The organism is Geobacter argillaceus (assembly GCF_007830735.1).
Taxonomy (GTDB): Bacteria; Desulfobacterota; Desulfuromonadia; order Geobacterales; family DSM-12255; genus Geomobilibacter; species Geomobilibacter argillaceus.
Genome location: NZ_VLLN01000013.1, coordinates 1 through 57671 on the forward strand (window position 1 = coordinate 1; position 57671 = coordinate 57671).

Genomic DNA, 57671 nt, shown 5'->3' on the forward strand with positions numbered 1-57671 from the left:
AGGGTCATATATCAAAGGATCACGTGCATCTGTTCGTGTCTGTACCACCCCATCTGGCCCCGAGTAAGCTGATGCAGTACATAAAGGGCAAAACGTCTCGCAAGTTGATGATGGAGTTCAAGCACATCCAGAAAGCCTTTTGGGGTCGCCACATATGGGCACGAGGGTACTTCGTAGCGAGTTCTGGCAACGTGACGGATGAAGTGATCCAGGAATACATCAGGCTACAAGAGACAAACGAACCCAAAGATGGCGGTGAAAATTTTAAAGTAACAGACGACTGATAACGGCTTCAGACGTTATCAGTCGGCAAAGCCTTTAAAGCCCTCGCCTTCAGGCGAGGGTGGTTTACTTTTCGCATCTCATTTCTCCGTACACATGCGTCACTTTGGATTCACCTGGTGCACTTTTCCAGAGCAGGGGCATTTTTCATCATCTTCGTCCTGTCAACATCAGTGGGCAACCCGGCGCGATGGCTCAGAAAAACCCGGGTAGCTGCAGTTGGTCAGGGTATGTGATTGATCTTCACTTCCGGTTTGACGGGGAAACCGGTCCCGGGGTCGTGTCCTGCCATGCCGACTGCCAGCGTGTAGACGTTCGACTGCTGCGGGGCCAGGACGCGCGGTCCCCAAACGAGCCCGATAAAGCGCGTGTCGCTTGCCAGGGGAACCTTCTTGCCGGAGGTGTCGTTGAGGATACCGGTGTCGTTGGAAAAGTAGACCATCGGCCGGTCACTGCCGAACCATTCGATGAAATTGGCAGTGCCGGTGAAATTGTGTTCTTCGCCGGCCGCGCTGTTGCCGTAGTCATAGAAGCCGGCGTAGGAATACTTGGTGCTGTCCAGCCGGTTTTCGTATTCTATGAGTCGGTCCTTCACCCATCCGACGTTCCCCCGTGATGTCCCGTAGTTTCCCACCCACGGCTCATCGCCGTAAAGATAGGTGTACGTTGCTGGTGCGGTACCGATGTTGGTTACCTTGATCGTCAGGACGAAATAGGTGTCCCCGGCGTTGAGATAGACATGCCTGTCGATGCGCAGTGGCACCCCGTCCACCTCAACCTCGTGATGGCTGGCGATGGCCAGGGTCTTGACGCTTTCATCAATGACTTTGCTGCCGAGGAATTTCCAGCTGGAAGGGGGGAACGGCTGGCCTGTTCCCGAAATGATTCCTTCGTTCACGTTGCACCAAACGTGATGCCAGCGGGTCCGGTCGTAGTAAGCCATGCCGGTTTCGTCCATGAAGACGTTGTCCCCGCCGGTAACGCTCGCCGGAAGCCCGCCGCCGACGAACAGGCCGTGGACGTATACTCTGTCATCATCCATGTACCTGCCGAAACAGGTGAGTATCTGGGTGCCGTCGCCGGGGAAATTCCTGATGAAGCCGCTGCCGTCCTTGGCATCCCATTCGTAGTAGAGATGCGCCTCCCCCGGTTTGAAGGTGTGGACGTTCTGGAACAGGTGGAAGCCGGGGTCGTCGAAATCCATGCTCCAGATGACCCGGTCCCCGTCGCCGACGTAGAGATCGTCTTTCAACTCGTACTTCCACCCCTCACGACCCTGGAGCAGGAAGATGCCGTCGAAGTGCCCCTTGATGTCGAAACGGACCGTGCAGAACGTGACCGTCAGCAGGAGGGCCAAGATACCGAAGGCCGTGTACCGCCATTTTCTGTTGATGTTGCGGATAGAGGGAAATGTTTTTCCGGTCATTTTTCCATCCTTTTTATGACACAGTGGGCGTGCGAAGCATTAATTCACGCGATCTGCGGGGAACCGTCCCAAAGCCTGACTACTCCTCCACCTGGACAAATTTCAACAATAGCGGCGTGATGAGCAGAATCAGCGTCGTTCCCAGCAGCATTCCCCCAACAACAACGATGGCGAGCGGCCGCTGCACCTGGCTGCCGATGCCGTGCGCCATCGAGGCGGGCAACAGCCCCAGGGCGGCGACGGATCCACCCATCAGCACCGGCCGGAACTTGTCCTTGACGGTTTCCATGATCGCCTCTTCCCTGCCGAGCCCTGTCAGGGAGAGCCGGATGTAGTGGCTGATGATGACGGAAGAGTTGAGGATGGAGACGCCGATGATGGAGATGAAGCCGACCATGGAGGAGACACTCAGCGACTCGCCCATGATCAACAGGCCGAGCAGGCCGGCAAAGACCGCGAACAGCGGCGCAGCCATGGTGATCAGGACGTTTCTCACCGACCGGTAGAGGAGATAGAGGGCGGTCAGAATGAGGAACAGTGCCACCGGGATGGAGATCATGAACCGCTGGAACGACTTCTTCATCTCGTTGAACATGCCGCTCCATTCCATGTAGTAGCCGTCCGGAAGCTTGATCTTCCTGGTGAGTTCCTGGGCCTTGGCCACCGTCCCGCCAAGGTCGTTGGAGGTGACGCTGAACTTGATCGGTATGTACTTGCGGTAGTTTTCCCGGTAGATGAACGAGGCGCCGGTATCGTAATGGACATCGGCAATGCGTGACAGGGCCACCACCCCGCCACCGGGCAGAACGATCGGGATGTTCGGGATCTTTTCCGGCTCCTTACGGTACTCGGGCGGGAAACTCACCTGGAGGGAAAAGTTCCTGGAGCCCTCGATAATCTGGCTGATCTCCTTCCCACCCAGTGCCGCCGCCACCGTATCGAGCACGTCCTGGACGGTGAGTCCCAGGGCGCTGGCCGTTTCCCGGTGCACGTCTATGATCAGGTTCGGCTGCCCCAGTTCCTTCATGATCCCTTCATCCGCGATGCCGGAAACCTTGGTCAGTGCTTCCTTGACCTCCTTGGCGATCCGGTCGAGCTGCACCAGGTCGTCGCCGAAGATCTTCACCGAGTTTTCACCCTTGACCCCGGACATCATTTCTTCCAGGTTGTCCTGGATGTACTGGGAAAGGTTGATGTCCGCGTTGGGGAACTGTTGTGCCAGTTTCTCTCTGACCTCATCTTCCAGCTCCTCCTTGGTGAGCCCTCGTTTCCACTGGTCGTATGGTTTCAGGAGTACCGTATAATCGGAGTTGAACGGCCCGTTCGGGTCGGTACCGTCCTCTGGCCGTCCGATCTTGAAATCGACGGTCTGCACCTCCGGGAAACCGAGGAAGAGTTTCTTCGCCTCCCGGGCATGTTCGTAGGTCTTGGTGAGGGAGATGGTGTAGGGGAAGACGATCCGGGCGTAGATGTTCCCCTCGTCCATTTTGGGGAGGAACTGGCTGCTGATGATCTTAAGCCCGACGACGAGGCCGATCGTTACCACGGCAAAGGTTGCGGTGAGGACCTTTCTCCGGTGCCCGAGGAGGAACCAGACAATATTCAGATAGTTCCTTTTCAGTTTTTCCAGGAAGCCGAACTCCCGGTCACAGGCCCCCTTGAGCAGGCGATGTTTGGCAGCGACCAGATAGCTGAAGGTCAGGGTCAGGGTGAAAAGGATCGCATAAAGGTAGGTCTTTGCCATGGGGGCGAAGATCTGCGCCTCCGCCCCCTTCATCATGAAGATCGGAATAAAGGCGAGAAGGATGATCCCCACCGAAAAAATCATCGGCTTGCCGATCTCCTCCGCTGTCCGGACAATGGTCATGGCGCCGGAGCCGTGCTTCCTCGACAGCCGGAAGTAGTCTTCGATGAGCAGCAGCGGAATGTCGGCGATGATGCCGAAGTCGATGGCGCCAATGGAGAGGAGGTTGGCCGATTCTCCCTTGAGGGCCATTACCGCCAGGGTGATGAGGAGCGATACCGGGATGATGGCGGCGGTGATGACTGCGGCCCGGATATTGCCCAGGAAGAGGAAGAGGGCGACGGCGACCAGGACGATGCCGCTGGCAGCGGTTTCCATGACCTTCTTGATGACCGTGACGATCAGGTCCCAGCGCTCGTAATAGGGGACGACCCTGATCCCTTTTGGCAGGATGCGGGTGTTGAGTTCATCGATCTTTTCATGCAGCGACCTGATCGAAGGGATGCTCTTGGCGTCCCGCCGCAGCACCACCGTCCCCATGACGATATCGTCCCTGTCGTTCAGGGCGACGATGCCGGTCCTTGGGATATTGCCGATGCTCACCTGGGCGACGTTTCTGACCAGCACCGGTTTGCCGCTCTTGACGGTCACCAGGGCGTTTTCGATGTCGGCGAGGCTTTTGATGAGCCCCAGTCCCCGGACCATGTAATACTGGTCACCCTTTTCAATGGCCCTCCCCCCCACATTCAGGTTTGCCTTGGACAGGGAATCGATTACCTGGGCCAGGGTGATGCCATACTTGATCAGGTTTTCCGGCTGGACCACCACGTTGTACATCTTGATGAAGCCACCCTCGCTCGGCACATCCTCCACGCCGTCGGCAGTCTTCAGGTGCCGCGCGACGGTCCAGTCCTGCAGTCCGCGCAGTTCCAGGAGGTTGTCGGAGCCGGTCAGGGTATAGCGCATCACCTCACCGATGGGGTTGGCGACGATCGTCGGCTGAACTCCTGCGGGGAGAGTGGCGCCGGCGAGGCGGTTGATCACCTCCTGTTTCGCCTCCTTGTAGTTCTTGTGGTACGAGAACTTGCATTTGACATCGGACAGCCCGTAGAGAGATATGGAATTCAATCGCTCAATCCCGTCCATGCCGGCCAGGGCCACCTCCAGCGCCACGGTGATCTGCCGTTCCACCTCCTCGGCGGAACGCCCCTCGTAGACTGTGGTGATTTCCACGATGGGGGGAGAGGGGTCGGGAAATGCCTCCACATTGAGGTCCTTGACGAAAAAGGCCCCCACCAGGACCAGCGAACCGATCAACAGCAGGAAGAGGAGGCTGTGATTGGTGACGAAGATGATCCACTGTCTCATGGCTGCTCCAGATCGATGGCCGAACCGGCGATGAGGTCGCCCTCGGCCAGCCCTTCCACGGCCATCAGCTTATCCGAAACGTCCCTGACCGGTTTGACCTCCTGCAGAATGAAGCTGTCGTTCTTTTTCAGCTGGGCGTAGAATTTCCCCTCCTTGTAGATGATGGAGCTCTTGGCAACCACCGGCAGCGACTTCGCGCCCCCCAGAATCCTGATCTTCAGGAACATGTTCTGCTTGAACCGGCCGACGTCGGCGAGCGGCTTGATGTAGGTCTTGACGGTCTTTGCATCGGGGTCCTCCACGTCGCTCACGTAGCTGATCATCCCCTTGAAGGTGGCGCCCGGATAGACGTCGGTGGTAAAGGAGACCTCTTTCCCTTTGCCGACCTTTGCCAGGTCGGTGTCGTACAGGTTTGCCACCACCATGATCCGGCCCGGATCAACAACGGTCATGAGCGGTGTCGCGGTGTCAAAGCGGTCGCCAAGGTGGGCCTGGATTTCGGCTACCCGGCCGCTGATGGGCGCCCGGATGACAAATGAGCCGCGATGGCCATCGGCCGGGTCGGCGCCGTAGATGTCGAGTTTCTTCTGCAGGCCGCTCACAACCGCCTTGGCCTGTTCATAGCCCGCCTCGCTGTTCAGAAGGTCATTCTTGGTGACGGCGCCGATCTCGAAGAGTTGCTTGTTGAGGTTGTAGCTCCGTTCCGCCTGCCGCAGCTGTGCCTGGTTGGCGATAAGACCTGCGTGGGTGTCGCTCACGTCGGAGCTGCGGACCGAGGCCAGCGGCGCCCCTTTGCGGACAGTGCCCCCCACGTGGACGTAGATCTTCTCCACGGCGCCGGCCAGGGGGGAAAGGACCTTGGCCCCGCCGTCTAGGTCGGGCTGGACCGTGCCGGTCGCCTCGATAAATGCCTCGACGTTCCGGACCTTCACCTGATAGGTTGACAGGGCTTTTTTCTGCACTTGGGGCGGGGGATCCTTCTTGTCGCAGCCGGAAAGGAGGATGATCGCGATAAGACAAAGGGGCATTATTCTCACTTCAGTTCTCCCGTGGCAATTTTTACCAGCTGCCCGTTCAGGTTGCTCTGCACCAGGGCCTGGTTGTATTTGGTGATGAAATCCCGATAGCCCTTTTCGGTGTCGAGGAGGTCGAGGGCAGTGATGCCGCCCAGGGTAAACGCCTTCTCGCTCCGCTCCCGCAGCGCCTCCACATCCACCCTCCTGGTCCTGTAGCCGGTGAGCACCTGCACAGCTCCAGCCAGGTTGTTGAGGGACTGGCGGATGTCGCTGACAATCTGCCGCTTCGCCTTGTCCAGTTGCCGCTCGATCTGGGCATATTCGGCACTGCGCCGCTGGATGTCCCCCTGGTTCCGGTTGAAGAGCGGCAGAGGCAGGCTGATGCCGACACCGATCCCCGGCGTATTCTGTCGGCCGAAGGTTTCGAACTCGGCACCGACGGTGATATCCGGTATCCTGCCGGCCCGGGCCAGGGAGCGGTTGGAGCCGGCGGCCTCCAACTGCTTCTTCAGGGCCAGATAGTCGTAACGGTTGTCATAGGCTCGTGCTGCCAGTTCCTCTTCCCGGTAGGCGGGGAACTCTTCGCCAAGAGCGATGTTCGGTTTGTGCGCCCGGTCGCGGCCAATGAGGAAGGCGAACAGTTCACTGTCATTCTTCAACTGGGTCTCAAGGTTGGTCAGGTTCGTTTCCAGATCTATCCGGGCGAGCGTTATTTTGGTGTAATCAACCTGGGAAAGGTGGCCGGCATTGAAGCGCTTTTCGGCAATGGCGAGGGTCCGGTCGAAGCGGGCCAGTTCGTTCCTGGCGGCATCCCGGTTGAGGAGGTCGAGCTCCAGGTTGTAGCAGAGCGTATAGAAGCCGGTCAGCAGGGTGCGGATGGTGTCCTTGTGGAGAAGTCTGGCCGCTTCCAGGGTCTCCCGGGCATTGCGGCTGCGCAGCTCCCTCTTCCCGCCCAGTTCGAAGAGCTGATCCAGGCGGATGGTGAACTGGCTGCTGTCGGTGGCGGTCGGTGGAATTTTCGGGTCGGCGCCGGTATAGTTCAGCGACAGATTCGGGTTGGGCAGGAGTCTGGCGCCGATAAAATCCGCCTGCGCCTTGTCAATCTCATACCTGTTGATGAGGATGTCGTAATTGTTCCGATAGAACTCTTCCACAGCCCGCTCAAGCGGTATGTCGTCCGTTTCGGCCCGGACGGAGAGCGGCAGGACAAGGAGGAGAATGGCCGTGACGAGAAAAAGGATGGATTTCCACTGTTTGATAAGGATCATGGGCAATCGGCTCGCAACTGACGGGAGTATGAAGGTATTCGTCTTCGCATTGCATTGTAGTCAAATAAGGTGCCAGCCTGTAACAGGCTTAAATTATTGGAAATTATAAAGGCTGGGAATCAGGGGAGTGCACAGATGGTATACGATTTTTGCAGAGCGGGGGGCAGGGCAGGATTCTTATAGACCGTATTTGTCAAGTTTGTAGTGGAGTGTTCGGACGGAAATACCGAGGACCCTGGCCGCTTCGGTCTTGTTGTTGCCGGCAGCGGCCAGCGCGTGGAGCAGATACTCTTTCTCCAGCCGTTCTATCGCCGCATCCAGGGGGAGAGAGTAATCGATTCCCCCGCCGGCTGGAAGCGCCTGGCTCGTTTGAACGGCAAGCTCCGTGTCGTCGATATCGGCGACCTCCCCCGCGGCAAGTGCCACGGCCCGGTTTACGCACCATTTCAGCTCGCGGATATTGCCGGGCCAACCGTACTTGAGGAGGCTTTTCTTCGACCGTTGGGACAGCTCTTTTACCTCTTTTTTGTAAGCGTAATTGGCTTCTTTTATGAATGCCGCGACAAGAAGAGGTATGTCGTTGCGCCGCTCCCGCAGCGGAGGGAGTTCGAACATGACCCCGTTTATCCGGTAATACAGGTCCCTGCGAAAGGGTGCGGCAGGATCTGCCAGGTCCCTGTTGGTCGCGGAAATGAGCCTGAAATGCGCCTTGCGCTCTTTTGTGTCGCCGAGCTTGTAGTAGACGCCATCTTCCAGCACACGGAGAAATTTTGCCTGGACGTTTTCCGGTAGTTCGCCGATTTCATCGAGAAACAGTGTCCCCCCGTTTGCTTTTTCCACCAGCCCTTCCTTGTAGGAGACGGCCCCGGAAAAGGCCCCCTTCATATAGCCGAAGAGTTCGCTCTCGATGATCTCCTTCGGCAACGCAGCGCAGTTGATCGCCACCAGTTCCCCTTTGGAGCCGGAAAGTGAATGGATCCAGCGCGCCAGTTTTTCCTTGCCGGTTCCCGTGTCGCCCTTGATCAGTACCGGGAGATCAAAAGCGGCGATCATCTGCGCCCTTTCAACGATCTCCTTCATTCCGCCGCTTCCGGTCGTGACGAACGGTGGGGCGATCCTGCTGATTTCCCGGTCGAGGGCTACTACCCGCCGTTGGAGCGTCCTGTTTTCCAGATGGACGGCCAGTTCCCTTTGCAGCTTCTCGATGTCAAACGGCTTGACGATGTAATCGGTGGCTCCAACCTTCAGCGCTCTTACGGCGCTATCAACCGTAGCAAAGGCGGTCATGACCAAAACCAGCGGCATCGGTTGATAGGCCTGCAGCTCTTCCAAGAGGCCGATCCCGCTTCCATCGGGGAGATTGACATCCAGGAGGATGGCATCGGGAATATTCGCGTGCAGAGACTTGACTGCCCCAATGACGGAGTCGGCTTCCCTGACAACGAACATCCCCTCCATGGCCAATTTCAGCGACTCGCGAAAGTACGGTTCATCATCCACGATGAGAAGCGTTGGTTTATCATCGATCATACGACCTCACTCTTTTCGCGGCAATCTTCGCAGCGAGATAGAGTCCCGGTGCACTGCTGGAACGGCCGCTGACAAACAGTGTAAGGAGGGAGCAGAGATCCAGACTAATACCGGTATGCCAGGTCCACTTTGAAAAGCTGATTAGTCTGCGTAACGCCTCCCACCAAGTTGAAATTGTCGATATGTTCCCACCCATACAGGAGCCCGAGATCAAAATCGCCGTAGAGGGGGAAATTCCAGGCCGCGCGGACGGTATTCGCCCGCTCCACAGCTTGCATGACACCGTTAGGATCGAAATCCCCCTGGTTGTTCGCCTTCACTCTTCCGAGATTGCCGCGTTCGGAGTGAATGTAGTCGAGCGACAGATTAGAGCGCGGGGAAAAATAATGGGCATACCGCCAGAAGAGCTGCTGGGAAGCTCCTCCCTCGAATGGGCCAAGATTCATACCCCGGTACATGTACCCTTCGGGGAATGTTCCATTATTGGAAAGAATGCTGTTGCCGAGATAATACTCGAATCTCAGCTCGTTTTTCCCATCAACAGTGAGGTTCGGGATATAGATCCCCGCCACATAACTCTCCACGATCGGCCAGAAAGCCGCCGTATCCTCCCCGGAAAACTCGCCGTACAGTATGGTGTTGCGAAGCCACGGGATGCGCCAGCGGAGGTCGATGCCGGCTACACTGTTGGAGTTATCCGAGTTCGTGCCGCCGAGAAGTCCGTTCACCCAGTAATGGAGGCTGTTGTTGACGCCAGGTCCGCCCTGCTGACGACCAAGGTTGAAGCCGATCTCCAACGTCTCCAGGGGTTTTGCCGCCAGCTTCACGGCGTAAAACCAGGGCTGGCGCTCCTGGCCGTCGGTGACCGTGTGGTCAAGACGGGAAACGATGAGGGTGTACTTGAAATTGCCGAGGTACTTCAGCCGGATCGGCTCAGGGCTGGAAAGTTTTATCTGGTCGAGATTCCGGGGATTATTGCTGAGGGTGATGGCCGTCCGGTTGCCGGGGCCGATCCAATCCGCATCGCGCCCGACTTCCAGTTCGAGCGCCCCCCCACCGAGTTTCAGATACCCCTTGTTCAGGAGCACCGTACTCCCATCTCCTTCTCGAGAGAGCAGAAGGGGCTCGAGGAGCGCAGTCGCATAGCTGGCTACGTACCCCTCACCGGAAAACTGCAACTGGCCATTGTGACCCGCACGGTAGCGAATTCCCTCGTTCCCCTCCAGAAGCGGCGTCCCTTCGACGCCACGTTGCTGGACGGGGGAAGGATAAGGGTTGTCCGGCCGCAGCCCGGAACCGATGCCGAACACCCCGTCTCCCCCCGGGTCGTGCACCGGCCGGTAATAGCTCCTGGGTACACCGTCGAGGTAGACGTACCGTAGTCTGGCCGATGCAAAGGGGGTGGCGTCGAACAAGGGGGGCTGCGCCCCTGTCGTTCGGAGTGTTGTTTCGCGGGGCACCAGCTCCTTCAGCCGCTTCACTAGTTCTGTAGCCATGACGGCCGCTTCGCCGTCAAACCGGGGGAGATTCCTCTCGGCCTCCAGCGTCAGTCGTGCTACTTCCGCTTTGCTGAAAGGCCGGATACCCCAGATATCCGAAGTGATCAGCCCCATTCCTGAGAGCTTTTCCAGGTAAGGGTAGATGGGGCTATCCAGCGACACGTTGGCAGAGGAAACGGCCGCACAGTCGGCAGCAGCACATGCAAGCAATGCAACCGTAATCAGGGTAACCATGAATCTCATCGATGACGACATGTCGTATCCTCCAGCTCAAGGAGCAGGGTATCAAGGCAGGTTCCTGACACCGGTCGCCTCCCGGAGCAGCTCGAGCGCCAGCATCCGGGCCGCGAGTGCCTGACGGTAGGCGAGTTGTGTGGCGCGGTAGCTCCGCTCCGCGTCGAGAAAGTCAAGGAGGCTCGCCGCACCGTGCTTGTAGGCGTATTCGCCGATGTCGCGCGACGCCTTGGCGCTGTCCAGATAGCCGGAGCGGTAGAGGGTGACGATTTCGTCGTTTGCGCGAACCGCTTCCCAGGCGCTTCCGATATCGCCGTTCACCGTTTCCACGGCCTCATCGGCAAGATGCTGCGTCTGTAAAATCACGTGTTGCGTACGGGCGATTTCCCCCTGATTGCGGTCGAAAACTCCGAGCGGAAAGCTGAAGAGAAGCCCTGCTGTCCAGTTGCCGCTGACGTGGGTGAAGTTCAGAGTCGTGGTGAGGTCCTGATGGCTGTTTGCTTTCGCCAGGTCGTGCTGGCTCTGGGCCGCGATCACCCCCTGGCGGGCGGCGCGCAGGTCCGGACGCTCCTTGAGCGCCAGGGCCAGCAGATCATCCCTGCTCCCCTTTAACGGCTGGGAGTCAAGCGTTCCCGACACATCATAATCGGCGGGCACGGATTCGTAGCCGAGCAACCCGCGCAGCGCTATGAGGGCCTGGGCCTTTGCCAGCCGCGCTGCGTTGACGTCGCTCTGGAACTGGAGCAGTTGCAGCTTGATCTTCAGGTAGTCCCCCTGGCTGATGTCGCCCGTCTTGTAGCGTGATTCGCCGATCTCCACCGTATCCTGAAAACTCTTGAGATTATCGCGGGCGAGATCGAGGTTAGATTGCGCCAGAAGAACGTTGACAAATTGTGAGGCAACGTTGAACCTGAGGGTGCGTTCGTTGTCGAACACCAGGGATTTCGTCACCGCCGTCTGGTCGCGAGCCGCCTGTAACCGGCGGGCCCGCTTCCCTCCCCGTTCCCACGTGTAGCCGATCCCCGCATCGAACTGTGCCGTCTGGTCGAGATAGGAACCGGTCTCATCGGAGCTCGTATACTTGCTCGGATGGAAGATGGGGAAATAGAGCGCGTCCCCGGTGAGCACCGGATTGGGCCTGAGATTGGCGGTGATCTCCTGGGCCTCGTTCTGCAGGACCGTCGTGCGCGCCGCCTTGAGCGACTCGTTATGGTCCCGGGCCAACTGCAATGCCTGATCGATCGTGATAGTCACCGACTCCGCGCCTGATGCGGAGATTCCCGCCGTAAAACCATACGTGATAGTTGCTAAGGCAATAATTGCCAATCGGATTTTCCGATAAAATACAGTAGGTGTTACCATCGCGCTTGCTCCTTAATGCATTTGCTTCTGCTTCGGTTGTAGAATGCCCGGTTCATTCCCCGGGTTCGGCATCATTCCCGAGTTTCGGCAGGATGTCGTGCGGCCCGGCAATCCAGACGTAGAGCGTCGGCAACAGAAAGACACTTATCAGCAGGTTGGTGATCAGTCCCCCCACGATCACGATCGCGAAGGGGCGCTGGGAGTCGGAACCGATGTCGTGCGACAGGGCCGCCGGCAGCAGGCCGAGTGTGGCGACGAGCATCGTCATCATGATGGGACGAAGCCGCAGGGTGGCGCCTCTGACCGCCGCCTCGCGGATGGACAGGCCCCGTGTGCGCAGCTGATTGATGTATTGCACCATGATGACGCCGATCTGGACGGCCACCCCGAACAGGGCGAGCAGGCCGATGCCGGAAGAAACGCTGAAATGAGTCCCGGTCACGAGGAGCGCAAGCAAGCCGCCGACGCTTGCCACGCCCACATTGATGAGCACGAGGGAAGCCCACTTGAAGGATCTGAACGCCGTGTAGAGGAGCAGCAGGATGAGAAGCACCGTGACGGGAACGATCACCGCCAGGCGCGCATTCGCCCGCTTCTGGCTTTCGTACTCTCCGGCCCAGTCCAGATGGTAGCCCTGGGGCAGCTTCACCTTTGCATTGACCTTGCGCATGGCCTCTTCCACGGTGGAGCCCAGGTCGCGGCCGCGAACGCCGTACTTTATGGCGATGTACCGTGAGTTCGCCTCGCGATAGATCATGGAAGCGCCGTCTCCGACCTTGACGTCGCAGAGCTCCCCGAGGGAGACCCTTTCCCCGCTTGGGGCGAGAATCCGGATGTTTGCGATCTCCTCAACGGTTCTGCGGAAGGGCTCCTGGTAGCGCACTACCAGGTCGAAGCGCTCCTCGCCTTTCAATATCTGGCTGACCGGATTGCCACCCACCGCCGTTTGAATGGCATCCTGGACATCCGCCACGTTGATGCCGAACCGGTCCGCCTTCTTACGAGCAACGGTCAGGTTCAGGTTTGGCTGTCCGAGCACCCGGAAGATACCGAGGTCTTCGACCCCGGGGACGGTGCGCATGACCGCCATGATCTCTTCGCTCTTCTGCTCCAACTCTTTCAGGTCGCTCCCGAAGACCTTGACCGCGGACTGGCCTTTCACTCCGCTTAATGCTTCTTCCATGTTGTCGGCTATCGGTTGGGAAAATCCCCAGGCAACGCCCGGAATCTTTTCAACTTCCTTGTCCATCGCTTGTATCAGTTCCTCTTTGTTATCGTGGAACCGTTTCCGCCAGGTATCCCGGGGCTTGAGGTCGATGAAGTATTCGGTGTTGAAAAAACCGGTGGCATCGGTCCCGTCGTCCGAGCGACCGACTTGGGAAACAACCTGCTTCACTTCGGGGAAACCTGCAAAGGCAAGCCTAGCCTGATTCATGACGCGTTGCCCTTCCGACGGTCCCGTGCTGGAATCGAGAGTGCCTCTGGCCCAGATGGCTCCCTCATCGAGGTGGGGCAGGAACTCCGACCCTATGACGCCGCTGAACATCAGGTAGCCGGTCAGAACGACAGAGGCCATACCCATCCCCAGCGTAAGCCAGCGGCGCTCAATCGCCCATTCCAGTGCCGTGGGGTAGTGCGTCATGAGCCAGGCCATGACGGGGTTATGCCACTCCTTGGGCTGCTTGCGGAAGAGGTAGCTGGCAAGCACCGGTGCCAGGAGCATTGCGAATATCAAAGCCCCCAGCAAGGCGAAGGAGACGGTCCAGGCCATGGGCTGGAACAGGCGGCCCTCGACGCGCTGCAGCGTAAAGATCGGGAGGTAGGCGGTGATGATGATCGCAATTGCGAAAAAAACGGGCCGCTGCACCTCGTGGGCTGCCAGATGAATGGTCTCTTTGATGTCCCACGTGGCATCATCCCGTAACTCGAGATGACGCAAGATGTTCTCCACCATCACGACCGCACCGTCCACCATCATGCCGAAGTCAAGCGCTCCCAGTGACAGCAGATTGGCGGGGATGTGCCGCAGGTCCAGCAGGATCGACGCGAAGAACAGTGAGAACGGAATGGTAAGGGCCACGATCAGGGCTGAGCGGGCATTCCCCAGGAAGAGGAAGAGGATGATGACGACGAGAATGATCCCCTCGGTGAGGTTGTGCAGGACCGTGTGCGTCGTGTAGTGGACGAGATCGTCCCGATCGATGTGCGGGACGATCCGCACCCCTGGCGGCAGAACGTGTTCGTTCAGATAGGTAACCTTCTTGTGCAGGGCGGCCAGGGTGGCCTCGGCTTCAGCCCCCTTGCGCATCTGGACAATCCCCTCGACGACGTCGTCGTTGTCGAAAACCCGCCCATCCTCGTGGCGGATGGCCTTGCCCAAACGCCCCAGGCGGACCTTGGGTCCCTGGGTGACGGTCGCGACATCCCGGACCCGTACCGGTGTGCCGTTCTGCGATTTCAGAACGGTCGCGCCGATGTCATCGGTGTCGCCCATCAGGCCGACGACCCTGACATTGAACGCCTGCTGTCCTTTCTCGATGAAGTTTCCGCCCGCGTTGACGTTGTTCGCGGTGAGGGCCTGCTCCACCTGGCCGATGGACAGTCCGTAGGAGACCAACTTGTTGGGATCGACCCGTACCTGGTATTCGCGTGTTTCGCCGCCGAAGATGGAAACCGCCGCTATGTTGGGAACCGCCATGAGGTTTTTGACGACTGTCCAATCCTGTAGTCGCTTCAGCTCCATGACGTCGTATTGGGGATTGGTGCTCTCCAGGGTGTAGAAGTATATCTGCCCGGCAGGACTGAAGTCGGGGCCGATCTGGGGAGAGAGCCCCGGTGGGAGGTTTACCTGGGTCAGCTTCTCCAGGACCTGCTGCCGGTTCTGGAGGTTGTCCGAGTCATCGTCGAAAATGATCGTAATGAAGGAGAGCCCGGCGAGAGAACTCGAACGTATGTGGGTCCGGTGGCCGACTCCATTCAGCTGGGTTTCCAGCGGAATCGTTATCTGTTGTTCCACTTCCTCTGCGGCGCGGCCGGGCCACTGCGTAATTACCCAGACGTATTTGTCGGCCACATCCGGATACGCCTCCACGGGGAGGCGGTGAAACGAGATTATCCCCCAAATAAGGAGCAGGACGCCGATACTGAGAACGAGGATCCTGTTTTTCAGCGCCGATTCGATGAGGTACGCGATCATATACCTATTTGACCTCCGAGGCATTGGCGAACTGGAGGGCGTTGACGGCTACCTTGTCGTGAATCTGCAGGCCCGCAAGAATCTGCTGAAGCCTGTCGCCCGCCGGAGGCCCGGTCTGAACCTCGGTCTTCCGGAACCGATTGTTGCCCAGCGACACGAACACCCAGTTTCTGTCACGCAGGCGCACAATGGCGGAAGTCGGCAGGACGAGTCGTTCGCTGCGCTTCCGGGAGTGCAGCGATGCGGTCACGAACATGCCCGAGCGCATCAAGAGGCCGGGATTGGCCAGTTCGATGCGGACCTTCGCCGCCCTCGTGCCGGGGTCCAATATCCGCCCGATGTTGCTCACGCGGCCGGTAAACGGCCGCTCCGGATAGGCGTTGAGGTGTACGGACGCCGTGTCTCCGAGATGCACCTGCGAGATGACATCCTCGTAGAGATCGCACAGCACCCATACGCGCGACAGGTCAGCGATCGTGAACAGGTTGGGAGTAGCGTCGAGAGAACGGACCCCGGTACCACCCGACACATTCTGCTCAACGATCGTACCGGAAATAGGGGCGCGCACATCGAGGATGGTGGAATAGTGGTCAGGGTCGCCGCCGAGAACGCTGACGCGGTTGGCTGTTGTTTTCACGTCGATCCTGGCCTTGTCCTCTGCGTTCTGGGCGGCCTCTAGGTCTTTTTCGGCGATTGCGCCGCGTGCATAGAGCGCCTGGGAGCGCTCCAGCTGTTTGCGCGCCAGGAGTTCATCGGCCCGGGCTTTCTGATAATCGGAGAAGGCAGAGGCCAGGTCCGGACTATGGATCTGGAGCAGGAGCTGCCCCTTCTTGACGTCGTCCCCCATCTTTACCTTGATGTCCGCCACGCGCCCCCCGGCAAGGGCCAGTACGGCGACCGAGCGATTCACGTCGGGTGTCACCACGCCGTTGGCGTTAATTTCATCTGCGACTTCCTTCCGTTCCGCCTCTACCAGCGGGAACCGCTCCGGATGCTCCATTTCGATCACGTTTGGATCGGACGATTTCACAACCACGGTTTTCACTTCTTCAGGGTGTGAATCCTCCTTGTCTGCGTCCTTCCGGCTGCATCCGGTTCCTGAAAGGACAAGGAGAAAAAGAGCCCAGGTGAAAAGGAACTGCATGATCTGCCGCACGACCGTTTCCGTAACGTAATGTGTCGGAATACGGGTACAAGGTGCCTGTTTGTTCATGGGTACTCTCCGCCGCGAATATTCTCAGCATGGTGATTTACCAAATCAATCAGGCAACCATGCTCAGGTGCCATAAGTTCAACATCTGTACCGGTCTGAAACTGGTTGAAATAATTAAGGACAGGGTTCGTCAAAAGAGGAGAGTTTGCAAGAAATGTATACTGTTATTGCGGACTAAGGAGAATAGAGGTGAAGGGATTCTTGGAGACCGGATTTTTCAAGCTTGTAATGGAGTGCCCGCACGGAAATATCGAGGATTCCGGCATAATGGCTGGCGAGCGAAGTTTTAGACGATCTTACACGGGATATATTCATCCTCATCAAAGGAATATACTGCACACAGTCGATGATAACCGTCTGCAATGACTACCTTGCCATTGCGCTCATCTCTTACCAGTAGAATAGGCGAAAGTTGTTTTCCATCCGCGATCTTTTTACGGTCTTTTTCGACATGATAATTACTGATTCCCAACAGCGATAGTCCCGATGCCCTGAATATGTCCTTAGCCTTGAATTGTGTCAATTGAGTGTTTCTCAAGTTGTTTACTATCGTCTTTACCGTAGTGGCCCCATATATCAGACCCAGATAGGATGCGGCGGCGGGATAATCTTTTTCTTCAGGTTCAGGCAACCATTTGATGCTACCATTAGTTTTGCTCATATTGACTATCCCCTGTCATTGTTGATACAGATCTTATCGCTCTGATGTAACCTTCAGCAGCAAGCCGTCAATATATCAAAAATTCAGTCGTGCCCGCAGGCCGTAGACTTCAGCCGGTCCCCGGTCCTTGTTGTAGCCGGGATTCTTGATGAACTGGAAATCAGGAGAAACCTGGATATATTTGCCGAGCTGGACGCGATAATAGACTTCGAGCGCCTGTTCATAGCCGTAATTCAGTCTGCCATCACCCAGGAGTATGCCGTTTCCACCGGCTGCCAGATAATTCTTATGCGGCGTTGACAGACCGTTCACCCCGTATGCGAGCCCCAAATCGTCTTCTTTCCTCCCCCAGTGGACTCCGTTCACCTGGACGCCGAGACTTGCATGGCGGTCGGATTCCACATAGGCCCAACTCTCGTGTCCTCCGCCGTTCCAGCCGAGGCGTCCGAAAATGCCCGTTTCCCCTTCGTCGGCAAGAGGTTGCTCGAAATTCAATCCAAAACCGTACTTGGTGCCACCTTGCTTCTCAACAGTCAGGAGATCGGGCACGGTGGAGGTGGCGCGCCCCTGCACCAGCGCCGCATTATAGCTGCCCATGCGAGACTCGTTGAAATAGGATAGCAAGCGGACTACCGTGCCCGTATCGTTTGGCTTCCAGGTGAGTTCGAGGTTGTAGCCAAGCTCTCTCATGTCAATAAAATCGAAATTGGCACCGTTGCCCGTATTGGGTTCCATGTAGACGCCGAAGGCCAGTCGCCATCGCGGCTGCGCCAGGGCAGTGACCAGTCCGTAGCTGTAGCCCCGTGTATCTGCCGCATAGTCCCATGCGGTATTGTACAGGAAATCGTAGTTGAGAAACTGGGTGCGGTTGTTATTTGCATAGCGGTTCAGATCGAAATCATCCACAGCAGCTATCTTACCGGCTTTTACTTCCCATCTGCTGACAGGTTGGCTTCCGGGGATTTGGTCCATGGCCCGATCCACCTTTTCGGTTTCAGTGGAAAGGGGCAGGAAGTACCTGAGAAACAACCGTGCCACATAAGGGGTCTTTGGCAGGTCCGACGACCCCGCCCTGATGACGTCCCCATTGACGAATCCGCCAAGTCCCGTCCCATTGCTGATCCCGTTTCCCCGGAACAACTCAAGATCCAGGTAGGCTTGCAGCGTTGGCGCCAGTTGGGAGCCCAGATACAGTCCATATGTTTGGGTGAAATCGCGTCCTTTGCCGTCATTGGTCGCGAAACTGTTCGGTCCCTGATAGGGGGTGTGGAAGCCCGGCACGCTTTGGTATACACCGTTGAACTGTCCACCCAGGACCTTGGGGAACCAGTCGGGCAGGGCTTCTATAGCAGTAAGCGCAGAATTCGTTGGAGCGGCTTGTGTCGGTGCCGATGTAGCAACAGTTCCCGGGGTCTTAACCACTTGCTCCGATGGATTTTTATCGGCATGGGCCGTAGCTGAAGTAGTGACAACAAAAACCACTGCAATAAAAGTCAGGCAGGTATTCCCAAGCGTTCTCATGACAAAACTCCTGATAATTCTTCGGCAACTGTTCCGTCATCCCTCGCATTTCCTGTTCCGACGGTATTTCAAGCGACTAATGATCAAGTCCCATGATATCCCGGTAGGTCAATACCCCCCTGATAACATCGTCCGCAGATAAGACCGGCAAGGCATCAAAGCGATACCGGGAGAATTTCTCTCTGGCGTCCTCAATGGAGTCGATCTCCTCAAGGCTGATGACTTGGGTAACCATGATGTCTTTAAGGTGCGATCCGGGCTTTGCCATAAGCAGATCCGGGAGGCTTACGACACCTTGCAATTTTTCATCATGATCGACCACGTAGATGTAATCCACCACATCCGCATCTTCAGCGAATTTGCGGAACGCGGATATAATGAGGTCGGTTGTCATGTCCGGCAGCATCCTGATGAAGTGCTTTGTGGTCAGGTTGATGATTGATTCATCCTGCTTTTCAAGGAGCGATTCGATCTTCTCTGTCTCGGTGTGCTCCATCAGGTGCAGAATCTGTTCTGCATCTTCCGTCGGCAGGGCCGAAAGGACATCGGCCGCCTGGGCGGGAGTCATTTCATCAATCAGATCCGCTACACGCTCCTTGTCCAGTGACGAAATCAGGCTGCGCTGAACCCGCGGTTCAATTTCTTCAAGGGTGTCAGAAGCCTGCTCGGTATCCAGTTCGTTAAAGATCGCCAGCCGTTGCTCCTCGGAGAGCTCTTCCAGGATATCTGCCAGGTCAACGGGGTGAATATCAGGTAATGCTTCCTTGAGAATATTGAGCTTCACGTTCCCTTTGAAGCTCCCTATCTTCTCGGGCAGCGGCTGGATATATGCCCAAGAAATGGTCTCTTTCTTGAACATCTCGGCCAGGTGATAAACGAATTTGGCCACATAACGCAGCCCCAGGCGTTTCAGGAGCCCATACTTGCTGAAGTCCACATCGGTGGCATAGAGTTTCCTGTTACGCTGTACCAGCTTGACGTCGTAGACGATATCGATCTCATTGCCGTCCAGGTCAATGACCTTCTTGTCCAGAATATGATCCTTGAGAAGCACCTGTGTCTCTTCCGGCTCTCCTTCGAACGAAGTGATGTCAGGAATATCAAGAATAATTTTGCCATATCCAAGGGTCTCAACCAGCTCGAAAGGTACCAGTAGCGATTTGTGGCCGAAAGGGCGGCTGACGAGAACATGGGTGACCTCGGGGATCTTTTCGTGCTCTCTGATGAGCAGATCATCCAGCTTGCCGACTCTCTTTCCTTGAACAAAGACCTTTGCTCCGATCAGGTCGCTCAGGAAAAAGCTTGTTTCCGTAGTTTTATCGACAAAGGTATTCATGGCGCACCTCGCTTTACAGGAGAGTTATGAACTTGTACAAAAGCAGCCCGACCAGCAGTATCAGGTACAGGCGCAGGAACAGGAGGGAGCCTCTCACCCAGCCGGACATCTCCACATTCGGTTTAGCGTACTTTTGATTGATTTCTCTAACTTTGGCGAAGTTATGCGAAAAGAAATCTCTGATCATGGCGCATGTCTCCTATTTGAACATGTTCGGGAACAGGGTGCTGATCCCGTAAAGGGTCGAGAGGATGACAATCACCACCACGATGATGGTGGTGATGACATTCTGCCAGAGGGTGTTGGTGTACTCGCCCATGGTCTTTTTGTTGTTCAGGAGCAAAACCAGGAAGACCAGCGCCGCCGGGAGCAAGGTAACCGCCACCACTTGCACGAAAAGGGTGATCAGTACCAGGGGTGCCTTGGGGATCAAAACCACCAGCCCGGCAGTGATGAGCGTCAGGAAGTAGTTGGCATAAAACCAGGGGGCCTCGCGGATCTTGTTGTTGAGTGAGTGCGCCCAGCCAAACACTTCGCCAAAGGCCCAGGAGCTGGCCAGAGAGATGCAAATTGCCCCCAGGAGCCCGGCGTCGAAGAGGCCGATGGCCATGAAGGTACCGGCGTACTTCTGGGTCTTCATCAGCATAATCGAAGCTTGGGCAGCATCGTCGATGTTGACGCCCGGAAGAATGGTGCCGGTGACAATCACGATGAAAACTGCCACCACCACGGTCAGGATCGCGCCGACCAAGGTATCCAGTTTTCCCCAAGGGATGTCCTTTTCCTTCGTCCCTTTATCCACCACGGCGCTCTGCTGGAAGAAGAGCATCCAGGGTGCGATGGTGGTGCCGATATTGGCCATAAGGAAGAAGAAGAGTTCGTTGTTGAAACCTCCCGGCGGTATATGGGGCACGAATCCTGTGTGGATGATGTCTGCTACCTTCGGCTGGACCATGAAGGCGCCGGGAATATAGATCAGGTTTACTGCGCAGAAGACCATCGCGATCTTCTCCCAGGTCCAGTAGCGACCGTTCAGGACCATGATCCCCATCAGGATGCAGACGCCCAGCACGGTCAGCCAGGGGGGAATCCCGAAGATCCTGAGTGACGAAGTCATGCCGATGAATTCGGTGACCAGGGTCAGCCAGTTGACTATCATCAGGTCGATCAACGAAAACCAGCCCCAGAAGGCACCAAATCCGGCAAAGATGGCCTCGCCATGGCCCCGTTTGGTGACGGCCCCCAGACGGACGGTCATCTCCTGGACGTAGTAGGCGACCGGTACCAGTATGAGCAGGAACCAGATCAGGTGATAGCCGTATTTTGCGCCGGTGGCGGCATACGTTGTAATGCCGCCGGCATCGTTGTCAGCCACCATGACGACGATCCCCGGACCGGAGATGATAAAAAAGAGCTTGATCGCCTTCCAGACACGGCGGAACTCGTAATAGATGTTTGAAAACCTGAACATATCCTGAATCTCCTTCCCTATGTGTCCGAACTATTTTCCGTGCCGTCGCCAGGCCCTTGTGACCCTGGGCCATGTGCGGGTGCCGGTCAGTATCGCCGCTCCCACCCCGGAACCGCTGACGACAGCTCTCTCCGTAGACGGGTATTAGCAGATCGAAAAGACTGGTTTTCACCCGTATCAAGCTCAGGGCGTGCAAAGACGAACCACGGTACGTACCGCAGGTGACCGGAACCAGCCTGAGACTGAAATGTAAGGAGGAGAGATATCCGACGAGGGATTCCCTGCTTTTTTTGTCCCCGCTTCACACAACGGAAACATTCAAAGCAGAGAAGAAAAAGGAGGTAGGCTTTGAAGTGATTACCGCTGGGAGAACGGGATGGGTAAATGATATTCGCTACTATGACTGTCCAATTGGGAAACCACCACCTTTCCGTTTCAGAATACGCGCAATAAAAAAGGCCATGGAGAACCATGGCCTAAAAATAGCGTACCCTGATTCCCCACTCGTAGGTTTTCGGCAGTGCACAACGTAGGTTTCGAGAAACCAGCTACCTTAGGTCAAGCCTTAATCCGGCAAGACCTGGTCTACCCATTGGCGTCTTTCGACGTTTCCGGGCAGTAGCCTGTGTTTGTGCAAACGCCTCATGCTAACGAGGAATTTTACCTGTTTATACCCCGCATAATTATTTGTCAATTCTTTTTTCATTTCTGAACAGGTCCCAGCCATAACCACAGCTGATTGCGCTAACAGGCTGAATCTTTGCGTATATATAAGATTTTTACAGCCCGTACTTGTCTATTTTGTAATGGAGTGCCCGCACGGAAATGCCGAGGACTCTGGCCGCTTCGGTCTTGTTGTTACCGGCTGCGGCCAGGGCATGGAGCAGATACTCTTTCTCCAGCCGTTCAATCGCTGCATCCAGGGGGAGCGAGTAATCGATTTCCCCGCCGCCGGCAGGCGTCTGGGCGGTTTGCACGGTCAGTTCCGTGTCGTCGATAGCGGCAATCTCCCCCGGGGCAAGAGCCACGGCTCGGTTGATACACCATTTCAGCTCACGGATGTTGCCGGGCCAATCATACTGGAGGAGGCTTTTCTTCGACTGTGCCGACAACTCCTTCACCTCTTTTTTGTACGCGTAATTGGCTTCTCGTATGAATGCCGCGGCAAGAAGCGGAATGTCGTCGCGCCGCTCCCGCAGGGGAGGGAGTTCGAACATGACCCCGTTTATCCGGTAGAACAGGTCCCTGCGAAAGGGTGCGGCAGGATCGGCCAGATCCCTGTTGGTCGCTGAGATGAGCCTGAAATGCGCCTTCCGCTCCTTTGTGTCGCCAAGCTTGTAGTAGACGCCATCTTCCAGTACGCGGAGAAATTTTGCCTGGACGGTTTCCTGTAGTTCACCGATTTCATCGAGAAACAGGGTCCCTCCGCTTGCCTTTTCCACCAGCCCTTCCTTATAGGAGACGGCCCCGGAAAAGGCCCCCTTCATATAGCCGAAGAGCTCGCTCTCGATGATCTCCTTTGGCAATGCAGCGCAGTTGATCGACACCAGTTCCCCTTTGGAGCCGGAAAGTAAATGTATCCAGCGCGCCAGTTTTTCCTTCCCGGTTCCCGTATCCCCTTTGATCAGTACCGGGAGATCAAGAGTGGCGATCAGTTGCGCCTTTTCGACGATCTCCTTCATGCCGCCGCTTCCGGTTGTGACGAACGGTGGGGCGATCCTGCTGATTTCCCGGTCGAGGGAGACTACCCGTCGTTGGAGGGTCCGGTTTTCCAGGTGGACAGCCAGTTCTCTCTGCAGTCTTTCGATGTCGAACGGTTTGACGATGTAATCGGTGGCTCCTTCCTTGAGCGCCTTGACAGCGCTGGCAATCGTAGCAAAGGCGGTCATAACCAAAACCAGCGGCATCGGCTGAAAGGCTCGCAACTCTTCTAACAGGCCGATCCCGCTGCCGTCGGGGAGATTGACGTCGAGGAGGATGGCATCGGGAATATGCGCGCGGAGTGACTCAACGGCACTTTTGACAGAGCCGGCTTCCTCGACGACGAACGTCCCCTCCAGGGCCAGTTTCAGCGACTCGCGAAAGTATGGTTCGTCATCCACGATGAGAAGCGTTGGTTTATCATCGATCATACGGCCTCACCCTTTTCCGTGGCAGGGAGAGCCTGACCCCTGCTCCGTGTTCCGGTCTGTAGAGGGTAATAATAATGTCATGCGCTGCCGCAATCTTCGCGGCAAGATAGAGCCCAAGCCCCGCTCCGCTGGAACGGCCGCTGACAAACGGCGTGAGGAGGGTGCCGAGATCCGCGTCCTTGGGAAATCCTTTGCCGTTATCCTCAAAAAGAATCGCGGCCCGTCCGCTTTGCTCCGCTGTCTCCGTCTGCATAGTCACCCGTAGTTCGCCCGCACCTGCCTCCCGACTGTTCCGCATGAGGTTGTCGAAAAGCAGCCCCAGATAAAACCTGTCGCCGTAGACTTCCCAAGGGATCTCCGTGCCTAGTCGTAGAGAGTTCTTTGCCGCCAGTTCTTCAACAAATGAAGGGAGAATGACCCATTCCGAGTGACTCGCATCAACATCTTTCCCGTAGGCCAGCAGATTATTGATCAGTTGCTGGGTCCGGTTCAACTCCTCCTTGATCATTACCTGGAAGCGGTCAGTGAACGCCTTGTCCCCGATTCGCGCAGGAAAGACCTGGATCAGGTTCGAGATGGTGGCAACGGGTGTTTTCAGTTCATGGGCCAGGGTAGCGGCCATGCGTCCCAGAAGCGCCAGGGCCTCGTGCTCTTCAAGCACCTTTCTGATTTCCTCGTGTTTCACCTCCAGATGCTGCCGCAGCTCCTGGACCTTTTCCCTTTTGTCCCGGTAGATGACGATGCCGGTAAACGCGGCAAAGGTAATGAAGAGGCCAAAAACGAGCTCCGGGAGGTCTAGGATGGCCATCTGGCCTTTCAGGAACGAATTGACAATGAAATAATCAATCCGGCCCTCTCCCTCGTTATATGAGAAAAGGAAAGAACTGTCACGGCCGGGCTTACTGTCAGTGACCGGGTCAACGGCAATGATTTTACCGTTCAATGCCGAAGCTGAATAGGACTTTAAGAAACGGAGCACCTCGTCAGGTGTGAAGTTACTCGTAGCCCCCTTGAAAGAAGCAGCTGCAAACCGTATCTCCTGTTCCAGTTCTTTCCGGAGGCTTTTTTCAACCGCGAAGTTTTCAAAATAATCCATGACCAGGGTGGCAACAATGCCGATTAACAATGAAATCAGGAAATATAGGATGATTCGCAATGGTTTTTTCAAGCGAAATGACCTCTCTCGGGACTGCAATCAATGGCCAACTGCGAGGTGATTCCGGTCCAGGGTGTGGGTGTGGAGGGCCCGCTGGCCGCCGGCCATGGGGGGCTCCACGAACTGGAAGATGGCCTGGAGGGTGTCCTCCTGCTGTGCCCGGTTCAGTTCGTCGCAGTGGACGACTGTCTCCGGGTCGCCGCTGGTCGGCCACCAGGAGGGGCGGGACCAGTGCATGACGGTTCCTTCCCGGTAGGGAATCCCCACCAGATCCCCCACCTCCATCTGCCCCAGCCGGAGCGGCACGTAGCGCCGGCCGAGCTCCCGGCAGACCTGGACGATGCCGGCACTCTTTCCCACCCCCCGATGGCCGACCACGCAGGGGGTGAGGCTGGTCTTGGTGACGATCTCCTTGAGAACCGTCTTCATCTGTTCTATGTTCATGGCGAATCTGCCCTCACGATCGGAAGATGTGGGAATTATCATGCAGGGTCACGGTCCCGTCAACAGTTTTGGCAGCAGGGAGGCGGCTTCACTTCGCAGGGAAATGTGGTTTACTGAAGATACGCTAAAGGCTCAGGGGGCGGTGCTGAAAAATAGCGGGGGAATCATGGCAAAAGGTTATCTGGCCAACAAGGAACATATGTCGGCAATACAGATGTTGGGCAAGGGGCTGGCCAAGCGGGCCGGGTTCCGCTGCGAGTGGTGCGGCGGTTCTGATGACCTCCGGCCGTGGGATTACCGGCCCGACCAGGAGCCAGAAGAGGCCGGCCTGGCACTGCTTTGCAGCGGCTGCCGGGAACTGGCGGACGGTCGGCAGGGGGATGCACATCAGTTGCGGGGGATCAGGGATGCGCTCTGGAGCGATATTCCGGCAGTGGCCGAAGGGGCGGCGCGGGTGCTGGCCCGTTCCCGTGAGCCGTGGGCGCGGGAGGCAATTGATGAGAGCTTCATTGACGACACGGTCAAGGCCGAACTCCTGAAGGGCCTGTAGGGGCGGCGCTTGCCCCGCCCTTGCCGGCACGCGGAATTTATGGCAAGCAGGGCGCAGCAAGCAGCGCCCCTACATCAGTGAAACAAGAAGGTAACCCTCACCATGTCCGATCCGTCGCACCCCTCATCTCGCCGGCGCCGGCCTTTTGTCCGGTGCGTTGTTCTCTTCCTGGTCCTTCTGGGGGGAGGCTTCCTCGCACTCAAGCTCTATCTCCTGTCACCGCTGGCCCCCCGTCAACTGGGCAGTATCCTGACGGCGCAGATTGGCCAGCCGGTGTCGATAGCCGGATTGCGCCTTTCCCTGAACGGGGTTGTGGTGGATGGGCTGTGCATCGACAACCCTCCGGGCTTTGGCGGTCAGCCGTTGTTGGCAGTTGGGAGCATCCGGATCGTCCCGGCCTGGGCCGACCTGGCAGTGGGCCGCTACCGGCTTGCCTCGGTCCGGATCGCCGGGGTCAGGGTGGCATTGGTGAAGAATAGGGCCGGTGTCTGGAACTTTACCGGTCTTACCCGGCGGCCGAAAAAGCCCGGCAAGGGGGCGGAACTCCTCGTCGACCGGTTGGAGATGGCGGATGCGGCCTGTAGCGTGGCAGGTCAGTGGGCCGAGCATGTCGCCGTTACGATCACCGGACTTGCCAGCCGCGGCTCGCGACCGATGACCTTCGGGATCAGCGGCCGGGTGGACGGGACACAGCTTGCCCTTTCCGGGGATGGCCGCCTGGGAGACCGGCCCGAGGTCCGGTTCACCGTTAGCGCACCCGATATCGTGTTGCCGGCAGCGGTCAGAGAGGGCAAGGCACTGGCGATGGACGGTGCCGCCGGCTCGCTGCTGCTGCACGGGAGATTCGGCAACGGGCTCCTGGCTCTGGACGGCACGCTGGCGCTGCACGGCGGAACCGTTAACCTGAAGGGTGCGAAGGTTCCCGTGGCTGCCGATTTTGCGATTCGTGGCGGGTACCGGATGACCGATGACACGGCAATTCTGGAGAGTCTTCGTTTGAGTCTCGCCGGCCGACCGGTAGTCGAAGCCAGCGGTACGGTTGCCGCTGTGCGGAGTGAGCGGCGCGGAAAGGGTACGCTGTCGTGGCGGCAGGCCTCGCTGGCCGAGCTCTCCTCCCTCCTGCCGGCTCGCCTGCGCCGGGACCTGATGGTGGCCGGCACCCTGGTGCCGGGAACTCTGCGCCTGGCCGGCAACCGTAAGGACGGGGTGACAGCCGGCGGGGGCCGGGTTGTGGTGCGGGACGTGACACTGCATAAGGGGGAACGGCTGGTGGTCAGCGGCCTCGCGGCCGACCTGGAGACGCGGCGGGTCGCAGCGGGCTGGGCCGTCAGCGGGGATATCCGGACTGTTTCCCGGGATCGGGGTGCCGTGCTGGAGGAGGTGACCCTGCCGGTCCGGGTAAGCCTCACCAACCGTTTTGCCCTGCAGGCGGCCGATGTCGCTGCATTCAAGGGGCGGCTGGCCGGTGCTCCGGTGAGCGGCAGCGCCAGCTATCGGCCCGGCGACCAGGAGCCGCTGCGCCTGACCGTGGTTGCCCGGCCGATCCCGCTCCGGGATTTGAGTGGTCTCCTCCCCAACGAGCGCCTGCAACTGCAGGACGGCAGCGGTGACCTGTCCCTGCAGCTGGCCGGCCGTACTCCCCGGGACTGTCGGGGGGCGTTCACTCTCCGGGTGACCGGCCTCGCAGCCAGCAACGGCGGGCGCCAGTTTGCGGCCGGCTCGGCGGTCGCCGGCGGCGTCGTTACGGTTGCGGCCGGCGTGCCGTCCTTGGCCGGGAACCTGGCCATTGACCAGGGGATGATGGCCGGCAAGCCCCTTGCCGGCTCCACCCGCTATACGGTCTCACCGGGTGGCTTTACTCTCTCGGCCCTGCTCCTGCGGATGGCGGGCAAGGAGTTGCGGGCGGCCGCGGTGGCGGGCACCGTGCCGACGTCCCTGCACCGAGCCGGTGAAACCATTGTTCCCCTTGATCTCAGGTGGAGCGGGCTGGCTGGAGTATCCGGCCGGTACGGCTTCACCGACTGCCGAGGGGCGCTGCAGGCCGATCTGCACAGTACGGGGGATAAACGCTGGCTCGCCGGCACGGCTCAAATTGCCGGCGGCCAGCTGCTGGTGGTCGGGACTCCGGTAGGGGCGGTTTCGGCCGAAGCTGAGCTCGGGGAGGGGAAGCTTCGGGCCACCCTGCGCGGCAGCTTCATTGAGGGGGGAGTGGACGGCAGCATCAGCCTCGATCCGTTTGCGTTTTCCCGTGGTGTCACCTGGCGCAGCAAGGTCGGCGGCGCGTCGCTTGCCAGGGTGGCTACGCTGTTTCCGACTGGCAAGTTCCCCTGGGCAGAGGGGGGGAAGATCGACCTGCAGTGGGACGGCAGCTATTGCCCGGGAGAGGGTGTCGGCGGAACGATCAGGCTGGCCGGCCAGGAGATCGCCCTGGCGGACGCGAAGGGGAAGGGGATCATTACTGACGGTGCGGTCCGGGCCGTGGCGGATCTTACCGGCGGCGACCTTGTCCTGCGGGAAGGGGCCGTTGGTGTCGGGCCTGATCTGCAGGTGTCCGTTTCCGGTGAGCTCAAGCGGGCCTTTGCCCCGGAGCGTAGCGGGACGTTCCGGCTGACGGCCGCCAGGACCGGACTCAACGCCCTGTTCGATGCCTTTGCCAACCGACTTCCCCGCCCGCTCCAGGAGGCGACCGTTGGTGGTGAGCTGGCGGCCGAAACGAGCATCAGGGTTGCCGGGCGCACGGCCGAGGTTGACGGAACTTTGACGCTGGCCGATGTCCAGTTGGAGATACCGGGCCAGAAGCTGGTGGTGAGCGGGGTCCGGGGGACGCTCCCCTTTTCCCTTTATCCGTCCGGAAAGGGTCGGCTGCCGGCCCGGCCGGCCACGCCGGTCAGCCGCGACAACATGGCGGCACTCCTGGCCGATGCCCGCCATCGCCTTTCGCCGGCCCCTCCGTTCAGGATAGCCAAGGTCCGCTTCGGCCCCATGGAACTGAACGATCTGCAGCTCGTCGTCCGGGCAGGGGACGGTCTCACCGAAATCTCCTCGTTGGTGGCGATGCTCTACGGCGGCCGGCTCTACGGCAATGGCTTCTTCCGTCTGGGGGAGGCGCAGCGTTACGGTGGTAACCTGCTGCTTGACGATGTCAGCTTGCGCAGGCTGTGCGAGGTGTTTCCGGCCATTAAAGGGTATATCTCCGGCCGGCTTGATGGTATAGTGAGCCTCGCCGGCACGGCGCCAGGGAGCGAGGGGCTGGTGGGGTTCGTCGATCTCTGGACCCGGCACAGTCGGGACGAGCAGATGTTGGTCAGCAAGGAGTTTCTCCAGAAGCTGGCCGGCAAGAAGCTGCGGGGTTTTTTCTTCCGCAGCGACCGCTCCTATGACCGGGGGGAGATTGCCGCTTCCCTGGAGAGTGGCATCCTGACCTTCGACCGGCTGGACCTGTCCCACACCAACTTTTTCGGTATCAAAGACCTGAGCGTGTCGGTGGCCACGGTGCAGAACCAGATCTCCCTGGAGCACCTCCTGTCCGTGGTAAAGGAGGCGGCCTCGCGGGGAAAAGCGGTCAGCACCGGCAGCGAGCCGCCGGCGGAAACCGAGTTCAAGTGGCAGGAGTAGATGCCGTGACAGGTGACTGGAAACGAATCACGAGTTACGAGTTACGGATTTTATTATGGAATTTCGCATATACTACGAGGACACCGATGCCGGCGGGGTAGTGTACCACGCCAACTATCTGGGGTATTTCGAGCGGGCCAGGACCGAGTTCTTCCGGGAGCGCGGGGTGTCGGTCCGGGATCTGCACGATCAGGGGAGCCTCTTTCCGGTAGTCCGGCTGGAGGTCGACTACAAGGCGCCGGCCCGGCTGGATGACCTGGTCAGGATCGAGACCGAGGTGCTGGAGGTGGGGCGGACCGCGTTCACCCTTGGCCAGCGGGTGGTCCGGGCCACAGACGGTGTGCTGCTTGTCAGCGGCCGGGTGACCCTGGTGTGTGTCATGCCCGGCATGAAGGCAAAACGGCTGCCGGCCGAGGTCGTCCAACTGCTGGAACGGGGCTGAGAGGCTTTTTGGGCACGCAACCGCTGGTCTCCATCCTGATGCCGGTGAGAAACGAGGAGCGCTTCCTGCCGGCGGCCCTGCGTTCCCTTGCATCCCAGACCCTGACCGACTGGGAGCTGGTTGCGGTGGACGATGGCTCGACCGATGCCACGCCGGCCATTCTTGCGGAGGCGGCCTGCCGTGAGCCGCGCATCCGGGTGATGGGCTCACCGGAGCGGGGACTCGTGCCGGCCCTTAACGCCGGGCTGGCCGCTTGCCGGGCATCGCTGGTGGCCCGGATGGATGGGGACGACGTGTCCCATCCCCGGCGCCTGGCCGGCCAGACGGAGTTTCTCGCCAGGGAGCCGGGAGTCGGACTGGTCGCCTCGGCCTTCCGGCACTTTCCCCGGACCGGACTGCGGGTCGGCATGCTCGCCTACGAGTCGTGGCAGAATGCGCTGACCTCCCACGAGGCAATGGTCGCCGATCTGTTCGTGGAGTCCCCGTTTGTCCACCCCAGCGTGATGTTCCGTCGGGAAGCGGTGCTGGCGGTCGGCGGCTACCGCGATCTGGGCTGGGCCGAAGATTACGACCTCTGGTTGCGGCTGGCCGGCGCCGGTGTCCGGTTCGCCCGTCTGCACGAGGAGCTCTTTTTCTGGCGCGACCGCCCGGAACGGGCAACGCGCACCATGATGGAATACAGCCCGGAGGCGTTCCGCTCCTGCAAGCTTCACCATCTCTGCCAAGGATTCCTCGAGGGGGAGCGCGAAGTGGTGCTGGCCGGTGCCGGCCGGGAGGGAAGGGCCTGGTGTCGGGCCTTGGCCGGGGCCGGGATACGGGTGTCTGCCTGGGTCGATGTGGACCCGCGCAAGGTGGGACGGACCCTGCATGGCGCGCCGGTACTCCCCGCGGATGCAGTGACGCCCGCCGGCCGCAAGCTTCTGATCACCGTCGGCACCCGCGGGGCGAGGGACGGGGTACGGGGCTGGGCGCAGCAGGCTGGCTTTGTCGAGGGAAAGGATTTCCTGTGCGTAACGTAACAGGGTCGTGGGTAAAAACCCCTGAGGGAGGTGTGACGTGGCGGTAATCGCACTGGTCCCGGCTGCCGGGATGGGGAAGCGGATGGGGGCGGGGATCAACAAGCAGTACCTGCTGCTCGGCGGCATGCCGATCCTTGCCAGGACCCTGCGGCTCTTCGAGGATGCCCCGTTTGTCGACCGGATCGTTCCGGTCATCCCTGCGGACGAGATCGACTTCTGTCGGGAGCAGGTGGTGGAACGCTACGACTTTCGCAAGATCGAGGAGATTGTGGCCGGCGGCAAAGAGCGGCAGCAGTCGGTCCTGAATGGTCTTCGGGCCCTTGAGGGGTGTGCCGATGACGACATCATCGTGATCCACGACGGGGTCAGGCCGTTCGTGCCGCAGCATGTGGTGCAACGCTCGATAGAGGTGGCCCGTGAACATGACGGTGCCCTGGTGGCGGTGCCGGTGAAGGATACGGTCAAGGTGGTGGAGGCCGGCATTGTGATGGCCACCCCTCCCCGCGAGACCCTCTGGTTGGCCCAGACCCCCCAGACATTCCGCTACGGGGTGATCCGGGCGGCCCACGAGATTGCCGACGCCGAACAGTTTCTCGGTACCGACGACGCCTCCCTGGTCGAGCGGCTGAACGACAAGGTTCAGATCGTCATCGGCGATTACCGGAATATCAAGATTACTACCCCTGAAGACCTGGTGCTGGCGGAAGCGTTCTTGGCGGCGGCGAAAAGCGAAAGTGAAAGGTGACAATCCTATGATGCGAATCGGTCATGGCTATGATGTCCACCGCCTGGTGGCGGAGCGGAAACTGATCCTCGGCGGGGTGGAGATCCCTCATGGTAAAGGGCTCCTGGGGCATTCGGACGCGGATGTGCTGCTTCACGCCATAAGCGACGCTATCCTGGGCGCCATCGGCGAAGGGGATATCGGCAAGCATTTTCCCGACACCGATCCGGCCTACAAGGGGGCATCCAGCATCAAGCTGCTGCGCCATGTCTTTCTGCTCGCCGATGACAAAGGGTACCGGATCGGCAACGTGGATGCGACCATCGTTGCCCAGCGCCCCAAGCTGGCCCCCTATATCCAGCAGATGCGGGAGAATATCGCCGAGACCCTCGATTGTGAACCGGACCGGGTGAACGTGAAGGCGACCACCACCGAGGAGCTCGGCTTTGCCGGCCGGGGCGAGGGGATCGCCACCTATGCCGTTGCACTCCTGACGCAAAAACAGTAACCCCTTTTCATTCATGGGGGTGATGTGGTAAGGTCTACCCCTTTTGTCATTCCAATTCAGAGAGTTATCCATGTCCTTGAAGCTCTATAACACCCTGACCGGCACCAAGGAAGAATTCGTTCCGCTGGAACCGGGGAAGGTGAAAATGTATGTCTGCGGGGTGACGGTGTACGATCACTGTCATATCGGCCATGCCCGGGCCAATGTCGCCTTTGACGTGGTCTACCGCTACCTGCGTGCCAGCGGCTACCAGGTCACCTATGTCCGCAACTATACCGATATCGACGACAAGATCATCAATCGGGCCAACAAGGAAGGGGTGCCGTACAACGTCATCTCCGAGCGGTACATCCGGACCTTTGACGAGGATATGGCGCGGCTCGGCCTGGCCCTGCCGACCCATCAGCCACGGGCGACCGAGCATATCGACGACATCATCCGCCTGGTCCGGACCCTGATCGACCGGGGGCATGCCTACCAGTCGGGCGGTGACGTCTATTTTAGCGTGGAGACCTTCCCTTCGTATCTCAAGCTGTCCAAGCGGACCCTGGAGGAGATGCAGGCCGGTGCCCGGGTGGAGGTGGGGGAACTCAAGCGGAACCCGATGGATTTTGCCCTCTGGAAAGAGGCGAAACCGGGCGAGCCGTTCTGGGAGTGCCCCTGGGGAAAGGGGCGACCGGGGTGGCACATCGAGTGCTCCGCCATGAGCAGTTGCCTCTTGGGGGAGACCTTTGACATCCATGGTGGCGGCCGGGACCTGATCTTCCCTCACCACGAGAATGAGATCGCCCAGTCCGAGGCTGCCACCGGGAAGCCGTTCGTCCGCTACTGGCTGCACAATGGTTTCGTCAACATCAATGCCGAGAAGATGAGCAAGTCTTTGGGGAACTTCTTCACCATCCGGGAGGTGCTGGACCGTTACGACAGCGAGGTGCTCCGCTTTTTCCTCCTCTCGGCCCACTACCGTTCTCCCATCGACTTTTCCGACCAGAACCTGTCTGAGGCGGAAGTGGGGCTGGAGAGGATCTACAAGGCGCTGGCCGGGGTCGAGGAGGCGCTGGCCAAGCCGCCAGCTACCGGTGCTGCCGGCGTGGCACACGCCGAGTTGGGCGAGCGGCTCGCCGCGTTCGAGACCCGTTTTAAAGAGGCGATGGACGATGACTTCAACACCGCCCAGGCCCTCGGCCATATCTTTGATTTGGTGCGGAGCGTGAACCGTTTTCTGGCCGAGAATGAAGGCGACCGCGCATTGCTGGAAGCGGTGCGGGCGGCCGTGGCACGGGTGGCGGAGGTATTCGGCATCTTCACGTCGGCGCCGGCGGCATTTCTGGAGCGGATGCAGACGAGGAAAGCGGGGGAACTGACGGTTCCGGTGGCGGAGATCGAGCGGTTGATTGAGGAGCGGACCGCTGCCCGCAAGGCGAAAGATTTCAAGCGAAGCGACGAGATCCGCGACTTTCTACTGGAGCGGGGGGTCGCCTTGCTGGACGGACCGCAGGGGACCAACTGGAAAGCGAAATGATAATGTAACAAATGAGGGATTCAGAAACGAAAATGGCCGCGAAAGCGGCCTTTTCCGTTTCTGAATTGAAGCAGTTCGTCAGGCGGCCTGACGGTTCATTTCCAGGTTGGTCAGTCTGGTCTTGAACAGGGACATGGCTTCACGCATGATGTCGGATACGCTCATGTGGGTCTGGTCCATCAATTGAGCCAGTTCCTGACGCTCTTCGTCACTGATCCGCATGGATACCACGTTGTACCGGGGATTCTCTCTCATTCTGCCCATAGTTACTTCCTCCTATGTGTTTATTCGTTCGTTTTTGATGAATACACAGGAGAAATGCTAATTTGATGCCAGTTCTTGAAGTGGGGCATGTTTTGTATTAACATGCTGAAATAACTGAATTGTTTGGTATGGAGTGCTGTGTGGAGAAGGGTTGGGGGGGGAATAATTTGTGCCATTTGTGGCACGCATCGGCAAATAATATACATCAGCGCTAAAAAGATTATCCAACGGGTTGTGGGTAATGAGTGAAGTTGCTAATAAATAATATCTTATGCTACGACAGTAACAATCTGTAATCACTATTCATGGTTGTTCGGTGTCTCTCTTCCTCCCCTTCAGCCCGTGCTTGTCAAGGATGCGGTAAAAGGTGCGGCGCGGGATATTGGCAAGTTGTGCCGCTTTTGACACATTGCCACCCGCTTCTGACAGATAACGAAGGATCAGCTTCTTTTCCACCCGCATGACGTGGGGTTCACGTTCCTTTTTGAACGACTTGAGGTCAAGCACCTCGGGCGCCTCTTCCACGTAGTTTTCGGCGAAGATCAGCGGCAGGTTGCCGAGCCGGATCGTGTCGTCATGGGTGAGCACCGCAGCCCGTTCTATGATGTTCTGCATCTCCCGGATATTGCCCGGCCAGGCATACCGCATCATCGCCTTCATGGCACGGTCCTCTATTCCCACAATCTGCTTGTTCAATTTGGTGCGCGTTTTTTCCAGGAAGTGGTGGGCGAGCATGGGGATTGATTCGGTCCGCTTGCGGAGCGGCGGCATGGTGACGGTGAAGACGTTCAGGCGGTAATACAGATCCTCGCGAAACCATCCTTCTTTGACACCAGCCTCCAGATCCTTGTTAGTGGCGGCGATCAGGCGGACGTCCACATTTTTGGTAGTTGTGCCGCCGACCGGGCGGACATCGCCCGAGTCGAGGACGCGGAGGAGTTCGGCCTGCAATTTGGGGGTGATGTCACCAATTTCGTCCAGGAAGATGGTGCCATTGTCGGCGGCTTCGAAGAGTCCTTTCTTGTCGGCGATCGCGCCGGTAAAGGCCCCTTTCTTGTGCCCGAACAGTTCGCTTTCCAGGAGCGAGTCGGTGAGAGTGGTACAGTTGAGCGTGACCAGGGGCTTGTCGTTGCGGCTGCTGTAGCGGTGGATGGCCCGGGCGGTAAGCTCCTTGCCGGTCCCGGATTCTCCCCGGATCAGGACGGTGGTGGGGGTGGGGCCGACCTGTTTGATCAGATCCAGCACCTCCGTGGTCTTCCGGTCGTTCCCCACGATGAACTGGTCGCCGTATTCCTTGTCCAGTTCCCGTTGGGCCAGTTCGTACTTTTCCAGGAGCCGGCCGCGATCCTCTTCCAGTTGCCGCAGGTTGTGCGGCAGACACATGTCGAGATCGGCCAATCCCTGGTACACGGCCACTGCATACTCGCGGCAGGTCCGGTAGCCACAGGCACGGCAGTTCAGTTCGTCCTTTCTGGTCAGCTTGTTGGTTGTCTGAAGGATCTGCTTGATATCAGTTCCTTTGGGTTGCTGCAGCGGGGCGTATTTGTCGCTGAACGTCCGCTCAAGCGATGGGAGGGGCATCTGTTGGCGGTAGAGGGGGAGCGTCTGGTACGGTGCCCCCTTCTTGAAATGGTAGATGATCAGGTTCCGTTTGTAGAGGCTGGTGAGTTCCTTGTTCTTGCCGGGTCCCCCGATGCAGCCGTCATAGCAGAAGCGGAGATCGGCCATGCGGGGGCTGATCCGACCTTGGGCGAGGTCCTTGATGAGTCCCATGACATTGACTTCTCCCTGGGCGGCAATGATCTCCGTGTCGAGCGGATCGGTGGCTATGGAAAAGGCCTTGAACGCTCCGTCGGCAATGGGGAACAGCCGGCCCAGGTGTGGTTCGATGCCGTCGAACGGCTGCTCCGGGAGGGCTGAGAGCGCTATGGAGCGGTTGCGGAAGAAGTTGTCCAGTTCCCGGTAGGTCAAAATAACGTCGATGGCGTCGTAGTTTGTGTTGGGGTGGTTATCGAATTTGGCGGCAATGCAGGAACTTATGTAAACAACCTTGGTCTGTGCGCCGTACACTTCCTTGAGCCGGCGACCCGTGGCCACCATAGGTGTGACGACCGGTACCAGGTAGTCGATGAGGGATGGATAGTGGCGTTCGATGAGATCGACCACTGCTGGGCAGTGGGAGGCGATGAGGGGGTGGGAAGCTTCCTCCATTACCTTTGCATACGAACTGGCAATCAACTCCACACCGGAAGACCCTTCATGGACTTCGGAAAACCCGAGTTGCTTCAGTCCTGCCACCAGTTGCCCCGGGGTCACATAGTGGAAAAATGCCGGGAACGAGCTGCCCAGGACTGCTATCACTGGCTCTGGCGAGGCAAGCAGGTTTTCGGTTTCGACAAGCTTGTCGGACACCTGCTTTGCCTTCTGGGGACAGTTGTTGAGGCAGTTGCCGCAGCCGATGCAGCGGGAATAAATGATTTCGGTATAACTTTCTTCAACCTTTATCGCCTTGACCGGGCAGCTTCTGACACAGGAGTAACATTTACGGCACTTGTCGGGATTTGTGGTGATGGGGTGCATGGCATCGCTCCGGAGATATTTCTGGCAGAATAATGGATTTGAAAAAAATGTGCAAGAAGTGGCACACTCTGGGGCGGGGGTAAAAAAACACCCTAGTGACTAGGAGGGCAAGTCGACTAGGGCATAATGAGAGCCTCTCGGCTCTCGCAATCGTTTTCTTTTGATGTAAGAATACACCCAACCCTGCCAGTCGGCAACGTGATTTTTTTTGCATATCGGGAAGGAAAACCTCCCTACGGGATGCTCACTGCGTGTGGCCTGAATGATCTGCCCGTGTCAATTGCGGGCTTGGCCACTTTATGCTATAAAGAATGTTACGTACTAATGGGAGGCATCATGACACTGCATATGGACGAGCAAAAACTGTTGGCGGATTTTCGTAATCTGACACCAGATGCGCAAAAGGAACTGTTGGATTACGTGAACTTTTTGGCAAAGAAGCAGCGTTCCACCCACGAGGCGGAGCGTACCGGAGCCGGTTGCCAGTGTTCGCTGAAGCAACCGGAGAAACGACCAGAGACGGCTAAAGAGCCGATCTTCACCGAATAGATCCCCACATGTCCAACGTGCGCACGATTGCTACCGGCCGGGTTTTCCCCGGCCTTTTGCTGTTTGTTCTCATCGTCTTGACCGGTATCCCCTGTCTTGCTGGGCCTAAAGGGGTTACCCCCCTCACGACGGTGCCGGTCGGAGAGCGCTGGTTTGCCATTTCCATGGGGGGGGAACGGGTTGGCTTTGCCCGGCTACAGGTCGAGGAGCGTCCCGATGGCTACTGGATTGCCAGCGACAGCAGTGCGCGGATGGTGGTGCTCGGCTTTACCCGGGAGGCGTCGGCCCGGGAAGAGTATCTGGTGAATCGCGACCTGACGCTCCGCTCCTTCAGTGTGGAGCAGGTTATTGACAAGAGCCCCATGAAACTGCGCGGCAAGGTGGAGGCCAAGGGGGTCAGGGTGACGGTCGAGACGGCCGACGGCACCAAGGAGAAACTGCTCAAGGCAAAGGCCGCTCTCTATCCGCCGCCGGTCCTGAACCTCTATCCGATGATGAAGGGGGTCGTTCCCGGCAGGAAATACCGCCTGCAGATGCTGGACGTGGAGAGCGTGAAGGTGAAGGATGTCAGTGTGGAGGCGGTAGCCCTTGAGAAGGGGGCGGACGGCGGGGAGCTGATCCACCTGCGGAATGACCTCTACTCACTGGTGGATAACGACATCTGGCTGGACAAGAGTGGCAACACGGTGCGTGAATCGGTTCGTGATGGCCTGATCCTGACCGTTGCCGAGGAGCGGGAGGATGCCCGCCGGGCACTGCTGGACGCGGCAGTGTCGCGCCGCGACTTCGCCCTCGACTACAGCCTGATCAGGCTTTCCCGGCCGATCGAGCGCCCGGCGGAGCTGAAGCGGCTGGTTGTTCTCCTTACCGGGGTTCCGGAAGGGATGACGTTACCGGACGGGGGGGGACAGCAGTTCCGTCGGGAGGGGGGCTCGCTGGCGGTTACCGTGATCCCGTCCTCGTTCCGGCCTGAACCGGGCGATCCGCTTCCCGACGGGGGGCGGAGCCATCTTCAGGGGACACTACGCATCATTCCCGATCACCAGGAGATCAGGGCCACTGCCGCCAGGATCGTTGCCGCCGCCGGGTCCCCTGCCGAGAAGATCACCCTGTTGACCAGCTGGGTGGCGAAGACCATCGGCGAGTCGGTCAGTGACAGCCAGTCACCGGTGGAAACCCTGGAAAAGCGCACGGGCAACTGTCAGGCCCATGCCCGGCTCTATGCCTCCCTTGCCCGGTCGGCGGGCATCCCGACCCGCTTTGTCTCCGGCCTGGTCTACCTCCCCGGTAAGGGGTTCCTCTACCACAGCTGGGCGGAAAGTTATGCCGGTCAGTGGGTGGCTGTTGATCCAACCTTCGGGCAGGTTCCGGCCGATGCGACCCACATCAAGTTGGCAGAAGGGGACGGGCCGGACGACATGGCAGTGATCGCCGGGCTGGTCGGCCGACTTGGGGTTACGGTCGTGGAGGCGGTGTATTAACATCAGCCCAGGCGGCTGCTAGCCCGGGTCGTAGGCGGACAGGATCTTTTCGATGCTTCCTTTATCCGCCTTACGCCACGGCCCGACGGCAACCAGGTGCAGGTTGTCGCGGCAGAAGAGCTCACTGGCGGCCGTGCAAATGTCCGCAGCGGTGAGGGCGGCCGCCTCTGTGTGGTCTTCCTCGATGTCTCGCCCCACCCCCATCAGTTCGCCCCATCCGTACCGCACCTGCATTTCGTATCCCGAATCCCGGCTGTACTCCAGATCGTAAAAATACCCCTGCCTGACCCGTTCCAGCTCGTCATGGCCCAGATCGCCGCGGCACAGCCGACCGGTCTCTGCCAGGACTTCGCTCACCGCCTTGAGCAGGTTTTCCGGGGCGGTTGCCAGGTCGATGGCAAAGGCACCGGTCTCCTCGTAGCCGGCAACGTAGGCATCCACCGAGTAGACGATGCCGAGCCGTTCCCTGAGGTTCAGATGGAGGCGGGAACTGCCGCCTCCGCAGAGAATCCGGCGCAGCAGCCTCACTGCCACGAAGCGCCGGTCCCCGCGTGCAACGCCGCGAAATGAGACCTGAAGGTGGACCTGGCTGTCCGGGTCAGCCACGAAGAGGCAGCGGGGACCGGCAGCGGGTAGTGCCGTGACCGGGACCAGAGGTGGTGGCGACACCCCGGGCCAGTTGCCAAAGGCGGCTTCTCCGGCGGCAAAAAAATGGTCGGTCTGCACCTTGCCCGCTGCGACGAGCACGCAGTTCACGGGCACGTAGTAGGCTGCCAGGTGCTCCAGCAGGTCGGTGCGGGCGAACGACTGGATGCTTTCCAGCGAACCGACCGTCGGCTGTCCGAGGGGATGGTCGGGCCAGAGAAGCCGACTGGCAAGGGTGTGGGTATTGATTTCCTCACCCTTGTCGTTCAGGTCCTCCAGTGCTTCCTCGGCAATGATCCGCTTTTCGACGTCAATCCCCTGCAGGGTGGGCCGCAGCAGCATGGAGGAAAAAAGGGCAACCCCTTCCCCGATATGGTCCGGGTGGATCTTCGAGAAATAGCAGGTGCATTCCTCGTCTGTCGAAGCATTGACACTGCCGCCGATCGCCTCGAAGGCGGTCTCCAACTCCAGATTGGTCGGATGTTCGGCCGTGCCCCGAAAGAGCATATGTTCCAGAAAATGGGCAAGTCCGGCCTTTCCGGCCGGGTCATTGCGGCTGCCAACCTTGACGTAGAGAGCGACCTCGGCGCTGTGCAGGGTTGGCATCTCTACCGAAACCATGCGAAGGCCGTTGCTGAGGGTTTTATTCCGGCATTTTATCATGGATGAATTGGTAACGGTTTAAGGAGGTTTGCACCCTGAATGGTGAGGTAGGCAACAACGGCATACCGGGCACTCTTGCCGGCCAGCACCAGGAGCGAGAACCGGGCAAACGGCACTTTCAGGATGCCGCCGACCAGAAGCCACTCCGAACCGAGGGGGAGGAGGGTGGCAGCGAGGAAGCTGACCGCGAAGAGGGCCAAGTAGCCGTAGGTTCCCACCAGATGTTCCATGGCGTAACCTTAGCGAAATGGGCGTGGTATGTCAAAACTAATTGCCGGTAAAAAGAGGTGTCAAATTGATGACCTTTCCTTTCGAACTTTGTAGATTGATTTGGTGGTTGTCTATGATTTATGAACTGTTGCGGGGGTTGGCGCGGAAGTTGAAAGCTGTCTCTGGAGTTGTTGATAATATCTATGACTCGAGGAGGTAGGGGGATGCCGGTTCTCCCTTTTAAAATCCTTGTACTCGGAGCATCCGGGATGTTGGGGCATACGCTATTCGTTCGGCTGCTCCGGGCAAGCCGTTACGATGTCCGAGCCACTGCGCGCAGGGTTGAGATTCTTCGAGAATATCTTCCTTCAGATAGGCTACAGAGAATATCCGGTGGAGTCGATGCCGATAACTTCGACTCACTAGTCAAGGTAATCGGAGAGTTCAAGCCCGATCAGGTAATCAACTGCATCGGAATCATAAAGCAGCATTCTGCAGCGACAGAACATATTCCTGCCCTCTCGGTAAACTCACTGTTTCCTCACCGGCTTGCAATGCTTTGCAAAGCTGTATCTGCCAGATTGATTCATGTTAGCAGCGACTGTGTTTTTGATGGTCTCAAAGGCAACTATCAGGAGAGCGATCCATCAAATGCCTCTGACCTGTATGGTCGCACGAAGTTTCTTGGAGAAGTTGACTATTGCCATTGTGTTACTTTGCGGACCTCCATCATCGGACATGAACTTGGCACTCATTACGGCTTGGTAGAATGGTTTCTGCAGCAAACCGGAACCGTACAAGGTTACACGAAGGCAATTTTTTCGGGTTTTTCTACAATTGAACTCGCTGATATCATCATAAATCACGTAATTCCCAATCCGGAATTACGTGGACTCTATCACGTCTCTTCTGATCCTATCAGCAAATGTGATCTGTTGAAGATGATCGCCGAACAGTATGGTATCGAAACTGGTGTTGAACCGTATTATGAATTCGTCGCCGATAGATCGCTTGATTCACGGCGGTTCCGTCAGGCAACCGGATATGCCCCTCCCAAATGGGAACTTATGATTCAACGCATGCACTTAGATTTCACATCTTCAGAACATTATTACAAAAGGCAAACATCGTGAAAAAAAGGATTTTTGAAGGAAAAACGGTTCTAGTCACAGGAGGAACCGGCTCGCTGGGCAAGGTGCTCACACGACGCCTTCTGGCTGGCTCCAACGGCACACCGAAAAAAATTATTGTCTTCTCCCGCGATGAGGCCAAGCAGCACTATATGCGGGTGGAGTACCAACAGAAAAACAGGGTGACAGATGAGGTCATTTACAACAACTTTGCGCAACTGCTTGAGTTCAGGATCGGGGATATGCGCTCGTACCCCTCGGTAACAGCAGCGATCAAAACAGCGGATATCGTCATCAATGCAGCTGCGCTCAAGCAGGTGCCATCCTGCGAATATTTCCCCCATGAAGCGGTCCAGACCAATATTTTGGGCGCCGAAAACATCGTCCGGGCAATTCGCGAACACGACCTGCCGGTGTCAACTGTGGTCGGCGTCTCCACCGACAAAGCCTGCAAGCCGGTCAATGTCATGGGAATGACGAAAGCCCTTCAGGAGCGGGTCTTTATTGCCGGTAATATCACAACGCCTGCAACACGGTTCATCTGTGTGCGCTACGGCAATGTCCTCGCTTCACGTGGTTCGGTGATACCGCTTTTTCACGAGCAAATCAGAAACGGAGGCCCTGTCACCATCACCACCGAAGAGATGACCCGTTTCCTGCTTCCTCTTGAACGAGCCGTGGATACCATTGCCGCCGCTCTTGAATATGCTGAGCCCGGAGAGACCTTTGTGCCGCGTGTTCCAGCAGCCCGGATCATAGATGTTGCAAAGGTTCTGATCGGCCAGCGCCCGGTCGAAATCTCCATCACGGGTATCAGGCCGGGGGAAAAGGTTCATGAGATCATGGTTTCCGTTGAAGAGGCTTTGCGGACCTATCCGCGTGGGGAGTATTATGCGATCCGTCCGATGCTCCCGGAATTGAGCGGTACTCCAGTCGAAGGTGCTGCCTTGATGAAGGAATACAGTTCGGGAGACACGTTGCTGTCGCTAGAAGAGACCAGCCAATTACTTGCGCATCATGATCTGATGTATGGCGGCGAACCAGAAGGGGATGGGGAAATGCTGCGATGAAGATCATGACCATCCTCGGCACGCGTCCGGAAATCATCCGACTGAGCCGGATAATACCCAAGCTGGACCGGTTGTGCGATCACGTTTTGGTGCATACCGGCCAGAATTTCGATCATGCACTGAACGAGCTGTTTTTCGAAGAGCTAGGACTGCGTCGTCCTGATCACTTACTGGGGTGCAACGGCGCTACCGCCATGGCTCAGGTCAGCAAGATTTTGGAGGCCTGTGAAAAGGTCATGCTTTGGGAAAAGCCGGACAGGCTGCTGATCCTAGGTGACACCAACAGCGCCCTGTCTGCAATTGCCGCCAAAAGGGCCGGCATACCAGTCTACCATATGGAGGCAGGTAACCGTTGTTACGACGACAGGGTGCCGGAAGAGGTCAACCGTCGCATTATCGACCATACCAGCGATATTCTTCTGCCCTATACTGAACGCAGTCGTCAGAATTTGCTGCGGGAGGGAATTCCTGGCGAATGTATCTACGTTACCGGCAATCCCATTAATGAGGTCATAACCTATTACAAGCCCCAGATTGCCCAATCGCGCATTCTCGACGATTTGGCCATAGAAAAGGGCAAGTACTTTCTTGTCACGATGCATCGGGCCGAGAATGTGGATGTCAAAGATCGTATCGAGAGTCTAACGAAAGCTTTTGCTCGGCTACAGAAGGAATATGGATTACCCTTCATCATCAGTACCCACCCACGGACCAAGCTACGCATGGAACAGTACGGGCTGGATACCTCGGACCCCATGCTTCGCTTTATGCCCCCCTTCGGTTTCTTTGAGTTCATCACGTTGGAGAAAAACGCCTTCTGCGTCTTGAGCGACAGCGGCACGGTCCAGGAAGAGTGTGCCATCTTCGGCGTGCCCAATGTTACCATACGTGATGTCACAGAGCGTCCTGAAACTTTAGAGTGCGGCAGTAACATGTTGAGCGGAGTAGAGGTGGAATCAGTGTTGAGTTGTGTTAAGACGGTCATCATGAGTATGGTTGGCTGGAAAGCGCCGAAAGAATACTTGGTGAAAAATGTAAGTGATGTAGTGCTGAAAATTGCGATAGGTTATAATTGCAAATGCTGACAGGCTTTTGTAAGTGATAGGCGAGGTCATTGGGCATGAGTAGACAACATGGTAGTAATATGGGTAGTAATACTTTAATAGCTTCGCATAACCAAGGGCAGCTTACCTATGTTAAAGCAGATCAGCTATTTGAGTTTGCAATAGCTAAATTAAAACCTGCAGATGTTGTACTTGATATTGGCTGTGGTATAAGACCACAGAATTATATTCTGCCAAGGATACATATATGCTGCGAACCATTTGAGCAATATCTGAAAGTTTTAAAAGAAAAGGTACAAAATGACACAAGTAGAGAGTATAAATTTGTCAGTGCGGATTGGGAAAAAGTTTTAGAGATATTCCCTGACAAATCAGTAGATACAGTATTTTTGGTAGACATAATTGAACATTTGCCAAAAGGAGAATCGCTTAAATTACTTAAGGATACTGAGCGGATCGCACGCAATCAGATCGCTGTTTTCACAACATTAGGCTTCATACCCCAACACCACCCTGACGGGAAAGATGCGTGGGGTTTGGATGGCGGTGCATGGCAGGAACATAAATCTGGATGGGAGCCAGAAGATTTTGGTGCTGATTGGGATATTTTGGTGTCACCGGACTTTCATCAGTATGACAACATGGGAAAGAAATATGATGTTCTGCATGGCGCTATTTGGGCAATTAAAACAATTAACCCAGCAGTTTTGTTTTCGATTGTAGTGCCCACTTATAACCAAGCTCAATATCTGACAGCAGCCCTCGATAGCTTAATTACCCAGACTTATTCCAACTGGGAAGCACTCATTGTTAATGACGGCTCAACTGATAATACAACACAAATATTGCAAAAATATGCAGATAATGACAGCAGGTTTCGTCTGTTTCACAAGCCTAATGGCGGAGTGGCCACGGCCCTTAATGAAGGGTTGAAACACGCAACTGGAGAATGGATCTGCTGGCTTTCGTCCGATGACCTTTTTGAGCCTGATAAGCTGGCAGTGCATTTGAAAGCAATACATGAGTACCCTGAGACTCATTTTTTTTATAGCCATTTCTACTACTTGGATGATGCCACCGGCGCAAAGACCGAGCCTGATTTGTGGAATCCGATTCCTGATCCCCCCTTTCAAGTTTCCCGTTTCTTCCTCGGGCCGTATATACATGGTAACAGTATCGCCGTGCATCGGAGCGTATTCAGTATTGTCGGATTGTTCAACGAAGCGCGGCGTAGCGGCCAAGACTACGATATGTGGCTGCGTATCAGTTTAAAGTTCCCGTCGCGCTTTATAAATCGTCGAACCTGCGTAACACGATGGCATTCCGATCAAACCACCAACGCATTCCCTGAAGCAGGTTTTTTTGATTCTGCATTTTCTGCTGTAGAATTCATTAATGGGAGATCATTTCCGGAGCTTTTTCCACTCCTTGACCTGTCCGATGCAAGACATGCCTTGGCTGCGATCTACGAGGCAATAACCATTTCTGTGAACTCTTCGGCAATAATTCATTCATGTGGCCCATCGACAGCGCTTCTGGACCGGCTTGCCGAATGGCTTGGAAGCCCGAGTGTCACGTCGCAACAGGATACCGTTCAGGCAACAATATGTAATATCGTTGAGAAGTTTGAAGGGAGTCTAGACCTTCCCTCAGCAATTCGTGAATCCTTGATTCGCCTGAAACATCCTAAAGGGTTTCTCTATCAATGGCACAATATGATGTTGGAAGCCACCCGCCATGCTCAGGAGCTTGAACTGTTGGGCAACTTGACCAAGGCCAAACCACTGCGTCGTTACATACAAAAAGTTGCATCCTCTTGGGAGGCTACGCTCAGTACAAGTGCAGACTATTCCCATCATTTGAAGGGAGATGGCAGTGTTGAACAGCATCAAGGCGGTAGCGTATTATTCTACTACGCCGGGTTGCACAACACCGACCGCCCTTTGGCAGGGACAAATGCCGTCATGGTCGGGTTGGCACAGGCAGTAGCTTCAACGTGTCCTGATTTGACGATTCATCTGACTGGGGATTATGTCGCACATGTAGAGAGTTGTGGCGCCAATGTCTTGTTGCCCCTGCCCCCAGAGAGCGAGCGGAGTGCCTTCCTTGCTACGTACGCAGCAGTGATTTTTGCTACTCATATTCAGGCATTTCAGAGTACACCTAAACCTCCCAGTCAGAAATGGTTCCTTCACCAGCATTGCTGGGGCCTGGAAGCGGACACGCTAACGCGTCTAGAAGATTTTGATTTCGTGCTAGCAGTGTCGGAACAACACCGTTTGGCGCTAGCAGATCACGGAATTCCAGTCACAAAGATAGTAGTTCTTCCTAATGCAATTGACACAACACATTTTTGCCCAAGTAATCGACCACGGAACGAACACTCAATCATGTTTGCCGGAGCTATTGTACCCCATAAAGGGATACATATCCTTTTGCAGGCATTTCAAGAGGTGAAACGACATGTTCCTGATTTGGAACTGCATATTTACGGCAGTGCTGCCATGTGGCATGAGAATGACTTGTACGAGAAGTCGTTATGCGAACTGGCTCTGGATGGAGTGGTTTTTCATGGTGTAATTCATAACAATATGATGCCAGAACTATATAGGCAGCACAGTATTCTCTGTCTTCCGTCTCAACTCGAAAGCTTTGGTCTGGTGACGATCGAGGCACAAGCCTGCGGATGCATTCCTTTGGTCCATAATACTGGTGGAGTTTCGGAAACATTAATAGAGGGTGTTACTGGCTTCATGTATGCCCCAAATACCCCGGAATCATTATCTGTAGCTCTGCTGAAAGCAATAAGAGTTGTTGAGAATTATCCAGAGATGAGGATCAAGGCCGCTGAATATGTAAAACAACATTTCGATATCTCCATACAGGGGAGGATGATGTCAAATTTGCTGAAACAAAAAGCAACTAATCGGGATAATGATCGTGGTCCTTCGGAACTTGATAATATTATCCCACCGGAAATAAGAGACGATGAATTCTATTTCCTGATCCAGAAAATGGCCCAGGAAGAACAGGTCCAAAATGTTCTCGAAATTGGCTCCTCAGCTGGCGGTGGCAGTACGGAAGCCTTTGTCACCGGCCTGAGCAACAACAAGAACAAACCCAAACTGTATTGCATGGAAGTCTCCATGGCTCGTTTCAGCGAGTTACAGAAGCGGTACGCCGACAAGGATTTCGTGAATTGCTACAACGTATCATCGGTTCCGGTCAGCAAATTCCCTTCCGAAGCCGAGGTCGCAAAGTTCTATGCCTCGACACCTACTGCCTTGAATGCCTACCCCCTTGAGCGCGTAATAGGTTGGCTGCGACAGGATATTGATTATATTAAATCAACGGACGTTTGTGACAACGGGATTCAATGCATAAAAACCGAGACCGGAATCGATACGTTCGACATGGTGTTGATAGATGGGTCCGAGTTTACCGGCAAGGCAGAACTGGATGAAGTTTACGGTGCAAAGTTAATTCTTCTTGACGACATAAACGGTTTTAAAAATTATGCCAACCGCCAACGGCTATTAGCGGACCCAAACTACCGTCTGGTGCGCGAGAATTTCAATGTCCGTAACGGTTACTCGATATTCCGAAAGCATGAGCCCTCCCTGCCGATACATTTCTTCACCATCGTCCTCAACGGTGCACCATTTATACGACACCATATCGAACAATTTCTGAAACTCCCGTTCCAATGGCATTGGCATATTGTCGAAGGTGTCGCGGAACTTGCCCATGATACCGCCTGGAGCCTTCCGAATGGCGGAATGATCAGTGACGAGTTGCACAACAATGGCCTCAGTAATGACGGCACTACGGCATATCTCGACCAACTGGCCCAAAGCTATCCGGACAAGGTTTCTCTTTACCGTAAACCGGCTGGGGAATTCTGGGACGGCAAGCTTGAGATGGTCTCCGCGCCCCTCGCAAATATTGTCGAGAACTGCCTGCTATGGCAGGTAGACGCGGATGAACTTTGGACATCGCAACAGATTGCAGCGATGCACGAACTGTTCGTCAATTCTCCCGAGAAAACGGCAGCATATTTCCATTGCGACTATTTTGTGGGGCCAAGAAAATACGTTAGCTCAGTCAACACTTGGGCTACCTACCCGAATGACTGGGTACGGGGTTGGAGATTCCACCCCGGAATGAAGTGGGCAGCCCACGAACCGCCGATTCTGGTCGGCGCGGACAATCAGGATGTCGCTCGGATCAACCCTTTCACCCGCGACGAAACGAAAGATCTTGGCATTACTTTCCAGCATTTCGCCTATGCGACCGAATCTCAGGTACGTTTCAAGGAAATATACTACGGGTATCATGATGCAGTGAAGCATTGGCGCAGGCTGCAGACGACAACAGGTCCCGTAAACCCAGCAGACTATCTCCCCTGGGCAAAGCATGATGCAACGGTAGATGACTGGCCTTTGGGAAAAGGGGAATTGCTCTTTGATCAATCATTGGACGCTCATAAACCTAAGCAATATATTTCCATGTCGGTTGATGCAGAAACCCAGTTTGAAACTGAACTGCGGAAATTATTCCAGGAAATATCACCTACAAGCATTATAGAAACAGGTACATATCTTGGTCGTGGAACTTCCACAATTATTTGGCGCGCTTTGCATGACCTGCAGATCAATGCCGATTTCACCACAATAGAAGTGAACCCAGAGCATCATCGCCAGGCCGTGGAATATTTCAGGGCAAACGGTATGACAATCAAGGCTGAACTCGGATTAAGCGTGCCCAAAGCAATGTTGCCCGATGAAGCAAAAATTGCGGAACAATTCGTCAGCAACAAAGAATACGAATCCATTTACTATGATCATGACGAAGCTGTTCGTGCCAAACTCTACTACTCTGAAACCAACTATAATGTTCCGGACAATTTGTTGTATAAAGCCATGGCACAACACCACTTCAAGCCGGATTTCGTGTTACTTGACAGTGCTGGCCATATTGGGTTTTTGGAATTTCAGTACTTTATGACGTTGATACAGGACGATTGCTACCTGATGCTGGACGACGTTTTCCATTGCAAGCACTACAAGACGCTGCAAGTTATAAAGCAGGACCCACGATTTGAAATCGTTGTTGAATCAGGTGAAAAATTCGGATTTTGTATTGCAAAATATCGTCATATAAAATCTTTAGTTATTTTGCGCACAGATGCGATAGGAGACAATGTCCTGGCATCGTCAATGATACCATATATTAAAGAAAAATACCGCAATGCTACACTCACCTTAGTTTGCCAGGACAGGGTTGCCCCACTGTATAAGGAATGTCCTTTTATCGAAAATATTATTGATTATAATTTATGGCAATTACTGAACAATGAAAGTTATAGAAGTGATATTGCTGATAATATCAATAAATTAAATCCTTCTCTTCTTTTAAATGCCGTATATTCACGAGACTTTCAGAATTATTTTCTTGCGTTAAGCACTCAAACTACCCAAAAAATTGCTTGTGAAGGCGATTCCTGCAATATTTTACCCGAGCCTAAAGTTGAATTTGACAAAAATTTTACCTGTATTATACCGAACAATTCAAATGACAAAACCGAATTGGATAAACATAGAAGCTTCTTGAGAGGAATAGAGATTTCTGCGCAAAAACTCAATCCTATTGTCTGGATATCTCAAAAAGATGAGGATTTGGCAGAAGAATTTTTTGAAAGGATGAACCTTGACTCAAACTCGACAATAGTTGTCTTCCCAGGCGCACTTATGCCTCATAAAAATTATTCACATTTCCAACGTGTACTTCAAGCGTTACAGGGATATACATTACTTGTGTTAGGCGGAGCTGAGGTCGAAGAGTCTGCTGAGGAACTATGCAAAAATTTTTCTGGTCGGGCCTATAACCTTGCAGGAAAAACAACTTTGTTGCAGTTAGCTGCCATTATGAAGCGAGCACGTCTCTATGTGGGGCTTGACACGTCAGGCGTTCACATTGCCTGTGCCGTTGGGCTGCCCAATGTTGTAATATTAGGGGGCGGGCATTTTGGGAGGTTTTTGCCATATTCTCCACTGACAACAGCTGTTTGCTATCCTCTTGAATGCTATAATTGTAGCTGGCGGTGCAAATATAGCCGATGCCATTGTGTGTGTGACATCAGGCCTGACGTTGTTATAAATGCCATAAAGTATGCGTTGACCCGTAATGCGAGCGTTCCTTGTGTTTATGTTCAGACACAATCAATCTACCCAGACAGTCCGCAATCGTTGCACTGGAGTCGACTCTCAAATGTGCTTGATTTGGACTCAGTTGAAATTATTGAAGGCTAGTCCCGGATGCTCCCTGCAATCTCTATTGTTACTCCATCCTTTAACCAGGCAGAATACCTGGAGGAATGCATCGAGTCGGTTCTCGGCCAGGGGTACCCCCGGCTTGAATACGTCATCATGGATGGTGGAAGTACCGATGGTTCTCTTGAAATTATCAAGAAGTACGAAAAACATCTGACCTACTGGCAGTCGTGTCCAGATGGCGGGCACTACCGGGCCGTCACCAAGGGGTTCCGTCACACCACCGGCGAGATCATGGCCTGGTTGAACTCGGATGACAAGTACCATCCGCTGGCCTTTGCCAAGGTTGCGTGCACTTTTGTCGACAACCCTGAAGTCAGTTGGCTGACGGGCCGTAAAACACTGTGGGATCATGCCGGGAATCTTGCCTGGATTGACATGGAAAAATGTGTTTTTTCACGACGCAAATTTCTGGAAGGGCTGTTCAACAAGCCTTATATTCAGCAGGAAAGTACGTTTTGGCGGAGGTCACTGTGGGAGATTGCCGGTGGCTCTCTCGATGATGGCGCATCGCTGGCCGGCGACATGGATCTTTGGTGCCGTTTCTTCCGTCATGCTCAACTCCATACTGTTGATACCCTGCTTGGAGGATTTCGTAGCCATGGTGATCAGCGTAGCAAGAATTTTGCTGCCACTTACCTGCAAGAGGCATTGGCGTTTGCAGCGAGGGAACGGCAGCTATGTCACCTCCCACAGGATGCGCTTCCCGTACCTCCTGAACACCTGGCGCTGACGCGTGAGCGTATGTCCGACTTCATCAATGAGCACCACATACGATCACCCTATCCTAACCGCACCGGCTGCTGGTGTGAATACGCCGAAGACCTGATCGGTATAACTGGCACCATGGTTAAGGAGCGCCGAGTCGATGCGGCCCAGTTCTGGCAAAACGAAATAACCTTGTTTTCTCTGACCAAACCCAGAATACTGACTTTACTTGCCGGCAGTATGGCGGAGTTGGACGGTATTCGCGTCAAATTAACAGCGATGCTGGATGAGGGGGAACGCCGGGAGATGATAGGGGATCACCGGGCCGCCCTTGACCGTTACCGGGATGCTATTTCGTTGTCCCCGTCTTCGGCCGTTGCCTCTGGCCATCTGCTCCGCTGTCTCTGGCTCCTTGGCGAGCGGGCCGAGGCATTGGGGCGTCTTCCCGAAATCCTCACGCTCCACTACCAGGATGCCGATGTCGTACGGGTGGCTTGTACGGTACTCACTGATTGCGGTGCGCATGAACAGGCCCGCGGAGTGTGCGACGAGTATCTGACGATAAATCCCCACGATCAGGCAATCAGGGACCTGAGGGATTCACTGGAGAGGCGATAATGCCCTCGCTACCGTCGGTATCGGTGATCGTCTCCGCTTATTCCTCCGAGGCGTTCATGGCCGAATGCCTAAGCGACCTGATGGGGCAGGATATTGCCGACCAGTTGGAGGTCGTGGTTGTTGACGCCGCATCACCGGAAAACGAACGGGCCGTGGTTGAGCGGTTCCAGCAACACCATAGCAACATCCGCTACATCCGGACACCGGAACGGATAGGAATTTACGCGGCCTGGAACCTGGCAATTCGTCATGCAACGGGACGCTATCTGATGCCGTTCAGTACCAACGACCGGCTGGCACCCTATGCCTGCAGGGTCTTGAAAGAGGCGCTGGACGGGCATCCCGAGGTCATGCTGGCGTACGGCGATACCTGGTTGACCCTGGAGCCGCATCAGACCTTCGCGCGCCATGATCGCTGCGGGGTGTTCGCGTGGGCCGACTATTCCTTCGAGTACCTGCTGGAGAACTGTTGCGTCGGTCCCCATCCGATGTGGCGTAGAGTCGTGCATGAACATGTCGGGTATTTCGATGAGCAGTACGTGGCCATTGGTGACCAGGAGATGTGGCTGCGGATTGGCGAGCGATTTCCGATGCTGCATATCCGGGAGACAACGGGGCTCTACTGGTATTCCGAGGATGGTGTCGGCAACCGGCGCAGTGTTGCCGATCCGGAAATAGCCGCTATTCATGCACGGTATCAGGAGCGGCATCGCCGGCGGCTGGAGAGGATAGCGGCCGTGCTTGATCATAAGTCCCGGCTTCAGGATAAAAGCGGTTGCATAATCTGCAAAGATGGGTAGAATCTGGCTTACTTTCATTACAGGAGCGGCACTATGAGCACCTCACTGGTACCCTACAGCATGTATGAGGCCCAGAGCGCATACCAGCGATTGCAGTCCTCGCTCTCGGATTTGCCTCAGGCAGCTATTTCCGAGGTAAAAACATTTTTGAAGATGTTCCCGGACGTGGCACTGGCCCACAACGATCTCGGGGTGCTCTACCATAAGGTGGGAGAGCCGCTGCAGGCCTTGGCCCATTATGAAAAGGCCAATCGGCTCCAGCCGAACACACCGACCATCATCAAAAACCTGGCCGAGTTTTACTGCGTGGTGCTCGGGTGGACCGAAGATGCCATCTGCATGCTTACCGGACTGCTGAAGGCCTTTCCCGACGACTTCGAGATTCTGACGGCCTTGGGGGCCATCAGCAGCCAGGTGGGGCGTCCCGGGGAGGCGCGGGTTTTCTTCCGTAAGGCGCTCGAGATCAATCCCGAGAACCAGGAACTTCGCGAACGTTTGGCGCAAGTTGATGGGCCGGTATCTGCTGCCGAGTACCGAACGGTGCCGGTGACCGTGAAGCCGGGGGCTCCTGTCCAGCAGGCGGCGGTGATTGATGAGTACAGCGACGCGGAAGCATCCTTTGAGCAGATGGTGGCGCAAAACCCTGCCAATGCCTTGGCGCATAATAATCTGGGGATTATCTGGACGAAGCGCGGCAACCTCGAAAAAGCCGGCCGCTGCCATGAACTGGCTGTGCAGTGCGAGCCTGATAACGCCATCTATAAGAAGAATCTCGCCGACCTTTATTTTGTCCACTTGGGCAGGACTGACGATGCAATCGAGATATATACGGATCTGCTGAAGACGCGCCCCAAGGATACGGAGGTGCTTTCCGCGCTGGCCATCATTTCGCAGGCCAATCAGCTGAGAGACCAGGCTAGAACCTTCATTCGCAGGGTCTTGGAGCTTGAACCCTGGAATACCGAAGCCCGCGAGTTTCTAGCTGCTCTGTGAACACCGCGGTCATTATTGTCACCTACAATTCTTCCCCTACCATCGCTCCCTGCCTGGCAAGCGTTCTCGCTTCCAGGCAGCCGGGCGACGAGTTGGTGGTGGTCGATAACGCCTCCCGCGACAGCACCCCCGCTGTACTCCATTCCCTGGCGGAACTACTCCCCGCCGATCACCTCACGGTCATAACGAATACCACAAATCGAGGTTTTTCAGCTGCCGTCAACCAGGGAATACATGCCAGCCGTGCTCCCCTGGTGGTGTTGCTGAACCCTGATGCCGTTGTTTCAGAAGGGTGGCAGCTGCGACTTGCTGCGCATCTCGACAACCCACGCGTCGCTGCTGTCGGTCCGGTTTCCAACTTCGCCGCCGGTCGCCAGTCGGTTGACTGTCACTGGTTGGGGGAGCCCCCTGAGAATGTGGGGGTGCAGGCGGCTGCAGACCGGCTTTACGCATCAAATGCGGGGCGTCATGAAACGGCACTGTTGTTGATCGGGTTTTGCCTCCTGCTGCGCAGAGATCTGCTGGACGAATTGGGGGGGCCGGATGAACGGCTCTTTCTGGGGAATGATGATCTGGAGCTTTCCTGGCGGCTGCGGCTGCACGGGTACGAGCTTAGGATCGCCAGTGACTGTTTCGTGTACCATGAGGGTCAGCACAGTTTCCGGAGCGATCCTGGCAGCGTAACTGAACAACTGCTCTGCGAGAGCAGCGATGCGCTGTACTCCATCCTTGAAGAGCACTACGGTGCCGGTCGGGTGCCGACCCCGTCAGAGCTATGGGGTATCGATTGGTTTGCCCCGACTACACCGAACTTCAATCCTTCGGTCCGTTTCGATCAGGTCCTCACTCTGCCGACGGCGGCAAGCTCTCCATCACCTGAAAACAGTCCATTGGTCTCCATAATCATTCTCACCTTCAATCAGTGCCATTACACCGAGGAGTGTCTGGCAGCCTTGGAGCGCTATACCCCTGAACCCCACGAGGTTGTCCTTGTCGACAATGGATCGGACGATGGAACGGTGGTTCTTCTGCGAGAATTGGTAAAAACGGATAGCCGTTACCGACTGATTGAGAACAAAGATAACCGCGGCTTTGCGGCAGGCTGCAATCAGGGGCTGGCAGCGGCCAGCGGCACCTATCTGGTGTTGCTGAACAATGACGTGCTGGTTACCCCCGGATGGCTTTCCGGGCTGTTGGAGTGCCACCATGCCGAACCCGCTGCCGGTATCATTGGCCCATTGACCAACAATGCCAGCGGTATCCAGGGGCTAGGGACGCAGGATTACGGCAGTGCCGGTCTGGACGGTTATGCCAGGCTTTTTCGCCAACATAATCGCCATCGCAGGGTTCCGTCCCGGCGCCTGGTCGGTTTTTGCATGCTGTTTTCCCGGCAGCTCTATCGCGAGGTCGGCAGTCTTGATGAGCGGTTCGGTACGGGGAACTACGAGGATGATGACTTCTGCCTCAGAGCCGCTATCGTCGGGTACCGTAATCTAATCGCTGGCGATGTTTATCTCCACCACTATGGCGGCATCACCTTTGCGGCTGCCGGCATCGATTATCGCCGCGCCATTGGTGACAACTGGCTGCTCTTCCGCGAGAAGTGGAGCGCCCCGGTGAACGATCCCGCCTGGGCTGCAAAGATCACCCGCTGCCGCCTGCGTGAGGACGTCGAACGCCTGATGCTGGCCGGTCAGTCCGCTATGGTTGCGCAACGAGTTGCCGATGATGGGGGTGCTGTGGCTGAAGACCCTCTGCTCCGCGAACTGTACGCCATGTCGCTTTGGGCCGCGAGCCGCAGCGTCGAGACCGGTGACCTGTTCCCGCCGGGTGGGGCGGCAAGCTTGACCTTGCAGGGGCGGGCGGCGCTGGACGCCGGGAATATGATGGAGGCTGAACGCCTGCTTTGGGCAGCCGTTTCTGCTGATCCCGGTTTTGGCGGCCCCTACCCATGGCTCGCCTTGCTTGCCTGCCAGCGGGGTGAGCGTGCATACGCTTCGGAACTGCTGCTCAAAGGTATTCTGCTCAGCCCAACGCTCTCCGACTATGAAGGCATCATCGAGCAGGTCCTTTCGCCAGATCGTGTCGGTGAGCTGGTGAAGATACTATTGAGCGCCCACCGGCTCTATCCCGACAGTCGTCTGGTCAGCCGTCTGCTGGTTGTGTGGACCGCCCGCGTCGGTCTTCACGAAGAGGTGGTCACTGCAGCAGAGCACTTTTGTGCGAGGTTCGGCCCGGATGAAGAGGTGTTGACGGCCGGCTTGTCCGCCAGGCGGGAACTGGGGCTACATAGCAGCCCGGCGCCAGTTGGGAAGCGGGTCTCTCTCTGTATGATTGTCAGGGATGAGGAACGCCGCTTGCCGGATTGCCTCCTTTCGTGCCGTCCGCTCGTTCAGGAGATGATAGTCGTGGATACGGGATCGGAAGACCACTCTTCACAGCTTGCCGAGCTCTTTGGTGCCAAGCTGCTATCGTATCAATGGTGCGATGATTTTTCCGCAGCTCGCAATGCTTCCCTTTCCGCGGCACAAGGGGACTGGATACTGGTGATGGATGCCGACGAACTGATTTCAGTTCGCGATTACGCCCAGTTCAGGACGTTTCTGATGGAGAGCCCTCCTTGCGGTTCGGTCATGACCACCCGTAACTATACCAATGCGACAAATATGGAAGGGTTTCAACCTCTTGATGGCGGATATCCGGAGGAAGAAGCAGGCCTTGGTTGGACCGGCAGCGACAAGGTCCGACTATTTCCCAACCGTTCCGACATACGGTTTGAAGGGGTTGTACATGAGACCGTCGATGCGGCAGCAGTGAGAGCCGGTCTGTCCCTCCGACCCCATCCGACCCCGGTGCATCACTATGGTGCTCTTGACGGGGGGCGCAGATCAAGGAAGCAGCATCTCTACTATCTGCTCGGGAAGCGCAAACTGGAACAAGCTCGGGATGTCAGGGCGATCTATGAACTGGCGGTACAGGCGGGAGAGCTGGGACTCTTCAATGAGGCCGAGTCCCTATGGCGCGAGTTTCTGGAACAGGAGCCGGAGCGCTCCGTGGCCTGGTTCAACCTGGGATATCTGCTGTTACAGCAAGGACAGATGCAGGAGGCAGCCGAGGCTACCGGCAGGGCACTGGCTCTGCGGCCCGACTATCCTGCCGCCTTGTCCAATCTTGGTGTCTGCGTATTCTGCCTCTCGTCGCAAAACGATGCCGCAGCAGTTCTCGACGAAATGGCCAGTCGCTGTCCGGATGATTTGGTTCTTCGACTGCTTTCAGTACTGGCTCGTTACCTTGGAGGAGAGTCGGTGGGCGAATGTGTGGAGGCCTTGCTCGCTCTGAATCTGCAAACGGAACAACTCGCAGGTTTCATGGCCAGGCTGGAAAGCGCTTTACTGAAACAAGGGCGGAGTGGGGACGCCGCGTCGGTTAGGGAGTTTTTGCTGAGAATCAGTCAGCCGAGCTGACCCGAAGCGGTTCCGTTAACTGGTCTTCGTAGTCAACCAATCGTCGGGCAACCTTGAGTGCGTGGTAAAAATCCTGCTCCAAGAGCAGCGTACTGATTTCCTCAAGAAATGGTTTGGTGCTGGGGGCTGCAGTGATGATCTCACGTGCCAACTCCCAGTAAGTGGCGTGGTAAGAGGCCTGATTGCCACTGTCCATGTACATCAGCTGTGCCAGAAAGTAGAGACGTCGTCCCGGCGTGGTGGCGGCGTCTTCCTTCATGATATCCTTTTCTCGAAGGACGGAGACCTTGTTCTCCACAAAGAATTCAGCCGGACGCTCTCCATTGGTAATGACCACATTGCCCAGCAGGATCTTTTCGTGTGCCTTAAGGCGTATTTTAAGCGGCATGGCCGGTTACGCCTGCACCAGAGCTTGAGTTACCGCCGAACTCAAGGTCGTAAGATTATTGCCGGTGGTCTGTGTCTGTGACAGTGCGGCCTGAACCTGCTGGTCGGAACTGTTGTGATCCAGCGCCGGTACGGCAGTGGTGAGCATATGGCCGTTCTGGGCAAAAATGGAGTCCCACGTCGACTTTACTTTTTCGTAGATAGGAGATGGCGGCGGCGGAACGGTCATCTTCAATATCTCCTGCCGAATAGATGTGTAACTCATCAGCAAAGCCTGTCGCTCCTTGCTTCCCAAGGGAAAGGGGGGAAAGTTCTTGGTAATCCCCTCGAGTGCCGAAGACATGCCGTTTACGCGCACTGCAGCGTTGTTGATCGATTCGTTGGTCTCTCGTACTCCTTTGATCAACGAGTTCATCTTGTTGTGCAACTGTTCGATAGCCTTGACCGTGTCAAGGTTTTTCAGGGTTACGGGGCTGGAGACGCTAACCTGGTCAGCCACTGGGCCTGGACCTGATTTCTCGTTCTGCCTGGCTCCCGGATTTGGTGAAACGACAGGTGACGGTCCCGCAACGAGTTGATTGGCAGCGTTGGCGCCTTGAATACCGTTGACTGACATATGGTGCCCCTCCGTTTGACGGATCGATGTACGAAAATGGGGGGATGCTCGCATCCCCCCATTTATTCAGTGCATCAATTCAGTCCCGAGGACCGATCCGGTGTTAGAAGAGTTTCAGGACTGACTGTGCTGCCTGGGATGCCATGCTCAGGGAGGAAATTCCCAGGTTCTGACGGGTCTGAAGCATCAGCATGTTGGCGCCTTCTTCGTTGGTGTCGGCCAGGGTCAGGTTATCTGCACCAATCTGCAGCGTGTTGATCATGCTGTCGGTGAAGCTCTGACGGGTGGTAACAACACTCAGGTTGGCGGACATGGCTGCCGATTGGGTCCGCAGGGTGGTGAGGGCCGATTCCAGCGAACCGGAAGAGGTGGCAATGTTTGCCGAAGACGTCCAGTTGGTAGAGGAAGTGGTCGCCAGGCTGAGGCCCGAAGCAGTCGCGTTGAAGCCTGTGATGCCAAGGGTGGCTGTTCCGGTACGCTGACCGAATTCGACGGTCTGGGAGCCGGCGGTCAGGAAGTTGGTGCCGCGGTAGCCGGAGTCACTGGCCAACTGGTTGATCTGGGACAGCAGGGTGTTGAAGGTGTTGGCATAGGCCGACTGCTGCACGGTGTCGCTGGATGCGGCAGCCGATGAGGCAACGCCTTGGGCCGACTGGATGAGGGCCGTGATCCCCTTGATGCCTGCGGTGGCGGCGTTCATCATCTGGACGGCCTCGGACATGCCGTCCTTGCGGGTAGAAAGGTCATCCGCTCTGGCCATTGCGTTCTGCGCTGCGAAGAAGTTGGTCGGGTTGTCCAGCGGGGTGTTGACCTTTTTGCCGGTCGAGAGGCGGCCCTGGGTCTGATCTACCAGTTGCT

General features: G+C 56.6%; 41 protein-coding genes, 1 pseudogene and 1 riboswitch (1 of these 43 running past the window's edge). Of the genes and pseudogenes, 18 read left to right on the forward strand and 24 right to left on the reverse strand.

Going from position 1 to position 57671, the window contains the following annotated elements:
* The coding region (tnpA, locus tag JN12_RS11445; RefSeq protein WP_145022817.1) for an IS200/IS605 family transposase at nucleotides 1-284 on the forward strand (284 nt) is incomplete at its 5' end.
* A 221-nt stretch (nucleotides 285-505) separates the two neighbouring features.
* Here the strand turns inward: tnpA and JN12_RS11450 are convergent.
* The 17 genes and pseudogenes from JN12_RS11450 to JN12_RS11525 all read right to left on the reverse strand — a co-directional run.
* A complete protein-coding gene (locus tag JN12_RS11450; RefSeq protein ID WP_145022819.1) occupies nucleotides 506-1708 on the reverse strand; it encodes a hypothetical protein in 1203 nt (400 codons plus the stop codon).
* A gap of 79 nt (nucleotides 1709-1787) precedes the next feature.
* Nucleotides 1788-4820 (reverse strand): efflux RND transporter permease subunit, encoded by a 3033-nt coding sequence (locus tag JN12_RS11455; RefSeq protein ID WP_145022821.1) that lies wholly within the window; start codon nucleotides 4818-4820, stop codon nucleotides 1788-1790.
* A complete protein-coding gene (locus JN12_RS11460; RefSeq protein WP_145022823.1) occupies nucleotides 4817-5848 on the reverse strand; it encodes an efflux RND transporter periplasmic adaptor subunit in 1032 nt (343 codons plus the stop codon). Before JN12_RS11460 ends, JN12_RS11455 begins: the two co-directional genes overlap by 4 nt.
* Before the next feature lie 5 nt (nucleotides 5849-5853).
* Nucleotides 5854-7104 (reverse strand): TolC family protein, encoded by a 1251-nt coding sequence (locus JN12_RS11465; RefSeq protein ID WP_145022825.1) that lies wholly within the window; start codon nucleotides 7102-7104, stop codon nucleotides 5854-5856.
* Nucleotides 7105-7281: 177 nt separating this feature from the next.
* Entirely contained in the window at nucleotides 7282-8634 is a 1353-nt protein-coding gene (locus JN12_RS11470; protein ID WP_145022827.1) for a sigma-54-dependent transcriptional regulator, read from the reverse strand.
* 104 nt (nucleotides 8635-8738) lie between these two features.
* Nucleotides 8739-10388, reverse strand: a complete 1650-nt coding sequence (locus JN12_RS11475) for a capsule assembly Wzi family protein (RefSeq protein WP_246125851.1) — start codon at nucleotides 10386-10388, stop codon at nucleotides 8739-8741.
* 30 nt (nucleotides 10389-10418) lie between these two features.
* Nucleotides 10419-11621, reverse strand: coding sequence for a TolC family protein (locus JN12_RS11480; protein ID WP_170241906.1), 1203 nt, complete (start codon nucleotides 11619-11621; stop codon nucleotides 10419-10421).
* Nucleotides 11622-11781: 160 nt separating this feature from the next.
* Nucleotides 11782-14925, reverse strand: a complete 3144-nt coding sequence (locus tag JN12_RS11485; protein ID WP_145022831.1) for an efflux RND transporter permease subunit — start codon at nucleotides 14923-14925, stop codon at nucleotides 11782-11784.
* Between the two features lie 4 nt (nucleotides 14926-14929).
* The gene (locus JN12_RS11490; protein ID WP_145022833.1) at nucleotides 14930-16138 is read right to left on the reverse strand and encodes an efflux RND transporter periplasmic adaptor subunit; all 1209 of its coding nucleotides are present in this window, start codon (nucleotides 16136-16138) and stop codon (nucleotides 14930-14932) included.
* Between the two features lie 286 nt (nucleotides 16139-16424).
* Complete coding sequence (locus JN12_RS11495) at nucleotides 16425-16799, reverse strand: ParB N-terminal domain-containing protein (protein ID WP_145022835.1); 375 nt, start codon at nucleotides 16797-16799, stop codon at nucleotides 16425-16427.
* Nucleotides 16800-16874: 75 nt separating this feature from the next.
* The gene (locus tag JN12_RS11500; protein WP_145022837.1) at nucleotides 16875-18320 is read right to left on the reverse strand and encodes a carbohydrate porin; all 1446 of its coding nucleotides are present in this window, start codon (nucleotides 18318-18320) and stop codon (nucleotides 16875-16877) included.
* Between the two features lie 76 nt (nucleotides 18321-18396).
* Nucleotides 18397-19656, reverse strand: coding sequence for a magnesium transporter MgtE N-terminal domain-containing protein (locus JN12_RS11505; protein ID WP_145022839.1), 1260 nt, complete (start codon nucleotides 19654-19656; stop codon nucleotides 18397-18399).
* Nucleotides 19657-19669: 13 nt separating this feature from the next.
* Nucleotides 19670-19843, reverse strand: a complete 174-nt coding sequence (locus JN12_RS20490; protein WP_170241907.1) for a hypothetical protein — start codon at nucleotides 19841-19843, stop codon at nucleotides 19670-19672.
* A 12-nt stretch (nucleotides 19844-19855) separates the two neighbouring features.
* The gene (locus tag JN12_RS11510; RefSeq protein ID WP_145022841.1) at nucleotides 19856-21127 is read right to left on the reverse strand and encodes an NRAMP family divalent metal transporter; all 1272 of its coding nucleotides are present in this window, start codon (nucleotides 21125-21127) and stop codon (nucleotides 19856-19858) included.
* Nucleotides 21128-21619: 492 nt separating this feature from the next.
* A riboswitch (M-box (ykoK) riboswitch) is annotated at nucleotides 21620-21789 on the reverse strand.
* Between the two features lie 117 nt (nucleotides 21790-21906).
* Nucleotides 21907-23259 (reverse strand): sigma-54-dependent transcriptional regulator, encoded by a 1353-nt coding sequence (locus JN12_RS11515; protein ID WP_145022843.1) that lies wholly within the window; start codon nucleotides 23257-23259, stop codon nucleotides 21907-21909.
* Nucleotides 23249-24427 carry an ATP-binding protein gene (locus JN12_RS11520; protein ID WP_145022845.1) on the reverse strand — a complete coding sequence of 393 codons (1179 nt, stop codon included), beginning with the start codon at nucleotides 24425-24427 and terminating at the stop codon, nucleotides 23249-23251. Before JN12_RS11520 ends, JN12_RS11515 begins: the two co-directional genes overlap by 11 nt.
* Before the next feature lie 36 nt (nucleotides 24428-24463).
* Nucleotides 24464-24859 (reverse strand): annotated as a pseudogene (locus tag JN12_RS11525) (hypothetical protein); the annotation flags it as partial.
* A 166-nt stretch (nucleotides 24860-25025) separates the two neighbouring features.
* On the opposite strand from JN12_RS11525, the gene JN12_RS11530 reads away from it, so the two are divergent.
* The 7 genes from JN12_RS11530 to cysS all read left to right on the forward strand — a co-directional run bounded on the left by JN12_RS11530 (nucleotide 25026) and on the right by cysS (nucleotide 33239).
* A complete protein-coding gene (locus JN12_RS11530) occupies nucleotides 25026-25409 on the forward strand; it encodes a hypothetical protein (RefSeq protein ID WP_145022847.1) in 384 nt (127 codons plus the stop codon).
* 102 nt (nucleotides 25410-25511) lie between these two features.
* On the forward strand, nucleotides 25512-29024 hold the full coding sequence (locus JN12_RS11535) for a hypothetical protein (protein WP_145022849.1): 3513 nt from the start codon (nucleotides 25512-25514) through the stop codon (nucleotides 29022-29024).
* A gap of 55 nt (nucleotides 29025-29079) precedes the next feature.
* A complete protein-coding gene (locus JN12_RS11540; protein WP_145022851.1) occupies nucleotides 29080-29466 on the forward strand; it encodes a YbgC/FadM family acyl-CoA thioesterase in 387 nt (128 codons plus the stop codon).
* Between the two features lie 8 nt (nucleotides 29467-29474).
* Nucleotides 29475-30485 carry a glycosyltransferase gene (locus JN12_RS11545; RefSeq protein ID WP_246125853.1) on the forward strand — a complete coding sequence of 337 codons (1011 nt, stop codon included), beginning with the start codon at nucleotides 29475-29477 and terminating at the stop codon, nucleotides 30483-30485.
* A 37-nt stretch (nucleotides 30486-30522) separates the two neighbouring features.
* Entirely contained in the window at nucleotides 30523-31230 is a 708-nt protein-coding gene (ispD, locus tag JN12_RS11550) for a 2-C-methyl-D-erythritol 4-phosphate cytidylyltransferase (RefSeq protein WP_145022853.1), read from the forward strand.
* 10 nt (nucleotides 31231-31240) lie between these two features.
* Entirely contained in the window at nucleotides 31241-31717 is a 477-nt protein-coding gene (gene ispF, locus JN12_RS11555) for a 2-C-methyl-D-erythritol 2,4-cyclodiphosphate synthase (protein WP_145022988.1), read from the forward strand.
* 70 nt (nucleotides 31718-31787) lie between these two features.
* Complete coding sequence (cysS, locus tag JN12_RS11560) at nucleotides 31788-33239, forward strand: cysteine--tRNA ligase (protein ID WP_145022856.1); 1452 nt, start codon at nucleotides 31788-31790, stop codon at nucleotides 33237-33239.
* A 78-nt stretch (nucleotides 33240-33317) separates the two neighbouring features.
* On the opposite strand, the gene JN12_RS11565 is transcribed toward cysS, so the two are convergent.
* Nucleotides 33318-33503 carry a ribbon-helix-helix protein, CopG family gene (locus JN12_RS11565; RefSeq protein WP_145022858.1) on the reverse strand — a complete coding sequence of 62 codons (186 nt, stop codon included), beginning with the start codon at nucleotides 33501-33503 and terminating at the stop codon, nucleotides 33318-33320.
* A 303-nt stretch (nucleotides 33504-33806) separates the two neighbouring features.
* Nucleotides 33807-36083 carry a sigma 54-interacting transcriptional regulator gene (locus JN12_RS11570; RefSeq protein WP_145022860.1) on the reverse strand — a complete coding sequence of 759 codons (2277 nt, stop codon included), beginning with the start codon at nucleotides 36081-36083 and terminating at the stop codon, nucleotides 33807-33809.
* A 336-nt stretch (nucleotides 36084-36419) separates the two neighbouring features.
* Here JN12_RS11570 and JN12_RS11575 point away from each other — a divergent pair, with 336 nt between their 5' ends.
* The gene (locus JN12_RS11575) at nucleotides 36420-36632 is read left to right on the forward strand and encodes a DUF2281 domain-containing protein (protein ID WP_145022862.1); all 213 of its coding nucleotides are present in this window, start codon (nucleotides 36420-36422) and stop codon (nucleotides 36630-36632) included.
* Between the two features lie 8 nt (nucleotides 36633-36640).
* Nucleotides 36641-38113, forward strand: coding sequence for a transglutaminase-like domain-containing protein (locus JN12_RS11580; RefSeq protein WP_145022864.1), 1473 nt, complete (start codon nucleotides 36641-36643; stop codon nucleotides 38111-38113).
* Nucleotides 38114-38131: 18 nt separating this feature from the next.
* Here JN12_RS11580 and JN12_RS11585 read toward each other — a convergent pair whose 3' ends face one another.
* Both JN12_RS11585 and JN12_RS11590 read right to left on the reverse strand, forming a co-directional pair.
* Nucleotides 38132-39421, reverse strand: a complete 1290-nt coding sequence (locus JN12_RS11585) for a M16 family metallopeptidase (RefSeq protein ID WP_145022866.1) — start codon at nucleotides 39419-39421, stop codon at nucleotides 38132-38134.
* Nucleotides 39418-39651, reverse strand: a complete 234-nt coding sequence (locus JN12_RS11590; RefSeq protein WP_145022868.1) for a YqaA family protein — start codon at nucleotides 39649-39651, stop codon at nucleotides 39418-39420. Before JN12_RS11590 ends, JN12_RS11585 begins: the two co-directional genes overlap by 4 nt.
* A 204-nt stretch (nucleotides 39652-39855) precedes the next feature.
* Between JN12_RS11590 and JN12_RS11595 the strand changes: the two genes are divergently transcribed.
* From JN12_RS11595 to JN12_RS11630, 8 genes are read left to right on the forward strand one after another with little or no spacing between them, the layout of a single operon-like run.
* Nucleotides 39856-40764, forward strand: coding sequence for a dTDP-4-dehydrorhamnose reductase family protein (locus tag JN12_RS11595; protein ID WP_145022870.1), 909 nt, complete (start codon nucleotides 39856-39858; stop codon nucleotides 40762-40764).
* Nucleotides 40761-41831: a polysaccharide biosynthesis protein gene (locus tag JN12_RS11600; protein WP_211360535.1), complete on the forward strand. Its 1071-nt coding sequence runs from the start codon at nucleotides 40761-40763 to the stop codon at nucleotides 41829-41831. The genes JN12_RS11595 and JN12_RS11600 overlap by 4 nt, the downstream gene beginning before the upstream one ends.
* A complete protein-coding gene (gene wecB / locus JN12_RS11605; RefSeq protein ID WP_145022874.1) occupies nucleotides 41828-42916 on the forward strand; it encodes a non-hydrolyzing UDP-N-acetylglucosamine 2-epimerase in 1089 nt (362 codons plus the stop codon). The genes JN12_RS11600 and wecB overlap by 4 nt, the downstream gene beginning before the upstream one ends.
* Before the next feature lie 35 nt (nucleotides 42917-42951).
* Nucleotides 42952-49206, forward strand: coding sequence for a glycosyltransferase (locus JN12_RS11610; RefSeq protein ID WP_145022876.1), 6255 nt, complete (start codon nucleotides 42952-42954; stop codon nucleotides 49204-49206).
* A 6-nt stretch (nucleotides 49207-49212) separates the two neighbouring features.
* Nucleotides 49213-50553 (forward strand): glycosyltransferase family 2 protein, encoded by a 1341-nt coding sequence (locus JN12_RS11615; RefSeq protein WP_145022878.1) that lies wholly within the window; start codon nucleotides 49213-49215, stop codon nucleotides 50551-50553.
* Nucleotides 50553-51353 carry a glycosyltransferase gene (locus tag JN12_RS11620; RefSeq protein WP_145022880.1) on the forward strand — a complete coding sequence of 267 codons (801 nt, stop codon included), beginning with the start codon at nucleotides 50553-50555 and terminating at the stop codon, nucleotides 51351-51353. The genes JN12_RS11615 and JN12_RS11620 overlap by 1 nt, the downstream gene beginning before the upstream one ends.
* Before the next feature lie 33 nt (nucleotides 51354-51386).
* On the forward strand, nucleotides 51387-52346 hold the full coding sequence (locus JN12_RS11625; RefSeq protein WP_145022882.1) for a tetratricopeptide repeat protein: 960 nt from the start codon (nucleotides 51387-51389) through the stop codon (nucleotides 52344-52346).
* Complete coding sequence (locus JN12_RS11630; protein WP_145022884.1) at nucleotides 52343-55810, forward strand: glycosyltransferase; 3468 nt, start codon at nucleotides 52343-52345, stop codon at nucleotides 55808-55810. Before JN12_RS11625 ends, JN12_RS11630 begins: the two co-directional genes overlap by 4 nt.
* Here the strand turns inward: JN12_RS11630 and JN12_RS11635 are convergent.
* From JN12_RS11635 to JN12_RS11645, 3 genes are all read right to left on the reverse strand, one after another.
* Nucleotides 55794-56198 carry a flagellar biosynthesis repressor FlbT gene (locus JN12_RS11635; RefSeq protein ID WP_145022886.1) on the reverse strand — a complete coding sequence of 135 codons (405 nt, stop codon included), beginning with the start codon at nucleotides 56196-56198 and terminating at the stop codon, nucleotides 55794-55796. The genes JN12_RS11630 and JN12_RS11635 overlap by 17 nt on opposite strands.
* Nucleotides 56199-56204: 6 nt before the next feature.
* A complete protein-coding gene (locus JN12_RS11640) occupies nucleotides 56205-56813 on the reverse strand; it encodes a hypothetical protein (RefSeq protein WP_145022888.1) in 609 nt (202 codons plus the stop codon).
* 103 nt (nucleotides 56814-56916) lie between these two features.
* Nucleotides 56917-57671, reverse strand: the 3' portion of a protein-coding gene (locus tag JN12_RS11645; RefSeq protein ID WP_145022890.1) for a flagellin N-terminal helical domain-containing protein. The gene runs 67 nt beyond the window's last position; only the last 755 of its 822 coding nucleotides appear in the window; the start codon falls outside the window, past its right edge; the stop codon is at nucleotides 56917-56919.

Excerpts from the sequence above, each read along its gene's own strand:
- JN12_RS11565 (WP_145022858.1), bottom strand. The coding sequence starts at position 33,503 with ATGGGCAGAATGAGAGAGAATCCCCGGTACAACGTGGTATCCATGCGG.
- ispF (WP_145022988.1), top strand. The coding sequence starts at position 31,241 with ATGCGAATCGGTCATGGCTATGATGTCCACCGCCTGGTGGCGGAGCGG.
- JN12_RS11590 (WP_145022868.1), bottom strand. The coding sequence starts at position 39,651 with ATGGAACATCTGGTGGGAACCTACGGCTACTTGGCCCTCTTCGCGGTC.
- JN12_RS11515 (WP_145022843.1), bottom strand. The coding sequence starts at position 23,259 with ATGATCGATGATAAACCAACGCTTCTCATCGTGGATGACGAACCATAC.
- JN12_RS11500 (WP_145022837.1), bottom strand. The coding sequence starts at position 18,320 with ATGAGAACGCTTGGGAATACCTGCCTGACTTTTATTGCAGTGGTTTTT.
- JN12_RS11620 (WP_145022880.1), top strand. The coding sequence starts at position 50,553 with ATGCCCTCGCTACCGTCGGTATCGGTGATCGTCTCCGCTTATTCCTCC.
- JN12_RS11575 (WP_145022862.1), top strand. The coding sequence starts at position 36,420 with ATGACACTGCATATGGACGAGCAAAAACTGTTGGCGGATTTTCGTAAT.
- JN12_RS11570 (WP_145022860.1), bottom strand. The coding sequence starts at position 36,083 with ATGCACCCCATCACCACAAATCCCGACAAGTGCCGTAAATGTTACTCC.
- JN12_RS11470 (WP_145022827.1), bottom strand. The coding sequence starts at position 8,634 with ATGATCGATGATAAACCAACGCTTCTCATCGTGGATGATGAACCGTAC.
- JN12_RS11495 (WP_145022835.1), bottom strand. The coding sequence starts at position 16,799 with ATGAGCAAAACTAATGGTAGCATCAAATGGTTGCCTGAACCTGAAGAA.
- JN12_RS11535 (WP_145022849.1), top strand. The coding sequence starts at position 25,512 with ATGTCCGATCCGTCGCACCCCTCATCTCGCCGGCGCCGGCCTTTTGTC.
- JN12_RS11505 (WP_145022839.1), bottom strand. The coding sequence starts at position 19,656 with ATGAATACCTTTGTCGATAAAACTACGGAAACAAGCTTTTTCCTGAGC.
- JN12_RS11615 (WP_145022878.1), top strand. The coding sequence starts at position 49,213 with ATGCTCCCTGCAATCTCTATTGTTACTCCATCCTTTAACCAGGCAGAA.
- JN12_RS11530 (WP_145022847.1), top strand. The coding sequence starts at position 25,026 with ATGGCAAAAGGTTATCTGGCCAACAAGGAACATATGTCGGCAATACAG.
- JN12_RS20490 (WP_170241907.1), bottom strand. The coding sequence starts at position 19,843 with ATGATCAGAGATTTCTTTTCGCATAACTTCGCCAAAGTTAGAGAAATC.
- JN12_RS11490 (WP_145022833.1), bottom strand. The coding sequence starts at position 16,138 with ATGAACAAACAGGCACCTTGTACCCGTATTCCGACACATTACGTTACG.
- JN12_RS11450 (WP_145022819.1), bottom strand. The coding sequence starts at position 1,708 with ATGACCGGAAAAACATTTCCCTCTATCCGCAACATCAACAGAAAATGG.
- JN12_RS11580 (WP_145022864.1), top strand. The coding sequence starts at position 36,641 with ATGTCCAACGTGCGCACGATTGCTACCGGCCGGGTTTTCCCCGGCCTT.
- JN12_RS11485 (WP_145022831.1), bottom strand. The coding sequence starts at position 14,925 with ATGATCGCGTACCTCATCGAATCGGCGCTGAAAAACAGGATCCTCGTT.
- JN12_RS11460 (WP_145022823.1), bottom strand. The coding sequence starts at position 5,848 with ATGCCCCTTTGTCTTATCGCGATCATCCTCCTTTCCGGCTGCGACAAG.
- wecB (WP_145022874.1), top strand. The coding sequence starts at position 41,828 with ATGAAGATCATGACCATCCTCGGCACGCGTCCGGAAATCATCCGACTG.
- JN12_RS11640 (WP_145022888.1), bottom strand. The coding sequence starts at position 56,813 with ATGTCAGTCAACGGTATTCAAGGCGCCAACGCTGCCAATCAACTCGTT.
- JN12_RS11455 (WP_145022821.1), bottom strand. The coding sequence starts at position 4,820 with ATGAGACAGTGGATCATCTTCGTCACCAATCACAGCCTCCTCTTCCTG.
- JN12_RS11510 (WP_145022841.1), bottom strand. The coding sequence starts at position 21,127 with ATGTTCAGGTTTTCAAACATCTATTACGAGTTCCGCCGTGTCTGGAAG.
- JN12_RS11540 (WP_145022851.1), top strand. The coding sequence starts at position 29,080 with ATGGAATTTCGCATATACTACGAGGACACCGATGCCGGCGGGGTAGTG.
- JN12_RS11475 (WP_246125851.1), bottom strand. The coding sequence starts at position 10,388 with ATGTCGTCATCGATGAGATTCATGGTTACCCTGATTACGGTTGCATTG.
- JN12_RS11625 (WP_145022882.1), top strand. The coding sequence starts at position 51,387 with ATGAGCACCTCACTGGTACCCTACAGCATGTATGAGGCCCAGAGCGCA.
- JN12_RS11635 (WP_145022886.1), bottom strand. The coding sequence starts at position 56,198 with ATGCCGCTTAAAATACGCCTTAAGGCACACGAAAAGATCCTGCTGGGC.
- JN12_RS11595 (WP_145022870.1), top strand. The coding sequence starts at position 39,856 with ATGCCGGTTCTCCCTTTTAAAATCCTTGTACTCGGAGCATCCGGGATG.
- JN12_RS11585 (WP_145022866.1), bottom strand. The coding sequence starts at position 39,421 with ATGATAAAATGCCGGAATAAAACCCTCAGCAACGGCCTTCGCATGGTT.
- JN12_RS11465 (WP_145022825.1), bottom strand. The coding sequence starts at position 7,104 with ATGATCCTTATCAAACAGTGGAAATCCATCCTTTTTCTCGTCACGGCC.
- cysS (WP_145022856.1), top strand. The coding sequence starts at position 31,788 with ATGTCCTTGAAGCTCTATAACACCCTGACCGGCACCAAGGAAGAATTC.
- JN12_RS11610 (WP_145022876.1), top strand. The coding sequence starts at position 42,952 with ATGAGTAGACAACATGGTAGTAATATGGGTAGTAATACTTTAATAGCT.